50 protein-coding genes, 3 tRNA genes and 1 riboswitch (1 of these 54 cut by a window edge) are annotated in these 55,846 nt (G+C 66.7%); of the genes, 32 read left to right on the forward strand and 21 right to left on the reverse strand.

The annotated features are described in order from the left end of the window. Window positions 1-73: 73 nt before the first annotated feature. Window positions 74-1,609 (forward strand): methyl-accepting chemotaxis protein, encoded by a 1,536-nt coding sequence (locus FYM52_RS04170; RefSeq protein WP_370513798.1) that lies wholly within the window; start codon window positions 74-76, stop codon window positions 1,607-1,609. 293 nt (window positions 1,610-1,902) lie between these two features. Then, window positions 1,903-2,157 (forward strand): hypothetical protein, encoded by a 255-nt coding sequence (locus tag FYM52_RS04175; protein WP_042411488.1) that lies wholly within the window; start codon window positions 1,903-1,905, stop codon window positions 2,155-2,157. Window positions 2,158-2,174: 17 nt separating this feature from the next. Here FYM52_RS04175 and FYM52_RS04180 read toward each other — a convergent pair whose 3' ends face one another. After that, window positions 2,175-3,131: a tripartite tricarboxylate transporter substrate binding protein gene (locus FYM52_RS04180; protein ID WP_154163204.1), complete on the reverse strand. Its 957-nt coding sequence runs from the start codon at window positions 3,129-3,131 to the stop codon at window positions 2,175-2,177. Between the two features lie 354 nt (window positions 3,132-3,485). Between FYM52_RS04180 and sbcD the strand changes: the two genes are divergently transcribed. From sbcD to FYM52_RS04220, 8 genes are all read left to right on the forward strand, one after another. Continuing rightward, window positions 3,486-4,721 (forward strand): exonuclease subunit SbcD, encoded by a 1,236-nt coding sequence (gene sbcD, locus FYM52_RS04185; protein WP_154163205.1) that lies wholly within the window; start codon window positions 3,486-3,488, stop codon window positions 4,719-4,721. Further along, window positions 4,718-8,173 (forward strand): AAA family ATPase, encoded by a 3,456-nt coding sequence (locus FYM52_RS04190; RefSeq protein WP_154163206.1) that lies wholly within the window; start codon window positions 4,718-4,720, stop codon window positions 8,171-8,173. Before sbcD ends, FYM52_RS04190 begins: the two co-directional genes overlap by 4 nt. A 153-nt stretch (window positions 8,174-8,326) precedes the next feature. Continuing rightward, the gene (locus FYM52_RS04195; RefSeq protein ID WP_154163207.1) at window positions 8,327-10,108 is read left to right on the forward strand and encodes an NAD(P)/FAD-dependent oxidoreductase; all 1,782 of its coding nucleotides are present in this window, start codon (window positions 8,327-8,329) and stop codon (window positions 10,106-10,108) included. 24 nt (window positions 10,109-10,132) lie between these two features. Beyond that, window positions 10,133-10,681 carry a VUT family protein gene (locus FYM52_RS04200; protein ID WP_154163208.1) on the forward strand — a complete coding sequence of 183 codons (549 nt, stop codon included), beginning with the start codon at window positions 10,133-10,135 and terminating at the stop codon, window positions 10,679-10,681. A 208-nt stretch (window positions 10,682-10,889) separates the two neighbouring features. Beyond that, window positions 10,890-11,807, forward strand: a complete 918-nt coding sequence (locus tag FYM52_RS04205) for an NAD(P)-dependent oxidoreductase (RefSeq protein ID WP_154163209.1) — start codon at window positions 10,890-10,892, stop codon at window positions 11,805-11,807. Window positions 11,808-11,890: 83 nt separating this feature from the next. After that, window positions 11,891-11,966 (forward strand) — tRNA-Lys (locus FYM52_RS04210). 36 nt (window positions 11,967-12,002) lie between these two features. After that, window positions 12,003-12,078, forward strand: a tRNA-Lys gene (locus tag FYM52_RS04215). Between the two features lie 45 nt (window positions 12,079-12,123). Further along, window positions 12,124-12,199, forward strand: a tRNA-Lys gene (locus tag FYM52_RS04220). A gap of 255 nt (window positions 12,200-12,454) precedes the next feature. Here FYM52_RS04220 and FYM52_RS04225 read toward each other — a convergent pair. Next, entirely contained in the window at window positions 12,455-14,473 is a 2,019-nt protein-coding gene (locus FYM52_RS04225) for a DEAD/DEAH box helicase (protein WP_154163210.1), read from the reverse strand. 318 nt (window positions 14,474-14,791) lie between these two features. Then, a complete protein-coding gene (gene orn / locus FYM52_RS04230; protein WP_042411506.1) occupies window positions 14,792-15,406 on the reverse strand; it encodes an oligoribonuclease in 615 nt (204 codons plus the stop codon). A 29-nt stretch (window positions 15,407-15,435) separates the two neighbouring features. Between orn and FYM52_RS04235 the strand changes: the two genes are divergently transcribed. Both FYM52_RS04235 and rsgA read left to right on the forward strand, forming a co-directional pair. Further along, the gene (locus FYM52_RS04235; protein WP_154163211.1) at window positions 15,436-16,758 is read left to right on the forward strand and encodes a M48 family metallopeptidase; all 1,323 of its coding nucleotides are present in this window, start codon (window positions 15,436-15,438) and stop codon (window positions 16,756-16,758) included. Next, a complete protein-coding gene (gene rsgA / locus FYM52_RS04240) occupies window positions 16,755-17,735 on the forward strand; it encodes a ribosome small subunit-dependent GTPase A (protein ID WP_154163212.1) in 981 nt (326 codons plus the stop codon). Before FYM52_RS04235 ends, rsgA begins: the two co-directional genes overlap by 4 nt. 106 nt (window positions 17,736-17,841) lie before the next feature. Here rsgA and FYM52_RS04245 read toward each other — a convergent pair whose 3' ends face one another. The 6 genes from FYM52_RS04245 to rpsP all read right to left on the reverse strand — a co-directional run bounded on the left by FYM52_RS04245 (window position 17,842) and on the right by rpsP (window position 21,864). Then, window positions 17,842-18,828, reverse strand: a complete 987-nt coding sequence (locus FYM52_RS04245; RefSeq protein WP_043380335.1) for a CobD/CbiB family protein — start codon at window positions 18,826-18,828, stop codon at window positions 17,842-17,844. 57 nt (window positions 18,829-18,885) lie between these two features. After that, a complete protein-coding gene (locus FYM52_RS04250) occupies window positions 18,886-19,599 on the reverse strand; it encodes a CoA pyrophosphatase (protein WP_370513801.1) in 714 nt (237 codons plus the stop codon). A gap of 74 nt (window positions 19,600-19,673) precedes the next feature. Continuing rightward, window positions 19,674-20,063 (reverse strand): 50S ribosomal protein L19, encoded by a 390-nt coding sequence (gene rplS / locus FYM52_RS04255; RefSeq protein ID WP_042411516.1) that lies wholly within the window; start codon window positions 20,061-20,063, stop codon window positions 19,674-19,676. Between the two features lie 111 nt (window positions 20,064-20,174). Further along, window positions 20,175-20,945: a tRNA (guanosine(37)-N1)-methyltransferase TrmD gene (gene trmD, locus FYM52_RS04260; RefSeq protein WP_154163320.1), complete on the reverse strand. Its 771-nt coding sequence runs from the start codon at window positions 20,943-20,945 to the stop codon at window positions 20,175-20,177. A 13-nt stretch (window positions 20,946-20,958) separates the two neighbouring features. Then, window positions 20,959-21,528 (reverse strand): ribosome maturation factor RimM, encoded by a 570-nt coding sequence (rimM, locus tag FYM52_RS04265; RefSeq protein WP_043380588.1) that lies wholly within the window; start codon window positions 21,526-21,528, stop codon window positions 20,959-20,961. 81 nt (window positions 21,529-21,609) lie between these two features. After that, entirely contained in the window at window positions 21,610-21,864 is a 255-nt protein-coding gene (gene rpsP, locus FYM52_RS04270) for a 30S ribosomal protein S16 (RefSeq protein ID WP_042411519.1), read from the reverse strand. A gap of 126 nt (window positions 21,865-21,990) precedes the next feature. On the opposite strand from rpsP, the gene FYM52_RS04275 reads away from it, so the two are divergent. Both FYM52_RS04275 and FYM52_RS04280 read left to right on the forward strand, forming a co-directional pair. Further along, entirely contained in the window at window positions 21,991-22,515 is a 525-nt protein-coding gene (locus tag FYM52_RS04275) for a GNAT family N-acetyltransferase (protein ID WP_154163214.1), read from the forward strand. A 7-nt stretch (window positions 22,516-22,522) separates the two neighbouring features. Then, a complete protein-coding gene (locus FYM52_RS04280; protein ID WP_042411524.1) occupies window positions 22,523-22,969 on the forward strand; it encodes a TM2 domain-containing protein in 447 nt (148 codons plus the stop codon). A 104-nt stretch (window positions 22,970-23,073) separates the two neighbouring features. Here the strand turns inward: FYM52_RS04280 and FYM52_RS04285 are convergent, their stop codons facing one another. The 3 genes from FYM52_RS04285 to FYM52_RS04295 all read right to left on the reverse strand — a co-directional run bounded on the left by FYM52_RS04285 (window position 23,074) and on the right by FYM52_RS04295 (window position 26,448). Further along, a complete protein-coding gene (locus tag FYM52_RS04285; RefSeq protein ID WP_042411527.1) occupies window positions 23,074-24,084 on the reverse strand; it encodes an inorganic phosphate transporter in 1,011 nt (336 codons plus the stop codon). Between the two features lie 25 nt (window positions 24,085-24,109). Next, window positions 24,110-24,757 carry a DUF47 domain-containing protein gene (locus tag FYM52_RS04290; RefSeq protein WP_045267378.1) on the reverse strand — a complete coding sequence of 216 codons (648 nt, stop codon included), beginning with the start codon at window positions 24,755-24,757 and terminating at the stop codon, window positions 24,110-24,112. A gap of 362 nt (window positions 24,758-25,119) precedes the next feature. After that, on the reverse strand, window positions 25,120-26,448 hold the full coding sequence (locus FYM52_RS04295) for a replication-associated recombination protein A (RefSeq protein WP_238826116.1): 1,329 nt from the start codon (window positions 26,446-26,448) through the stop codon (window positions 25,120-25,122). 339 nt (window positions 26,449-26,787) lie between these two features. Between FYM52_RS04295 and brnQ the strand changes: the two genes are divergently transcribed. Further along, entirely contained in the window at window positions 26,788-28,110 is a 1,323-nt protein-coding gene (gene brnQ / locus FYM52_RS04300) for a branched-chain amino acid transport system II carrier protein (protein WP_045267380.1), read from the forward strand. 170 nt (window positions 28,111-28,280) lie between these two features. On the opposite strand, the gene lolA is transcribed toward brnQ, so the two are convergent. Beyond that, window positions 28,281-28,916, reverse strand: coding sequence for an outer membrane lipoprotein chaperone LolA (gene lolA, locus FYM52_RS04305; protein ID WP_042411539.1), 636 nt, complete (start codon window positions 28,914-28,916; stop codon window positions 28,281-28,283). A 42-nt stretch (window positions 28,917-28,958) separates the two neighbouring features. Beyond that, on the reverse strand, window positions 28,959-31,283 hold the full coding sequence (locus FYM52_RS04310) for a DNA translocase FtsK (RefSeq protein ID WP_154163216.1): 2,325 nt from the start codon (window positions 31,281-31,283) through the stop codon (window positions 28,959-28,961). A gap of 308 nt (window positions 31,284-31,591) precedes the next feature. On the opposite strand from FYM52_RS04310, the gene trxB reads away from it, so the two are divergent. From trxB to rpmG, 3 genes are all read left to right on the forward strand, one after another. Further along, a complete protein-coding gene (gene trxB / locus FYM52_RS04315; protein WP_042411544.1) occupies window positions 31,592-32,539 on the forward strand; it encodes a thioredoxin-disulfide reductase in 948 nt (315 codons plus the stop codon). Between the two features lie 233 nt (window positions 32,540-32,772). After that, complete coding sequence (gene rpmB, locus FYM52_RS04320) at window positions 32,773-33,006, forward strand: 50S ribosomal protein L28 (protein ID WP_003058229.1); 234 nt, start codon at window positions 32,773-32,775, stop codon at window positions 33,004-33,006. 20 nt (window positions 33,007-33,026) lie between these two features. Beyond that, complete coding sequence (gene rpmG, locus FYM52_RS04325) at window positions 33,027-33,197, forward strand: 50S ribosomal protein L33 (protein ID WP_042411550.1); 171 nt, start codon at window positions 33,027-33,029, stop codon at window positions 33,195-33,197. Window positions 33,198-33,385: 188 nt separating this feature from the next. On the opposite strand, the gene FYM52_RS04330 is transcribed toward rpmG, so the two are convergent. Continuing rightward, window positions 33,386-34,882: a PLP-dependent aminotransferase family protein gene (locus tag FYM52_RS04330; protein ID WP_154163217.1), complete on the reverse strand. Its 1,497-nt coding sequence runs from the start codon at window positions 34,880-34,882 to the stop codon at window positions 33,386-33,388. A gap of 206 nt (window positions 34,883-35,088) precedes the next feature. Here FYM52_RS04330 and FYM52_RS04335 point away from each other — a divergent pair, with 206 nt between their 5' ends. After that, the gene (locus FYM52_RS04335; protein ID WP_154163218.1) at window positions 35,089-35,526 is read left to right on the forward strand and encodes a hypothetical protein; all 438 of its coding nucleotides are present in this window, start codon (window positions 35,089-35,091) and stop codon (window positions 35,524-35,526) included. A 60-nt stretch (window positions 35,527-35,586) separates the two neighbouring features. After that, window positions 35,587-35,741, forward strand: a riboswitch (FMN riboswitch). Between the two features lie 118 nt (window positions 35,742-35,859). Further along, window positions 35,860-36,384, forward strand: coding sequence for a 6,7-dimethyl-8-ribityllumazine synthase (locus tag FYM52_RS04340; protein ID WP_154163219.1), 525 nt, complete (start codon window positions 35,860-35,862; stop codon window positions 36,382-36,384). A 584-nt stretch (window positions 36,385-36,968) separates the two neighbouring features. On the opposite strand, the gene FYM52_RS04345 is transcribed toward FYM52_RS04340, so the two are convergent. Together FYM52_RS04345 and FYM52_RS04350 are read right to left on the reverse strand one after the other, a co-directional pair. Then, window positions 36,969-37,334, reverse strand: coding sequence for a hypothetical protein (locus FYM52_RS04345; protein WP_154163220.1), 366 nt, complete (start codon window positions 37,332-37,334; stop codon window positions 36,969-36,971). A 178-nt stretch (window positions 37,335-37,512) separates the two neighbouring features. Next, a complete protein-coding gene (locus FYM52_RS04350) occupies window positions 37,513-38,283 on the reverse strand; it encodes an SOS response-associated peptidase (protein WP_154163221.1) in 771 nt (256 codons plus the stop codon). A 257-nt stretch (window positions 38,284-38,540) separates the two neighbouring features. On the opposite strand from FYM52_RS04350, the gene FYM52_RS04355 reads away from it, so the two are divergent. Both FYM52_RS04355 and FYM52_RS04360 read left to right on the forward strand, forming a co-directional pair. Next, window positions 38,541-39,038, forward strand: coding sequence for a helix-turn-helix domain-containing protein (locus FYM52_RS04355; RefSeq protein WP_154163222.1), 498 nt, complete (start codon window positions 38,541-38,543; stop codon window positions 39,036-39,038). 118 nt (window positions 39,039-39,156) lie between these two features. Continuing rightward, entirely contained in the window at window positions 39,157-39,486 is a 330-nt protein-coding gene (locus tag FYM52_RS04360) for a DHCW motif cupin fold protein (RefSeq protein ID WP_154163223.1), read from the forward strand. Between the two features lie 72 nt (window positions 39,487-39,558). Here FYM52_RS04360 and FYM52_RS04365 read toward each other — a convergent pair whose 3' ends face one another. Further along, the gene (locus FYM52_RS04365; RefSeq protein ID WP_154163224.1) at window positions 39,559-40,830 is read right to left on the reverse strand and encodes an RsmB/NOP family class I SAM-dependent RNA methyltransferase; all 1,272 of its coding nucleotides are present in this window, start codon (window positions 40,828-40,830) and stop codon (window positions 39,559-39,561) included. A gap of 161 nt (window positions 40,831-40,991) precedes the next feature. Between FYM52_RS04365 and FYM52_RS04370 the strand changes: the two genes are divergently transcribed. Then, window positions 40,992-41,291: a DUF1653 domain-containing protein gene (locus tag FYM52_RS04370; RefSeq protein WP_154163225.1), complete on the forward strand. Its 300-nt coding sequence runs from the start codon at window positions 40,992-40,994 to the stop codon at window positions 41,289-41,291. A gap of 25 nt (window positions 41,292-41,316) precedes the next feature. Then, a complete protein-coding gene (locus tag FYM52_RS04375; RefSeq protein WP_154163226.1) occupies window positions 41,317-41,955 on the forward strand; it encodes an FMN-binding negative transcriptional regulator in 639 nt (212 codons plus the stop codon). On the opposite strand, the gene purN is transcribed toward FYM52_RS04375, so the two are convergent. Further along, window positions 41,956-42,537: a phosphoribosylglycinamide formyltransferase gene (gene purN, locus FYM52_RS04380; RefSeq protein WP_043380273.1), complete on the reverse strand. Its 582-nt coding sequence runs from the start codon at window positions 42,535-42,537 to the stop codon at window positions 41,956-41,958. It abuts the gene before it with no gap. Window positions 42,538-42,558: 21 nt separating this feature from the next. Between purN and FYM52_RS04385 the strand changes: the two genes are divergently transcribed. The 3 genes from FYM52_RS04385 (at window position 42,559) to FYM52_RS04395 (ending at window position 45,768) form a co-directional block, all read left to right on the forward strand. Further along, on the forward strand, window positions 42,559-43,236 hold the full coding sequence (locus FYM52_RS04385) for a YceH family protein (RefSeq protein ID WP_154163227.1): 678 nt from the start codon (window positions 42,559-42,561) through the stop codon (window positions 43,234-43,236). 126 nt (window positions 43,237-43,362) lie between these two features. Next, the gene (locus tag FYM52_RS04390; RefSeq protein ID WP_043380264.1) at window positions 43,363-44,544 is read left to right on the forward strand and encodes an acyl-CoA dehydrogenase family protein; all 1,182 of its coding nucleotides are present in this window, start codon (window positions 43,363-43,365) and stop codon (window positions 44,542-44,544) included. Between the two features lie 105 nt (window positions 44,545-44,649). After that, window positions 44,650-45,768, forward strand: coding sequence for an acyl-CoA dehydrogenase family protein (locus FYM52_RS04395; protein ID WP_154163228.1), 1,119 nt, complete (start codon window positions 44,650-44,652; stop codon window positions 45,766-45,768). Between the two features lie 86 nt (window positions 45,769-45,854). On the opposite strand, the gene FYM52_RS04400 is transcribed toward FYM52_RS04395, so the two are convergent. Continuing rightward, complete coding sequence (locus tag FYM52_RS04400) at window positions 45,855-46,802, reverse strand: bestrophin family protein (RefSeq protein ID WP_045267395.1); 948 nt, start codon at window positions 46,800-46,802, stop codon at window positions 45,855-45,857. A 54-nt stretch (window positions 46,803-46,856) separates the two neighbouring features. Continuing rightward, window positions 46,857-47,456, reverse strand: coding sequence for an HNH endonuclease (locus FYM52_RS04405; protein WP_045267396.1), 600 nt, complete (start codon window positions 47,454-47,456; stop codon window positions 46,857-46,859). 159 nt (window positions 47,457-47,615) lie between these two features. On the opposite strand from FYM52_RS04405, the gene FYM52_RS04410 reads away from it, so the two are divergent. From FYM52_RS04410 to FYM52_RS04430, 5 genes are all read left to right on the forward strand, one after another. Further along, on the forward strand, window positions 47,616-48,650 hold the full coding sequence (locus FYM52_RS04410; RefSeq protein ID WP_154163229.1) for a bifunctional riboflavin kinase/FAD synthetase: 1,035 nt from the start codon (window positions 47,616-47,618) through the stop codon (window positions 48,648-48,650). 102 nt (window positions 48,651-48,752) lie between these two features. Further along, entirely contained in the window at window positions 48,753-51,608 is a 2,856-nt protein-coding gene (gene ileS / locus FYM52_RS04415; protein ID WP_154163230.1) for an isoleucine--tRNA ligase, read from the forward strand. A 138-nt stretch (window positions 51,609-51,746) separates the two neighbouring features. Continuing rightward, window positions 51,747-52,268 (forward strand): signal peptidase II, encoded by a 522-nt coding sequence (gene lspA / locus FYM52_RS04420; RefSeq protein WP_045267399.1) that lies wholly within the window; start codon window positions 51,747-51,749, stop codon window positions 52,266-52,268. A gap of 243 nt (window positions 52,269-52,511) precedes the next feature. Next, complete coding sequence (locus FYM52_RS04425; protein ID WP_154163231.1) at window positions 52,512-54,230, forward strand: flagellinolysin; 1,719 nt, start codon at window positions 52,512-52,514, stop codon at window positions 54,228-54,230. Between the two features lie 163 nt (window positions 54,231-54,393). Continuing rightward, window positions 54,394-55,846 carry the 5' portion of a Na/Pi cotransporter family protein gene (locus FYM52_RS04430; RefSeq protein WP_042411598.1) on the forward strand. 203 nt of this gene lie beyond the right edge of the window, so the window shows 1,453 of its 1,656 coding nt (coding positions 1-1,453); its start codon is at window positions 54,394-54,396; its stop codon lies off the right edge, out of view.

Below are 55,846 nucleotides of genomic sequence, written 5' to 3' on the forward strand. Positions count from 1 at the left end.
CGTTCGATGGTGGCGTGCATGTGGTGTCCCTTGGGGTGAGTGCGGGCCGGTGCCCCCAGTCTGATGTTGGTGGGTGGCGCGCAATGAAGAGTTCCTGGTTCCCGAGTCCGAGCTGCTGATGTCCACCACCGACCGCACGGGCCGCATCACGCACTGCAACGCCGCGTTCACGCATGTCAGCGGCTATGCCATGGACGAGCTGATGGGCCAGCCGCACAACATCGTGCGCCACCCCGACATGCCGCGCGAGGCCTTCAAGGACCTGTGGACCACCATCGGCCATGGCCGCGCCTGGTCGGGCGTGGTCAAGAACCTGCGCAAGGATGGCCGCTACTACTGGGTGCGCGCCTACGTCACACCCATCATGGAACACGGTAAGCCCGTGGGCTACATGTCGGTGCGCGTCAAGCCCACGGACAACGAGGTGCGCGCCGCCAGCGCGCTGTACGAGCGCCTGAACAACGGCACCCAGGGCAACGCCTACCTGCACGCCGGCAGCGTGCGCCACCATGGCCTGCTAAACCAGCTCGGCAAGCTGCAGCGCGCCAGCTTCACCCATCGCCTGGCGACGCTGCTGCTGCCAATGGTGGCCGTGGCCCTGCTGTTTCCGCTGATGGGCTGGACCCAGGGCTGGCAAACCGGCCTGCAGGCTGGCGTGCTGGCCCTGCTGACGGCCTTGACGCTGTACCGCCAGCATGTGCGGGTGACGCGTCCCTTCGAGGACGTGGCCTTGCTGGCGGGGGACATCGCGGGCTGCAAGCTCGACGGCGCCCTGCCGGCCTACCAGGGCCGCCACCCCATGGCCTTCTTGCTGGAGCGGCTCAAGCAGGTGCACATCAACCTGCGCGCCGTGGTGGGCGATGCGCGGCATGAGATCGACGGCTTCACCGTGATGTCGCGCCAGCTGACCCAGGGCTCGATCAACCTGGCCCAGCGCACCGACCGCCAGGCCCAGGACCTGCAGGAGACCGCCGCCGCCATGGAGCAGCTGTCCGCCACGGTCGCCAATGCCCAGCAGTCCACCGAAGAAGTCAAGGTCCACAGCGAGCAAAGCGCCCAACTGGCCGTGCAGGGCGGCAAGGCCATGGAGGAAGTGGGCGCGCTGGTGCAAGGCATGGCCCAGTCGTCGCAGCAGATGGGGCACATCATCTCCACCATCGAAAGCATTGCCTTTCAGACCAACATCCTGGCGCTGAACGCCGCCGTAGAAGCCGCGCGCGCCGGCGAGCAGGGCCGTGGCTTTGCCGTGGTGGCCGGCGAGGTGCGGGCCCTGGCCCAGCACAGCGCGCAGGCGGCCGGCGAGATCCGCCAGCTGATCGCGCAGTCCAGCGAGCAGATGGACCAGAGCGCCCGTCACATGCAGCAGGCCGGCCACACCATCCACCAGGCGGTCAACTCCGTCACCCAGGTCAGCGCCTTGATCCACAGCGTGGTCACCGCCACGCGCGAGCAGACCCAGGGCATTGCCCAGGTCAACGACGCCCTGAACGACCTGGATGCCGTCACCCAGGACAACGCCCGGCTGGCCGAGGAGTCGGCCCACTCCGCCCAGCACATGGACACCAACGCCGGCATCCTGCGCCGCACGCTGGACGTGTTCCGCATGTAGGCCGGCCCACCCAGACCGCGCTCCAACCTGCCCCTTCGGGGGCTTTTGGTTTTGGTAGCGGCCTGCGCGCGCCAGCGTTCGGTATTCCACCGAAATCTGCAGCAAATGCACTATCGGTGTGCGCTGGGCGCTCTGGTTTTTTATCCACCCGTGCGCCAGCGGCCTAGCCTCTGCGCTGCATCAAGCCCGGCGCAGACCGGTGCCTGGGCTGCACGGCGTTTGACCGCGTCGCTGGACAGGCACGGCCTGCGCTTTCTATGGTGGCGATCCCCCTCACCACCCAACGCGTACCCATGAACGCCACCGCCACCCTGCCCGAATACCTGCACATCTTTGGCGAAGACGGCCCCGTGGCTGTGGAAGTCCACGGCCCGGCGGGCCCCTTGCCCCTGCCCGCGCGCCGCATCTGCGCCGAAGACATCGCCTGGCTGGTCAGCGGCGACGGCCAGCGCCTGCGCACGGCGCTGCAGTTCGACGGCCAGGAGCGCGCCGTGCTGGCCTGCGAGCTGGACCCCGTGCAGCAGTGCATCCGCCTGCGGGTGGCCTGAGGCCGCCCGCGCCGCGCTCAGTCCAGGCCGATGCCCTGGACGATGGCCTTTTCCTCGGCAAACGCCTGCTGCGCGAATGCCGCGTAGGCCTGATGGTCGCGGTAGTCGGTGCGGATGCCGTAGTTGGCCACCACCTGCTGGAAGCCGGGGTCGTTCATCGCCGCCTTGACGGCGGCATCCAGCTTGCGCACCACCTCCTGCGGCAGCCCCTTGGGCCCGGCAATGCCCAGCGGCGAAGGCACGTCAAAGCCATAGCCCGCCTCGCGGAAGGTGGGCACATCGGCAAAGGCCTCGGGCCGGCGGTCGGCCGCGGTGGCCAGGGCGCGCACCTTGCCGGCCTGCAGCTGCGGCAGGATGCTGTTGGCAAAAATGGCCGACTGGATGTGCCCGCCGGCCAGGGCGCTGATGGCGTCCGCATCGCCCTTGAAGGGGGCATGGTTCAGCTGGATGCCGGTCTTCTTCTCAAGCAGGGCCATGGCCACGTGGTTGGCCGTGAACTTGCCCGGCGTGCCATAGCTCATCTGCCCTGGGTGCTGGCGCGCCCAGGCCACATAGTCCTGCAGCGTGCGGATGGGCGAGCTGGCCGGCACGGTAAGGATGAAGTCGTAGGTCATGAAGCTGGCGATGTAGGTCAAATCGCGCACCGGGTCATAGGCCACCTTCTGGATGTAGGGCTGCCGGAAGATGCCCACGGGCGCCAGCGTCAGGCGGTAGCCATCGGGGCGGGCGGTCAGCATGTCCACCACGCCCATGGCGCCCGCCGCCCCGGCCTTGTTCTCCACCACCACGGTCTGCCCCAGGGTCTTGCCCATGCTGGCCCCCAGCGCCCGGGCAATCACATCGGTCACACCCCCCGGCCCGTAGGGCACGATCAGGGTGATGGGTTTGTTCGGAAAAGCGTCGCCCTGCGCCTGCGCCACCCCCATGCTGAGGGTGGTGGCCACCACCGCTGTCATCCAAGTCCGTCGCTGCATGCCTGCCTCCTGGTCATCGTCCGTGGAACATGGGTGCAATCTACGGCGCGGTGTGCCGCCCGCCTTGCGGGTCTGCCCCAGGAAATGCCGCCCCTAGGGCAAACCACATCGTGCAGCGCAACACCTGGGCCGCACCGCCCGGCAGGCCCGGCCGGTGCTGGCGCGGGCCTTGGGCCCACGTGCTGCAGGACCTGCAGGAACGCGGCCGCCGCGTCCTGCAGGTGACAGGCTGGGGATGCGAATGCGTCCGTCCAATCCGCAGGCCCCCGCGGCGAAATGCGCCCCCGCACGGTGCTGCGGGGACAGGAGGTTGATAGCATCGACCGTGATTGCCCCTTTTGGATTCCCCTTCCCATGCGCCTGCTGCACACCTCGGACTGGCACCTCGGCCAGAGCTTCATGAACCACAGCCGCGAGCGCGAGCACACGGCCCTGATCGACTGGCTGCTGGAGCAGGTGCAGGTGCAGCAGGTCGATGCCGTGCTGATCGCCGGGGACATTTTTGACACCGGCACCCCGCCCAGCTACGCCCGGGCGCTGTACTACCGTCTGATTGCCGAGCTGCACCGCCTGAACGTGGCCCTGCTGCTGCTGGGCGGCAACCACGATTCGGTCAGTGTGCTGGGCGAAAGCCTGCCCTTGCTGCAGCACCTACAGACCACCGTCATCGCCAGCACCGGCAGCGCCGCACAGCACCTGGTCACCCTGCCGCAGCGCGCCAGCGGCCAGGCCGGCTGCATCGTCTGCGCCCTGCCCTTCATCCGGCCGCGCGACGTGCTGCACAGCCAGGCCGGCCAGAGCGCGCAGGACAAGCAGCGCAGCCTGCAGGCCGCCATCCAGGACACCTATGCCCAGGTCTATGCCGCGGCGCAGGCCCGACAGGCCGCCCACCTGCAGGCGCATGGCGTGCGCCTGCCCATCGTCGCCACCGGCCACCTGACCACCGTGGGGGCCAGCAGCAACGAATCGGTGCGCGAGATCTACGTGGGCGCGCTCGAGGCCTTCCCCACGACCGCCTTTCCGCCGGCCGACTACATCGCGCTGGGCCACATCCACAAGCCGCAGAAGGTGGGTGGCCTGGAACACATCCGCTACAGCGGCTCCCCGATCGCGCTGGGCTTCGACGAGGCCCGGCAGACCAAGGAGGTGCTGCTGGTCGAGCTGGGCGCGGACGGCCTGTCCTCGGTCACGCCGCTGCCCACCCCGGTGTGCCAGACCCTGGTCTCGGCCAGCGGCAACCTGGCCAGCCTGCCCGCCACCCTGCGCGCGCTGGCCGCCCAGAGCACGGCGGAGCACCCGGCCTGGCTGGAGGTCACCGTGCAGGACGACGACTACCTGCCCGATCTGGCCCCGCGCATCGAGGCCATGGTCCAGGACCTGCCGCTGGAGGTGCTGCGCGTCAAGCGGCAGCGCGGCACGGCCACGCCGGGCCTGTGGGCCGAGGATGCCGCCTCGCTGCATGAGTTGTCGCCGCGCGAAGTCTTTGCGCGCCGCCTGGCCCAGGAGACGCTGCCGGCGGAGCTGGAAGCGGCCTTGCGCGCCCGCTATGACAGCCTGCTGGCCACGCTGCACGCCGGAGGTGCGGCATGAAGATCCTGAGCCTGCGGCTGAAGAATCTCAACGCCCTCAAGGGCGAATGGCAGATCGACTTTCGCCAGCCCGCGTTTGCCGACAACGGCCTGTTTGCCATCACCGGCCCCACGGGCGCCGGCAAATCCACCCTGCTGGATGCCATCTGCCTGGCGCTGTACCACGAGACCCCACGCCTGAACGCCGTGGGTGGCCAGAGCAACGAACTGATGACCCGCCACACGGCAGACTGCCTGGCCGAGGTGGAGTTCGAGGTGCAATCCACGGTCTACCGTGCCTTCTGGAGCCAGCGCCGCGCCCGCGACAAGGCCGACGGCGCGCTGCAGCCACCCAAGGTCGAGCTGGCCCAGATCGATGCCGCCACGGGCGCGGGCCACATCCTGACCACCCACAGCAAGGACAAGACCCGGCGCATCGCAGAGATCACCGGCCTGGACTTCGGGCGCTTCACCAAATCCATGCTGCTGGCCCAAGGCAGCTTTGCCGCCTTCCTGAATGCCAACGCCAACGACCGCGCCGAACTGCTGGAAGAGCTGACCGGCACCGAAATCTACGGCCAGCTGTCCCAGGCCGTGTTCGAGCGTGCCCGCGAGGCGCGCGAGGCCCTGGCGCGCACCCAGGCCCAGGCCGATGGCGTGCAGCTGCTGGCCCCCGAAGCGCGCGCGGAACTGCAAGCCCGCCACCAGCAGCTGCACACCGCGCTGACCGAGACGCAGACGGCCTGGGCCACCGCCCAGGGCCACCACGCCTGGCTGCAGCAATGCGCCAGCGCCCAGCAGGCGGTGGAGCAGGCCACCGCGGCCGAGCAGCAGGCCCTGCAGGCCCAGCACCAGGCCCACGACGCACTGCAACGCCTGGAACAGGACGCCCCCGCGCAGCGCTTGCTGCCCCTGCAGCAGCACTGGCAGCGCAGCCTGGACGCGCACCGCCAGACGCAGGAGACACTTCAAAAACTGCAGCAATCACTGCTGAACCAACAAGCGCTGCAGGCCCATTTGCACCAGCATGCGGCACAACAGGCGCAAGCCGAAGCCAGCACCGCCCGGCAGCAGCTGCAGGCCCTGCAGGCGGCCATGGAGGAGCAGCAGCGCTACCAGCAACAGCATGCCGCCGACGCCCAGCTGGGCGAACACCTGGGCGGCTGGCGCGCCCAGCTGCAGCAGCGCCAGCACGCGTTGCAACAGCTGGCCGCGCAGCAGCGCAGCGCCGCGCAGCACGGCGCCGACGTGGACCAACTACAGCGCACGTTGGCGGCGCAAACGGCCCAGCTGCACGCCGCCGCACAGGCGGAAACTACGGCCAGCGACGCCCTGCAGGCCGCCACGGCGGCGCTGCACCAGTTGCTGGCCCAGCACGGCAGCGCCAGCCTGGCCGAGCTGCGTGCACGCTGGCAAGCTGCGCAGCAGGCGGTCGCCCAAGCCGAACAGCGCCAGGCGTTGGCCGCCACCCGGCGCGAACACGCCCAGCACCAGACGCAGTTGGAGGCCGCCCTCGCGGCCGGCACGGCCGAGCTCGACCGGCAGACGGCAGCCCTGGCCGACCTGCGCCAGCGCTACGCCGCCCAGCGCGACGTGGTAGCCGACAAGCGCCAGTTGCTGGAGCAGGAGCGCCGCATCCAAAGCCTGGAGGCACACCGCCGGGCCCTGCAGCCCGGCCACGCCTGCCCCCTGTGCGGCGCGCTGGAGCACCCGGCCGTGGCGGCCTACCAGGCGCTGGATGTGTCGGCCACGCAGACCGCGCTGAACGCCGCCGAGGCGACGCTGGAACAGTGGAAGGAACAGGGCGAAGCCGCCAAAGCCGCCCTGGCCGCCGCACAGCAACGCCAGTCGGGGCTGCACGACCAGCTCCAGCAGTTGCACACCGCCAGCGCGCGCAGCGCCGCAGCCTGGCAGTCCCTGCCACCGCCCGAGGGCCCGACCGGCGACTGGCAGCACCCCGGCCCGTGGGCCGAGGCACTGGCCCAGGCGCACCGCCAGGCCCACGCGGTGCAGCACGCGCTGCAACAGGCCGAGGACGGCGAGCGGGCGCTGCACGCCGCCACGGCCGCCCACTACCAGGCGACCCAGGCACGGCACGACGCGGCCCACCAGCACGACGGCTTGCAACAGCGCCTGCACGCAGCGCAGCAGCGTGTGCAGCAGGCACAGCAGGCCGTGCAGCAGCAGGCCGACGCCCTGGCCACACTGGAGGCGCAGCTGCAGGCCAGCTTGGCAGACCACGGCCAGCACCTGCCCGATCCGGCCGCCACCGCCGCCTGGCTGGACGCCCTGCAGCACGCCTGGCAGCGCTGGCAGGACAGCGGGCAACAGCTGCAGCAACTGAGCCCACGCTGGGCGCTGCAGCAGCAGGCCTGTGCCCAGGCCGAGGCCACCGCGGCCCAGTGGCAGGCACGCAGCGCCACGTGCCCCATGCCCACGGCCCTGGCATCGCCAGCGCCAGACCCGGCCACGCTGCCCGCCACCCTGGCCGATTGCGCGACAGCCATCGCCGCGCAGGCCCAGCACCTGGCCCAGCTGCAAGGCCGGATCACCCAGACCCAGAGCGCCGTGGAGGCCGAGCAGGCCGCCGTGGCCCAGGCCCACAGCGCCTGGCTGCAGGCCCTGCAGGCCAGCCCGTTTGCCGATGTGCAGGCCTTCCAGCAGGCCTGCCTGCCCGAGGCCGAACGCCTGCGCCTGCAGCAGTGGCAGCGCACGCTGGCGGACGCCGTGCAAGCGGCGGCCACCTGGCGGGCCCAAGCGCTGGCGCAGCAGGCGCAGCTGCAGGCCCAGGCCCTGACGGACCAGCCACCCGAGGCCGTGCTGAACCAGTTGGAGGCCCTGGAGCTGCAACGCCGCACCCAGACCGAGCAGCTCGGCGCCACGCGCGCGCGCCTGGAAGACGATGACCGTTACCGCGAGAACCAGCAGGCCCTGCTGGCGCAGATCGCCGCCCAGGCGCAGGACAGTGAGCTGTGGCAGCGCCTGAACGCGCTGATCGGCTCGGCCCAGGGCGACAAGTTCCGCAAGTTTGCGCAGGGGCTGACGCTGGACCACCTGCTGCAACTGGCCAACCAGCACCTGGCGCGCCTGCACGAGCGCTATGTGCTGCGGCGCAAGCCCACGGGCGAGCTGGAGCTGGACATCGTCGACCGCTGGCAGGGCGATGTGGCGCGCGACACGCGCACGCTGTCCGGCGGTGAATCGTTCCTGGTCAGTCTGTCGCTGGCCCTGGCACTGTCGGACCTGGTCAGCCACAAGGTCTCGATCGACTCACTGTTCCTGGACGAAGGCTTTGGCACGCTGGATGGCGACACGCTGGAGACCGCGCTGGCGGCCCTGGATGTGCTGAATGCCCGCGGCAAGATGATCGGCATCATCAGCCACGTCGAGGCGCTCAAAGAGCGCATTCCCACGCAAATCCATGTCGAGAAGGGCGGCGGCGTGGGCCATTCCCGCCTGAGCATTCACAGCTAAAAAGCCCGCCAGCGCTTGCCCTGCCTGCGCTGGCAGCTATGCATTTTTGCGATGCAGATTCCCAGCGCACCGCCCGGCCAAGCCGGGCGGGCGGGATGCGGGGCCGCGCTTTGCACTACGATGCCTGCCCTTGCTTGATAGGTACAAGCCACCATGATCCGCATCGCAGAACTGAAAATCCCGCTCTCGGCCCTGGAATACCACCCCGAGAACCATTCCGAATTCCTGCCCACCGCCCGCCTGACCGTCCTGGCGGCCGAGCGCCTGGGGATTGCCGCCGATGCGATCGCCCAGGTCCATGTGCACAAACGCAGCTTCGATGCGCGCAAGGCCGAACTGCTGGCCGTCTACATCGTCGACATCGCCCTGGCCGACGCCAGCCAAGAAGCTGCGCTGCTGGAACAATTTGCTGACCACCCCCACGTCCATCCCACGCCCGACATGGCCTGGACGCCCGTGGGCCAGGCCCCTGCGGACCTGCCACACCGCCCCGTGGTCGTGGGCTTTGGCCCCTGCGGCATGTTTGCCGCGCTGGTGTTGGCGCAGATGGGCTTTAAGCCCATCGTGCTGGAGCGCGGCAAGACGGTGCGCGAACGCACCAAGGACACCTGGCGCCTGTGGCGCAAGCGCGAGCTGACACCCGAATCCAATGTGCAGTTTGGCGAAGGCGGTGCCGGCACCTTCTCGGACGGCAAGCTCTACAGCCAGATCAAGGACCCGCGCCACCTGGGCCGCAAGGTGCTGCAGGAGTTCGTGACCTATGGCGCGCCCCCGGAAATCCTGTATGCCGCCCACCCGCACATCGGCACCTTCAAGCTGGTGAAGCTGGTGGAAGGCATCCGCGAAGAGATCGTGCGCCTGGGCGGCGAGATCCGCTTCGAGCAGCGCGTGACCGACCTGCAGATTGCCGGTGAGGGCGAGGAGCGCCACGTCACGGCCATCGACGTACTCAACCAGGCCACGGGTGAGGTGTACACCCTGGAGACCGACCAGGTGGTGATGGCCCTGGGCCACAGCGCGCGCGACACCTTCACCATGTTCTACGAACGCGGCGTGTACATGGAGGCCAAGCCCTTCTCGGTGGGCTTTCGCATCGAGCACCCGCAGAGCGTGATCGACCAGGCCCGCTGGGGCAAGCACGCCGGCCACCCCCTGCTGGGCGCCGCCGACTACAAGCTGGTGCACCACGCCCAGAACGGCCGCGCCGTCTACAGTTTCTGCATGTGCCCCGGTGGCACCGTGGTGGCGGCCACCAGCGAACCCGGCCGCGTGGTCACCAATGGCATGAGCCAGTACTCGCGCGCCGAACGCAATGCCAACGCCGGCATGGTCTGCGCCATCGAGCCCAGCGACTACCCGCAGGACGCGGCTTCGTTCGCCTGGGCCTTCGACGGCAAGACCTATGGCGTGGAACACCAGCCGCCCGGCAGCCACCACCCGCTGTCCGGCGTGGTGTTCCAGCGCCAGCTGGAATCCAAGGCCTACGAGCTGGGCGGGTGCAACTACAACGCCCCCGGCCAGTTGGTGGGCGACTTCATCGCCGGCCGGCCATCGCGCGAGGTGGGCCACGTGCCGCCCTCGTACAAGCCCGGCATCACCTGGGGCGACCTGCACCAGGCCCTGCCGGCCTTTGCCATCGAGGCCATGCGCGAAGCCCTGCCCGCCTTCGGCAAGAAGCTGCGCGGCTACGACATGCACCAGGCCGTGCTGACCGGCGTGGAGACGCGCACCTCCTCGCCCGTGAAGATTGCCCGGGGCGCCAACTTCCAGAGCGTGAACACCCGCGGCCTGTACCCGGCGGGCGAAGGTGCCAGCTACGCGGGCGGCATCCTGTCGGCCGGTGTGGACGGCATCAAGGTGGGCGAGGCCGTGGCCTGCGCCATCCTCGGCCTGGACGTGCCCTCGTCCGGCGTGCGCAACTCCGGCGCCTACTGAGCCCGCCGCAAAGGAAGCACCACCATGCGCTACCCCCATCCCCACCGCTCGCAACTGACCCTGGCCGTGCTGGCCATGGGCGTGGTCGTGCTGTCGTCCAACATCCTGGTGCAGTACGCCATCAACGACTGGCTGACCTGGGGCGCCATCACCTACCCCTTCGCCTTCCTGGTGACGGAGCTGGTCAACCGCGCCTTCGGCCCTGCCCAGGCGCGGCGGGTGGCCTGGGTCGGCTTTGCCGTGGCCGTGGCCGCATCGGCTATCCTGGCGCCGGCGCGCATCGCGGCTGCGTCCGGTCTGGCCTTCCTGCTGTCGCAGATGCTGGACATCGCGGTGTTCGACCGCCTGCGCCAAAGCCGCTGGTGGCGCGCACCGCTGATCGCCACCGTGCTGGCCGCCGTGCTGGACACCGGCGTCTTCTGGAGCGTGGGCTTTGCCGGCGAAGACCTGCCCTGGGTCACCTTGGCGCTGGGCGATCTGGGCGTCAAGCTGGTCATGGCCGTGTGCCTGCTGCTGCCGTTCCGCCTGCTGATTGGCACGCGCGCAACCACCAACGCCGCCCCGTCGGCCTAGGCAGGCGACCGCCCATCCAGGATGGCCGGCACGCAGCGGCCGGCCATCGCCTGCGCCGCGCGTGACCCAGTCTGCGCAAGTTCATACAGTCGTTACTTTTATGCACTGCGCTTGCAAGCGATTTGCAAGCCTGTGTGAAAAAAAATCCTCATGATTGCGTCCTGGCATCTTTTGGCGCTGGTTTTTCAGCGCCATGCCGACGACGACAATGACGGAGACACCCTTGACCCCCTCCCCTACCTCCGGCCTGCGCATCGCCGTGCTGGGCTGCGGCCTGATGGGCGTGCCCATGGCCCGGCGCCTGCTGGCTGCCGGCCATGTCGTGCATGCCTGGAACCGCACCCGCGCCAAGGCCGAGCCCCTGGCCGCGCTCGGTGCCTTTGTGCATGACACGCCGCGCCAGGCCTGCATCAAGGCCGACTACGTGATCAGCATGCTGGAGAACGGCCAGGTCGTGGGCGACGTGCTGTTCGGCATGGGCCAGGATGGCGCCATCCACGGCATGCGCGCCGGCACCCTGGTGGTGGACATGGCCTCCATCCAGCCGCGCGAAGCCCGCGACCATGCCGCCCGCCTGAGCGAGCGTGGCCTGCGCCACCTGGACGCCCCGGTCTCCGGCGGCACCGTGGGGGCGGAAAACGGCAGCCTGGCCATCATGGTCGGGGGCAAAGCCGAAGACTTCGAGGCCGCCCAGGCCCTGTTCGCCCCCCTGGGCCGGGCCACGCACGTGGGCCCGCACGGGGCCGGGCAACTGGCCAAGCTGGCCAACCAGATGATCGTGGGCATCAGCATCGGCGCCGTGGCCGAAGCCCTGCTGCTGTGCGCCAAGGGCGGCGCCGACCCGGCCAAGGTGCGCGAAGCCATCACCGGCGGCTTTGCCGACAGCCGCATCCTGCAGCTGCACGGCCAGCGCATGGTGGAGCGTGACTTTTCTGCGCGCGGCAAAATGACGGTGCAGCTCAAGGACATGCGCAACGCCCTGGCCACAGCCCAGGAGATCGGTTTTGACGCCCCCATCACCAGCCTGTTCGAGCAGCTGTATGCCGACGGCGTGGAGCATGGCCTGGGCGATCTGGACCACAGCGGCCTGTTCGTGGAGCTGGCCAGCCGCAATGCGATGCAGTAAATCGGCGGGAAAAAGACCGTACTTTCCCGAAGCTGCCATTTTTTTGGTGCATAATAGCGATCTTGCTTGATTGGCAACGAAGTGGGCTCTTAGCTCAGCTGGTAGAGCAGCGGACTCTTAATCCGTTGGTCGAGTGTTCGAATCACTCAGGGCCCACCACTTCCCCTCCCAAGCAGCGATCTGGTTGATCCAGTCGGGCTCTTAGCTCAGTTGGTAGAGCAGCGGACTCTTAATCCGTTGGTCGAGTGTTCGAATCACTCAGGGCCCACCAAGTTTTCTCTTCACTGCGCCGCGCAGTGATCCTTCCGGTTGCGAAGGGCTCTTAGCTCAGCTGGTAGAGCAGCGGACTCTTAATCCGTTGGTCGAGTGTTCGAATCACTCAGGGCCCACCAAACACACAAAGCCGTCTTGGTCACAAGACGGCTTTTTTGTTATGCACCCATGAAATCCATAGCTACCCGCGCTGACACCACAAGGATTTGGCGCTTGCATCAGGCTTCAACAACGAGCAGATCAGCGCCAGCCGCTATGCTTTTCCCAACAGCGCACACATGACCACCGTGCAACAGGCATAAAAAAACCGGCCCAAAGCCGGTTTTTTTATGCATGCACACCAGGGCTGCGCACCAGGCGCAACCCGAGCTGCATCAGCGGTCGCGCGAGAAGCTCTTGCGGCGGTCGCCACCAAACCCACCGCCATTGCGGTCATCACGGCCGCCGAAGGACTTGCCTTCGCGACGCTCACCACCACCAAACCCACCGCGGTCGCCACGGCCTTCAAAACGGGGACGATCGCCACCGAAAGGCTTGCGCTCGGCAAAGCCGCCTTCACGGCGCTGGCCGCCGCCGAAGCCGCCGCGATCGCCGCCACGGTCTTCAAAACGGGGACGGTCACCACCGAAACCACCGCGCTCGGGACGGTCACCAAAAGCGGGCTTGCGATCGGCAAAACCACCTTCACGGCGCTGGCCGCCACCGAAGCCGCCGCGATCGCCGCCACGGTCTTCAAAGCGGGGACGGTCGCCACCAAAACCACGCTGGTCACGGTCGCCGCCAAAGCGGGGACGGTCACCACCGAAGCTGCCACGCTCACGGTCGCCACCAAAGCCACCTTCGCGGCGCTGGCCTCCACCGAAACCACCACGGTCACCAAAGCCTGGCTTGCGGCCATAGCCGTCGCCGTCACGGCGACCACCAAAACCACCACGGCCACCGGCGCCGCCACCACGACGGCCGTCGCGCTCACCGGCGGACGGGAAGCGTTGCTGGGGTTCCAGGCCCGGGATGACCTCGGCCTTGAACTGCTGGCGGGTGTAGCCTTCGATGTCGAACACGCGGCGACGGTCGCGGAATTCCGCAAACGTCACGGCCACGCCTTCGCGACCTGCACGGCCGGTACGGCCGATGCGGTGGGTGTAGTCCTCGGCCTTCATGGGCAGGCCGTAGTTGAACACGTGGGTGATGGTGGGCACGTCGATGCCGCGGGCTGCCACATCGGTGGCCACCAGCACCTGGATCTGGCCATTGCGCAGCGCCATCAGGCGGCGGTTGCGCAGACCCTGGCTCAGCGCGCCGTGCAGGGCAGCGGCGGAGAAGCCAGCTTCCTGCAGGTCGGTCGCCAGACCGTCGCATTCCACCTGGGTGGAGGCGAACACGATGGCCTGGTTGATCGTGGTGTCACGCAGCCAGTGGTCCAGCAGCTTGCGCTTGTGCTGGGCGTTGTCGGCCCAGAACAGCACCTGCTTGATGTTGGTGTGCTTTTCCTGCGCCGTGGAGATGGTCACCTTCTTCACGTTGGCACCGCCGTCGTGCATCACACGCATGGCCAGCTGCTGGATGCGGGGCGCGAAGGTCGCGCTGAACATCATGGTCTGCTTGCGCTGCTCGGTCAGCTGGTTGACTTCGGCCAGGTCGTCCGCAAAGCCCAGGTCCAACATGCGGTCGGCTTCGTCGACCACCAGGAACTGCACCTTGTCCAACTTGATCTGCAGCGAACGCTGCAGGTCCAGCAGGCGGCCAGGCGTGGCCACCACCAGGTTGGCGTTCTGCAGCTTGGCGATCTGCACCTGGTAGGGCATGCCACCCACCACATTGGCAATGCGCATGCCGCGGCAGTGCTTGACCAGCTCAATCGCATCGTGCGCCACCTGCTGCGCCAGCTCGCGCGTGGGGCACAGGATCAGGGCGCCGGGCACGGCAGCCTTGAAGTTGCGGGGGTTGGTGGGGTCCTTGCGTTTGTTGCGCTTGGGGGCAGGTTCACCACGGGCCGCCGCTTCGGCCGCCAGACGGTCGTATTCCGCCTTGGCTTCGGCCTCTTCCTCGTTCTTCTGCTGAATCAGGGTGTTCAACACGGGCAACAGGAAGGCGGCCGTCTTGCCGGAGCCGGTCTGGCTGGAGACCATCAGGTCGATGAAACCACCGGCATCTTCGCCAGCCCCCATCGCCAGGGGAATGGCCTGTGCCTGCACGGGTGTGGGCTGGGTGTAGCCCAGGTCACCCACGGCACGCACCAGCTCGGGCGCCAGACCCAGTTCTTCGAAAGGATTGGGACCTGTGGGCTCAGCGGCCTCCACAGGGTCCACGTCGGCCAGCATCTGGTCCAGGGTAGCGTCCAAAGAGGTATCTGCAGCGGCCACCAGGCCCTGCTCATTGAGGATGTCGTTCATGTGTTCTCACGCGGAAAGCAAACACCAATGCCCAGCGGCAGTGCTGCTTTCTTGACGGTTAGGGAAACATCAACCGTCAAACAAAGCACTTCCACGCTGGTGGATGTGGTGGGCAGTCGTATCGGCATCGCTGGCGGCCCGTGTGGGGCGGCCATGGCGAGCGGGTGTCGGTGAGCCCGGTGAGTGATGGGAGATGCGCAAATGGCTGAAAAAAGCGCAGACCTTGTTCCAAGGTTGCGTTCAGACAAGATCGCTATTATTGCACGCCCTGCTTTTTTCTTCAATCCACAAGGGCTTATCCCCCTGGGATTACACGCCTTATGGTGCGGGATCGGCCACCGCTTCCTCGGCCGGCACCGGGCTGAGGAAGTGCGCGCGGTAGTGCTGCAGCTCGTCGATGGACTCCAGCACGTCGGCAAGGGCGGTGTGGCGCTGGGCTTTCTTGAAGCTGCTGACCACCTCGGGTTTCCAGCGCCGCGCCAGTTCCTTGAGCGTGCTGACATCGACGTTGCGGTAATGCAGATAGGCCTCCAGCTTGGGCATGTAGCGCGCCAGGAAGCGCCGGTCCTGGCCGATGCTGTTGCCGCACAGCGGCACTTTGCCCTTGGGCACGTACTTGCTCAGAAAGGCGATCAGCTGCGCCTGCGCCTGCTCTTCCGTCACCTGCGAGGCCTTCACGCGCTCAATCAGGCCGCTGCGCCCGTGTGTGCCCTTGTTCCAGGCGTCCATGCCGTCCAGCAGGGCATCGCTCTGGTGGATGGCGAACACCGGACCTTCCACCCGCACATCGAGGTTGGCATTGGTGATCACCACCGCGATTTCGATGATGCGGTCGTGCTCGGGGTTCAGCCCCGTCATTTCGCAGTCCAGCCACACCAGGTTGAGGTCGGACTTGGGCAGCACAGGGGTTTCGGGGGAGGCGGCAAGAGACATCCGCAAATTGTCGCCTACACTCGCCGCCAATGCCGACACACAACGCCCTTTCCCCTTCGCTGCTGCTGACGCTGGCCTTCGCGCTGATGCTGGCCCTGCACCTGCTGGTGCAGATGTGGCTCAACACGCGCCAGGTGCGCCATGTGGCCCAGCACCGCCACCAGGTGCCGGCGGCATTCGCGCACCGGATCGCCCTGGGGGCCCACCAGAAGGCCGCCGACTACACCCTGGCCAAGGCCCGTTTCGGCCTGGTGCACATGGCCTGGGGGGCCGTGGTCCTGCTGGGCTGGACCCTGCTGGGCGGCCTGGACGCGCTGCACGCCGGCCTGCTGCAGTTCATGGCACCCGGCCTGGGCCAGCAACTGGCGCTGCTGGCAGCCTTCGCCCTGATCTCCGGGGCCCTCGACCTGCCATTCGCGCTGTACCAGACCTTTGTGCTGGAAGCGCGCTTCGGCTTCAACAAAAGCACGCCGGCGCTGTGGCTGACCGACCTGTGCAAGTCCACCCTGCTGGCCGCCGCCATCGGCCTGCCGATCGCCTGGGCCATCCTGTGGTGCATGCAGGCCACGGGCAGCCTGTGGTGGCTGTGGGCCTGGGGCTTCTGGACCGCCTTCCAGCTGCTGCTGATGTGGGTCTTCCCCAGTTTCATCGCCCCGCTGTTCAACAAGTTTGAGCCCTTGACCGACGCCACCCTGCAGGCGCGCGTCACCCAGCTGATGCAGCGTTGCGGCTTTGCCGCCAAGGGCCTGTTCGTGATGGACGGCAGCCGCCGCTCGGCCCATGCCAACGCCTACTTCACCGGTTTTGGCACGTCCAAGCGCGTGGTGTTCTACGACACCCTGCTCCAGCAGTTGAATGCCGACGAGGTCGAAGCCGTGCTGGCGCACGAGCTGGGCCATTTCAAGCACCAGCACATCACCAAGCGCATGCTGGGCATGTTTGCCGTCAGCCTGCTCGGCTTTGCCCTGCTGGGCTGGGTGTCGCAGCAGGCCTGGTTCTACGCCGGCCTGGGCGTGACGCCCAGCGTGGCCTTGGCCTTCGGCCAGCCCACCGACCAGCCGGGCCTGGCCCTGCTGCTGTTCGTGCTGGCCCTGCCGGTGTTCACCTTCTGGCTGTCGCCCCTGGTGGCCCATTTTTCACGGCGCGACGAATTCGAGGCCGATGCCTATGCCATGGCCCAGGCCGACGGCGGCGCGCTGGCCAGCGCACTGCTCAAGCTGTACCAGGACAACGCCTCGACCCTGACGCCCGACCCGGTGTATGCGCGCTATTACTACTCCCACCCACCGGCGGTGGAGCGCCTGGCACGCATGCCGGCACCTGCCACCCCCCACCCCGTGAGCGCCGCATGAGCCGCAAGCACAGCAAAGCCGCCGTCGCCTCGGCGGCCGCCTCCACCGAAGGCCTGGTTGTCGGCAGCCATGGCCGCCACTGCATCGTGGAAACCGAGGACGGCAGCCGCCGCATCTGCCACCCGCGCGGCAAGAAGAGCCAGGCCGTCGTCGGCGACCGCGTGCTGTGGCAGGCCCCGCCCCCCGGCCAGGGCGAGGAAGGCACGATCGAGAAAGTGCTGGAGCGCAGCAACCTGCTGTACCGCCAGGACGAGATCCGCACCAAGATGTTCGCCGCCAACCTGGACCAGGTGCTGATCCTGATCGCGGCCGAGCCGGTGTTCTCTGAAAGCCAGCTGGCGCGCGCCCTGATCGCGGCCGAGGATGCCGGCATTCAGCCCATCATCGCGCTGAACAAGTTCGACCTGCCCGAAGCCTTTGCCCTGGCCTGGCAGCGCCTGGAGGCCTACCGCGCCCTGCAGCGCCCCGACGGCAGCCCGCACTACCCGGTCATCCCGCTGAACCTGACCAGCGACGACCCCGAGCAGAAAGAGGCCTTGATGGACCTGCTGGCCGGCAAGCGCACCTTCGTGCTCGGCCCTTCGGGCGTGGGCAAGAGCACGCTGATCAACCTGCTGGTGCCCGGCGCACAGGCGGCCACCAACGAGATCTCGCGCGTGCTCAACACCGGCAAGCACACCACCACCACCACCACCTGGTACTGGATGGACGCCGCGCGCACCACGGCCCTGATCGACTCCCCCGGCTTCCAGGAATTTGGCCTGTACCACATCGCCCCCACCGACCTGCCGCGCTGCATGCCGGACATCGGCGCCCTGGCCGACCAGTGCAAGTTCTACAACTGCACCCACCTGCACGAGCCGGGCTGCGCCGTGATGGCCGAGGTGGACAAGGAAGGCAGCCCGCACTGCATCCATCCCAACCGCTACCGCATCTACGCCGAGCTGTTCGACGAGCTGAGCCAGATGCGCTACTGAAGCGACGGCACACGCCCCACAAAAAAACCGCCAGGCAATCCCTGGCGGTTTTTTTATGGAAAATTGGCCTCTAGCCCTGATGCAGTCTGCGCAGAGTGCTATCCAATCAGCCGATGAGGCGCGCCAGACTGAGCAGCGCCAGCAGCAGCATCCACACCACCACGCTGCGCCAGACCAGGCCCACCACAGCGCGCAGGTGGCCCACGTCGGCCTCGCGCCCCGGGGTCACACCCGGGTCCTGCCAGCCGTCCTCGTCGTCGTACACGGGCGCGGTCTGCAGTTCCTCGCGCATCTTCAGCGCGTTGCCACCCAGGCGCACGTTGATGGCACCGGCGGTGGCCGCCAGAATCACGCCATCGTTGTCGTTGGGAAAGTGCTTGGTGTGAAAGCGCCAGCCATCGATCGCCTCCTCGAAGCTGCCCACCACGGCAAACCCCAGCGCCGTCATGCGCGCAGGCAGCCAGTCGATCACCGTCCACGCCTGCTTGGCCGATTGCTGCAACCGCTCGCTCACCGGCGCGGCGCCACCAATCGACTTGCGCGACCAGTAGCGCGACAGGTATTCCGCCATGCGGTAAAGCACGGCGCCCGCCGGCCCCAGGCCCAGAGCCGCCAGCAGCGCAAACCAGAACAGCACGCCGAACACGTGGCGGTGGGCGCAGATGACCGAGTACTCGATCACATGGCGCACCACTTCGCTGCGCGGGACCTCGGCCGCATCCACCTGGCGCCAGTCCGCCAGACCTTCGCGCGCCGCCTGCTCGTCACCGCTTTCCAGCGCGTCGCGGATGCGGGTGAAATGGTGGCTGAACTGGCGAAAGCCCAGGGTGACGTACAGCACGGCCACATTCCACAGCATGGCCGCCGGCCAGCCGACCCAGCGCATCAGCAGCCAGTACACCCCGACGACCAGCAGCACAGGGGGCACCATGGCCAGTCCCCAGGCCACCCAGCCATGGTGTTCACGACCCGCATCGAAGTTACGACGCACCGACACCGACCAGGCCCGAACGCCAGCGTGCACCGGGTTGCCCCGTGACAGCGGACGGGCCTGCTCCAGCAAGAGAGCAAGCAAGATGGCAAAGAAACTCATGGGACGATGATAGCGGCAAGCCTTCGCCTTGCCACCCCCGTGCCAGCACGGGCCGCCTCAAGCCACCATGAAACGGTAGAAGTTACGCAGCATGCCCGCCGTGGCGCCCCAGATGTAGCGCTCGCGCCCGGCATCCAGGTATGGCATGGAAAACCATTCGCGCTCCAGGCCCTGCCAGTGCAGCCGGTGGCGCTGGTGGTGGGCCGGATCGAGCAAGAAGCGCAGCGGCACCTCGAACACATCCGCCACTTCGTAGGGGTTGGGATGCAGCGGCGCATCGGGCTGCACCAGGGCCACGACCGGGGTGACCATGAAGGCCGTGCCGGTCTCATAGACCGGCAGGCTGCCCAGCACCTCGACCTGCCCGGGATCCAGACCAACTTCCTCCTGGGCCTCCCGCAGGGCCGTGGCCGTGGCATCGGCATCTTCCGGGTCCTGGCGCCCGCCGGGAAAGGCCACCTGCCCGGAATGCGTGGACAGCTGCTCCGTGCGCTGGGTCAGCAGCACCGTCAGTTCTTCGCGCAGCACCAGGGGCACCAGCACCGCCGCATGCGCCGGCGTGCGCGGGGCAAAGCGTGCCTCCTTGCGGACTTCGGGCTGCCACCGCGGCGGATGGGCAAAGCGCGCGCGCAAGGCCAGGGGGGTTTGACCGGCGGCGGGCACGGCCGGCAGATGGCTGTCGGTGCCGATGACCGGCACCTGGCGCGGATCGAAGTTGGGGATGCTGGCGGTCAGCGACGCTGGCTGCCGGGACGCGGGCGAGGGGGTCAACAAAGCTTCTCCACGGGCATAAAAAAAGCCGCCACAGCGAACTGTAGCGGCTTTTGCCTGACAAGGCTGCGCGATTACTCGGCAGCTGCAACAGCAGTCTTGTTGACGCGTTGTGGCAGCTTTTCCTTGATACGTGCCGACTTGCCGCTGCGCTGACGCAGGTAGTACAGCTTGGCACGACGCACATCACCGCGGCGCTTGACTTCGATGCCAGCGATCAGGGGAGAGTAAGTCTGGAACGTACGCTCCACACCTTCGCCGCTGGAAATCTTGCGCACGATGAACGCGCTGTTCAGGCCACGGTTACGCTTGGCGATCACCACGCCTTCGTAAGCCTGCACGCGCTTGCGGTTACCTTCCACCACGTTCACGGACACGATGACGGTGTCACCAGGCGCGAAAGCAGGGATGGTCTTGTTCAGGCGAGCAATTTCTTCTTGCTCCAGAGTTTGGATCAGATTCATGATTCATCCATCTTGATCTTGTCCGCGCCAGAATTGGCAAGCGCCGGGATTGGTGCTATGGCTGCATTCAAACCGATGCAGCGGCCGGATAGAGGATCAAAGAACCAGGGATTATAGCTGGGACGCGTTTTTTGCCAAAAACCCTTCGTCCTTGGCATTCAACAAGCCCTGGGCGCGGGCCTGTGCGATCAGTTCCGGACGGTACTGCGCTGTGATGCGCAGGCGCTGGTCACGGCGCCAGCGTTCGATGTTGCCGTGGTGGCCCGACAGCAGCTCGGGCGGCACCGGCTGGCCTTGCCAGACTTCGGGACGGGTGTAATGCGGGCAGTCCAGCAGCCCGTCCAGCGCGGGGTTGAAGCTGTCCTGCTGGAAGCTGCCCGCGTCGTTGAGCACCCCGGGCTGCAGCCGCGTGACCGCATCCAGCAGCACCAAGGCCGCCAGCTCGCCACCGGAGAGCACGAAATCCCCCAGGCTCAGCTGGTGGGTGACATGCTGGTCGATGAAGCGCTGGTCGATGCCCTCATAGCGGCCGCACAGCAGGATCGCACCCTGGCTCTCGGCCCAGTCGGCCACCACCTCGTGCTTGAGGGTCTGGCCGATCGGCGAGAACAGCACCACCGGGGCCGGCGCGGATGCTCCGCCCTCGGCGCGCGCCGCACGGATGGCCTCCAGGCACAGCTGCAGCGGCTCGGCCATCATCACCATGCCTGGGCCACCGCCGAACGGGCGATCGTCCACGCGGCGGTAGTTGCCCTGGGCATAGTCGCGCGGGTTCCACAGATGCACCGCCACCTGCCCGGAGGCATAGGCACGGCGCGTCACTCCGCTTTCCAGGAAAGGGGTAAACAGCTCGGGGAACAGGGTGATGATGTCGAAACGCATGCGTGCCAAGGGCTCAGTAGTCGGGCTGCCAGTCCGCGATGATGGTTTTGGCGGCCACATCCACCTTGTCGATGTAGGCATCGACAAAGGGAATCATGCGCTCGCGCTCCTTGCCACCTTCTTCGTAGGCCAGCACCAGCGTGGTCTGGGGGCCGGTGGCCAGCAAATCCTTGACCACGCCCAGCGCCACGCCCTCGCGGTTGCTGACGTGCAGGCCCATCAGGTCGACCCAGTAGTACTCGCCGTCCTCGGCCTGGGGAAAATGCTCGCGCGCCACGAAAATGCGGGCACCGCGCAGGGCCTCGGCCGCATTGCGGTCCAGCACGGCGGGCGAGGTGGCCACGATGGTGTCCGAGTGCGGGCGCACCTGCTTGACCGGCAGCAGCACCGTGCCCGTGAAATGCTTGGCGCCTTTTTCGGCCGGCAGCAAGAACCACTGCTTGGCGGCGAACAGGGCTTCAGGATCCGCACTGTAGGCAATGACCTTGAACCAACCCTTCACCCCCCACGCATCGGCAATGCGGCCAATTTCCACCGCATCGTCCGGCAGTGCGGTGGGTTCCAGTTCAGGCATGTGGCTCATGACAATCTTCAAAAGACGAAAAAAGAAAAAACGGGTTCCGTCAGACTAGCCAACGGAACCCGTTTTCAATGGGGGTGCTGATTAGGCAGCAGCCTTGGCGGCAGCTTGCTTGAGCAGGCGTTCGACGGTGTCGGAAGCCTGGGCGCCAACGCCCTTCCAGTAGGTCACGCGGTCCAGCGCAATGCGCAGACCTTCTTCAGCGCCACGGGCGGTGGGGTTGTAGAAACCCACGCGCTCGATGAAAGCGCCATCGCGACGAACGCGCTTGTCGGTCACGACGATGTTGAAGAAAGGACGTGCCTTGGAGCCGCCGCGGGAGAGTCGAATAACGACCATGATTTATCCTTCGGGTGGTCACAGCAAATTTGCTGCAAGAGTTTTTCACGGCGTTTGAGACACGCGACATGGCCACCCGGCCAGCGACACGCCGAAAACGCAAGATTATATAGGGTTCTGATTTTTATGCCTAACATCCGCCCCAGCCAACCCCTGGATTTGCCCGCCATCACGGCCATTTACCGCCACCACGTGCTGCACGGCACCGGCACCTTCGAGATCGAGCCGCCCTCCTTGGCCGACATGACGACCCGCCGCCAGGACGTGCTGAACAAGCAGCTGCCCTGGCTGGTGGCTGAAGGCGAGGATGGCAGCATCCTGGGCTACGCCTATGCCAACTGGTTCAAGCCGCGCCCGGCCTACCGGTTCTCGGCCGAGGATTCCATCTACGTGTCCGACGCGGCGCGCGGCCAGGGCATTGGCCGCTTGCTGCTGGATGCGCTGTGCCGGGAGTGCGAAGCCGTCGGCGTGCGCAAGCTGATCGCCGTGATCGGCGACAGCACGAATGCCGGATCGGTGGGGGTGCACCGCGCCGCAGGCTTTGCGCATGTGGGCACGCTCAGCGCCGTGGGCTGGAAGTTCGACCGCTGGCTGGATGTGGTGATGATGGAGAAGTCCCTAGGTGCCGGCGCCAGCACCTCGCCCGAATAATGGGAGCATGAAGAACAAGACCGTTGCAGCGTGGTTGGCATTCGTCGGAGGCCCCCTGGGGCTGCACCGGTTTTATCTGCATGGGATGGGCGACACCCTGGGCTGGGCCCTGCCCATTCCCACGGCGCTGGGGCTGTATGGCATCCAGCGCGTGCAGCAGTTCGGCCAGGATGACCAGCTCAGCTGGGTGCTGATTCCGCTGCTGGGCTTCACCATCGCCGCCTGCGCCCTGGTGGCCATCCTCTACGGTCTGCGCCAGCCGCAGCAATGGAACGCCCGCTTCAACCCGCAGGCCAGCGCCGATGCACCGGCCGGCCACACCAACTGGTTCACGATTGCCGCCATCGCGGCCGCCCTGATGGTGGGGGCGGCAGTGCTGATGGCCAGCCTGGCCTACAGCTTCCAGCACTACTTCGAATACCAGATTGAGGAAGCGCGCAAGATTTCCCAATGAGGACTTGGCTGCTTCCAACAACGTAGCAGCTTGCGCAGAAAGAAAAAGGACTTCAGAGTCATTCCACTCTGAAGTCCTTTTTGTATCAGCGCCAGGCGCTCTTTTTAATAGAGCTGCAGGCTGACCCAGTAGGCCACGGCCGCCACGAAGGCGCTGGCGGGGATGGTCAGAATCCAGGCCCAGACAATATTGCCGGCCACGCCCCAACGCACCGCGCTCATGCGCTGGGTGGAGCCCACGCCGACGATGGCGCCGGTGATGGTGTGGGTGGTGGAGACGGGCACGCCCAGGAAGGTGGCGAAGAACAGCGTCATCGCGCCCCCAGATTCGGCGCAGAAGCCGCCCACGGGCTTGAGCTTGGTGATCTTCTGGCCCATGGTCTTCACGATGCGCCAGCCGCCGAACATGGTGCCCAGGCCGATCGCCGCGTAGCAGCTGACGATCACCCAGATGGGCGGGCTGGATTCGGTGCTCGACATGTAGCCCGTGCCCAGCAGCAGCAGCCAGATGATGCCGATGGTCTTTTGCGCATCGTTGCCACCGTGGCCCAGCGAATAGGCGCCGGCCGACACCAGCTGCAGGCGGCGGAACCACTTGTCCACCTTGCTGGGGCGCGTGCGGCGGCAGATCCAGGCGACGATCACCATCATCAGCGAGCCGAACAGGAAGCCCAGCAGCGGCGAGATGAAGATGAAGGCCAGGGTCTTGAGGATGCCGCTGGCAATCAGCGGACCGGTGCCGGCCTTGGCCACCACAGCGCCGACGATGCCGCCGATCAGCGCGTGCGAGGAGCTGGAGGGGATGCCGTAGTACCAGGTGATCAGGTTCCAGACGATGGCGCCGGCCAGGGCGCCGAAGACCACGTGGGTGTCCACGATCTCGGGATTCACGATGCCCTTGCCCACCGTGGCGGCCACGCTGAGGTGGAACACGAAGATCGCCACAAAGTTGAAGAAGGCGGCAAACACCACGGCCTGCGTGGGTTTGAGCACGCCGGTAGAGACGACGGTTGCGATCGAGTTCGCCGCATCATGAAAGCCATTCATGAAGTCGAAGATCAGCGCCATCGCCACCAGCAGAATGACCACCCACAGGGCGGCTTGTACGGTTTCCATGGTCAGGATTCCCCGTGCTGGTCGATCAGGAGTTTTCGAGGACGATGCCCTCGATGGTGTTGGCGACGTCCTCGCACTTGTCGGTGATGGTTTCCATCAGCTCGTACACACCCTTGAGCTTGATCAGCTCGCGCACATCCTGCTCTTCGCGGAACAGCTTGCTCATCGCGGCGCGCAGCACGCGGTCGGCATCGGATTCCAGGCGGTCGATTTCCTGGCAGGTCTTCAGGGCGGCCTCGGCCACCGACTGGTCGGCGATCTGGTTGAGCAGCTTGACGGCATCGCGCACGCGCTCGCAGCACTTGAGGCTCAGGTCGGCCAGGCGCGTCATCTCTTCGGTCATCTGGCGGATGTCATACAGCGCCATGGCTTCGGCCGAGTCCTGGATCAGGTCCACCACGTCGTCCATGGTGTTGATCAGGCCGTGGATGTGCTCACGGTCCAGGGGGGTGATGAATGTCTGGTGCAGGGTCTTGGTGACTTCGTGGGTCACACGGTCGGCGGCGCGCTCGGCGTTGTCGACATCGCTGTTGTACTTCTCACGCAGGTGCGGATCGTTGTAGTTGGCCACCATCTGCGAGAACGCACGTGCGGCTTCCACGATGCGCTCGGCATGTTGGTTGAACATTTCGAAAAAATTGCCTTCGCGGGGCAAGAGCTTGCCAAACAGCATGAACGCTCCTTCAAGAGTTATGTATAGCGTTGGAAACTAGAAAGCCTACGCGTGGCACACACGTAGGCTGCTGGATCTGTGGAAATGCGCGCAGCGCGCCATTCCTGTCGTTCCGGCGGGGCGACGCAGATGTCGCCGTTCCGGGTTGTGGCACCGGCCAAGGCGGCTGGTTGCCGCGCATTGTCCATGACAAAACAGTGAATATTTAATTAAATTTTTATGACAAATGTGTGACGAAACATGAAACAACAAAAAAGAACGCAAGCGCACACTCATTGATCAAATTCGAAAAAAATTGAACATTTTGTCGCCGCAGCGAGGGCATGCCTGCCGCACCGCGGTGGCGCGATGCAGGCCGCCCCTCACGGCTTGCGCTGCTGCTCTGCGGCCTCGTTGAGCTGGCGCAATTGCGCCAGTTTTTCACCGATCTTGATCTCCAGGCCGCGCGGCACGGGTTGGTAGAAGTGGGGATTGTCCAGCCCCTCGGGAAAGTAATCCTCCCCGGCCGCAAAACCACCTTCCTCGTCGTGGGCGTAGCGGTAGCCCTTGCCCCAATCCATGTCCTTCATCATCTTGGTCGGGGCATTGCGCAGGTGCATGGGCACGGGCCGCGTGCTGTCGGCTTTGACCAGGGCCTTCATCTGGTTGTAGGCCTGGTAGCCAGCATTGCTCTTGGGCGCCACGGCCAGGTAGAGCACGGCCTGGGCCAGCGCCAGTTCACCCTCGGGGCTGCCCAGGCGTTCATAGGTTTGCGCCGCCTCGTTGGTGATCTGCATGGCACGCGGGTCGGCCAGGCCGATGTCCTCCCAGGCCATGCGGATCAGGCGCCGCGCCATGTAGCGCGGATCGGCGCCGCCATCGAGCATGCGCACCAGCCAGTACAGCGCGGCATCGGGGTCCGAGCCGCGCACCGATTTGTGCAACGCGCTGATGGTGTCGTAGAACTGCTCACCGCCCTTGTCGTAGCGGCGCATGCGCTCGCCCAGCACCTGCAGCAGCCAGGCGTCGGTGATGCTGCCCACCTGGGCCTGCTCGGCCGTGATGGCCAGGGTCTCCAGCGTGTTCAGCAGGCGCCGTGCATCGCCGTCGGCATAGGCAATCAACCGCTCCAGCGCTTCATCTTCCATAGCTGGCACCGCTTGCAGCGCCTGGGCTTTAGCCACAATTTGCTTCAAGTCGTCGGCCGTCAGGCTTTGCAGCACATAGACCGCCGCGCGCGACAGCAGGGCCGAGTTGACCTCGAAGGACGGGTTTTCCGTCGTGGCCCCGATGAAGGTGAACAGCCCGCTTTCCACGTGCGGCAGGAAGGCGTCCTGCTGGCTTTTGTTGAAGCGGTGCACCTCGTCCACGAACACGATGGTGCGCTGCGGCATCAGGCCGCTGCGCGCCAGCTCGGCCCGCTCCACGGCTTCGCGGATGTCCTTGACCCCGCCCAGCACGGCGCTGATGGCGATGAACTGCGCATCGAAGGCATCGGCCATCAGGCGGGCGATGGTGGTCTTGCCCACGCCGGGCGGGCCCCACAGGATGCAGCTGTGCGGGCGGCCCGACTCAAAGGCCAGCCGCAGCGGCATACCCGCGCCCAGCACCTGCTGCTGGCCCACGACCTCCGCCAGGCTGCGGGGGCGCAAACGCTCGGGCAGGGGGACATGCAGGGCCGAATCCCCCGCGCCGGATGTGACCTTGGACAAATCAGCTGCGCCTTTCAGGGTTGTTTTGGAATTCGCCATATAACAGAACTTTATATGCGGCAAAATAGGTAAATCAGCGGATCACTACCCGTCATGCGCGATGCTTACCTGCGTTACCCATGATGGCTGTAGCCCGTGGACCGAAGCCACAAGCTTAATCGGCACGGAAACCCCTCGCCATTTGCTGCCCCTGCGACCCTCGGCCGGCAAGGCACCCTGCTCCTGTCGGCGCCGACATCCGGCCCGCAGCGTACGCGCACGGAATCCGCATTCGTCGCTCTGCAACGCGGCTCGCACGCACGGCTGTGCTGCGGCCCTCTGGTTTTAGGTTTTTTCCCCATGACAACACTCAAGACGCGGGACATTCTTGCCCTCGGCTTCATGACTTTTGCGCTCTTCCTGGGCGCAGGCAACATCATTTTCCCGCCCAGCGTGGGCCTGGCCGCGGGTGAATTCCAATGGTCGGCCGCTCTGGGCTTTTTGCTGACCGGCGTGGGCCTGCCCCTGCTGGGCGTGGTCGCGCTGGCGCGCGTCGGCGGGGGGCTGGACACGCTGACCAGCCCCATCGGCAAGCTGGCCGGCACCCTGATGGGCCTGTCCATCTACCTGACGATCGGCCCCTTCTTTGCCACGCCGCGCACGGCCACCGTGTCGTTCGAGGTGGGCATGGCCCCGTTCACCGGCAACACGCCCGAGGCGCTGCTGATGTTCACCATCGGCTACTTTGCGCTGGTGATGGTGCTGTCGCTGTTCCCCGGCAAGCTGATGGACAACATCGGCAAGATCATCACCCCGGCGCTGATCGTGGTGCTGTCCATCCTGGGCATCGCCGCGTTCGTGGCCCCGGCCGGTGACATCGTGACCACGCCTGCGCCCGACTACGCCTCGGCCGGCCAGGCCCTGGCCCAGGGCTTCCTGCAGGGCTACCAGACCATGGACGCGCTGGCCTCCCTGGTCTTCGGCATCATCATCGTGGCCGCCATCAAGGCCGCCGGCGTGACCGACACCAGGCTGCACACGCGCTACACCATCCTGGCGGGCCTGATCGCCGCCACCGGCCTGGGCCTGGTCTATGTGTCCCTGGTCTACCTGGGCGGCATGAGCGGCTCGGTGGTGGAAGCCGGCGCCAGCGGCGTGAAGATCCTGAACACCTACGTGGACAACACCTTCGGCACTGCTGGCAGCTTCCTGCTGGCCGCCGTGATCCTGCTGGCCTGCCTGACCACGGGCGTGGGCCTGGTCAGCTCCTGCTCGGCCTACTTCAGCGAACTGCTGGGCGTGAAGTACCGCACCGTGGTGATCGTCATGTCGGTCTTCAGCGCCGCCGTGGCCAACCAGGGGCTGGAGCAGCTGATCACCGTGGCCGTGCCCGTGCTGGTCGCCATCTACCCGGTGGCCATGGCCCTGATCGCACTGGGCCTGATGTCCAAGCTGTTCCAGCACCAGGCGCGTGTGTTCATCCCCGTGATGACCATGGCCTTGCTGTTCGGCATCGTGGACGCCCTCAAGGCCATGGGCTTTGGCAGCATCGTGCCCGCCGCGCTGGACAGCCTGCCCGGCAGCGCACTGGGTCTGGGCTGGCTGCTGCCCGTGGCGGCCACCCTGGCCCTCAGCGCCGTGCTGGACCGCATGCGCCCCGCACCCGCAGCCACCACGGCCTGATCCGGCTGACGCCACAAAAAAAGCCCCGCAGCCACAAGCTGCGGGGCTTTTTGCATGGCGCGCTCACACAAACAGAGCGGTTGGCGCGCGCTGCGCCTGCGTTTCAAGCCACAAACATGCTGAAACTCAGAACCCATGCGCGCGAGGCGCTATCGCATTAACGCCAGCCATCACTGCTGCATGACATCGGCGCCCGCGGGCACTTCGAACTTGAAGTGCCCGGCCGGCAGCGCGGGCAGCAGCTTGAGCTGGCTGAAACGGATCACCGAGCGCTGGCCGAAGCCGTCCAGGATGTCCATGGCCGCCAGGGTCTCGCCCTGGAAGCCCACGCGCACGCTCTTGAGCTGGCCGTCCGACGCCTTGGGCACGGCTTCAACCCACTGCAGGCCGTCTGCATCGGGCACGGGCTTGAGCGTGAAGTCTTTCTGCAGGCCCGACAGGTCGCTGGCCGACGCCAGGATCGCCGCCGGCGTGCTGCCCAGGGCATCGGCCTGCTTGCGCTGCGTGACCTGGTTCAGGTCCACGTCGTACAGCCACACCGTCTTGCCATCGGCGACGATGGTCTGGGCAAACGGCTTGGTGTAGGTGAACTTGAACTGACCGGGCCGCTGGAACGTGAAGTCGCCGCTGCTGGTCTTGGTGCGCGGCGCCTGCCCTTCCTTGGCCGGTGCGGTCACGGTCTGCGTGAACTGCGCCTGCCCGGCCTTGGCCGTGCGCATGAAGTGTTCCAGGCTCTGCAGGCCATCGGCCCAGACCACGGCCGGCAGCAGCACACTCGCGGCCAGCACCCCCAACGACTTTGTCATATCCATCCTGTCCTTTCGCCCGGCAGCCAAGGCTGTCCGGTCTTATTCCGGCCGTGCAGGCACCAGCACTTCGCGCTGGCCGCTGCTGGTGAGGGCACTCACCAGCCCTGCCTGCTCCATCTGCTCCAGCAGATTGGCCGAACGGTTGTAACCAATGCGCAGCTTGCGCTGCACGTACGAGATGCTGGCCTTGCGGTCCTTGAGGACGATTTCCACGGCCTGGTCGTACATCGGGTCCTTCTCGCCCCCTTCACCACCGCCGTCACCGTCCGGGCCGCCGTCTTCCGACAGGGTCGACTCCAACACCCCTTCGATGTAATCCGGCTCGCCTTGTTCCTTCAGATAGCTCACCACGCGGTGTACTTCATCGTCCGACACAAAGGCGCCGTGCACGCGGATCGGCAGCCCCGTGCCGCTGGCCATGTACAGCATGTCGCCCATGCCCAGCAGGGACTCGGCCCCCATCTGGTCCAGCACGGTGCGGCTGTCGATCTTGCTGCTGACCTGGAAGGCAATGCGTGTCGGAATGTTCGCCTTGATCAGGCCGGTGATCACGTCCACGCTGGGGCGCTGGGTGGCCAGGATCAGGTGGATGCCGGCCGCGCGCGCCTTCTGCGCCAGGCGGGCGATCAGCTCTTCGATCTTCTTGCCCACCACCATCATCAGGTCGGCCAGCTCATCGATGACGATGACGATGTGCGGCAGGCGGTCCAGGGGCTCGGGCGACTCCGGCGTCAGGCTGAAGGGGTTACCAATGATTTCACCCTTTGCCGTGGCTTCACCGATCTTGGTGTTGTAGCCGGCCAGATTGCGCACGCCCAGCTTGCTCATCAGCTTGTAGCGGCGTTCCATCTCGGCCACGCACCAGTTCAGGCCGTTGGCGGCCTGTTTCATGTCGGTCACCACGGGCGCCAGCAGGTGCGGAATGCCTTCATAGACCGACATTTCCAGCATCTTGGGGTCGATCATCAGCAGGCGCACGTCCTTGGCCTCAGCCTTGTACAGCAGCGACAGGATCATGGCGTTGATCCCCACCGACTTGCCCGAACCGGTGGTGCCGGCCACCAGCACGTGCGGCATCTTGGCCAGGTCGGCCACCACGGGCTTGCCCTCGATGTCCTTGCCCAGGCCCATGGTCAGCAGGCTCTTGGCCTCGTGGTAGACCTGCGAGCCCAGCACCTCCGACAGGCGGATCGACTGGCGCTTGGTGTTGGGCAGCTCCAGCGCCATGTAGTTTTTGCCGGGGATGGTCTCGATCACGCGGATGGACACCAGCGACAGCGAGCGCGCCAGGTCCTTGGCCAGATTGACCACCTGCGATCCCTTGACGCCCGTGGCCGGTTCGATCTCGTAGCGCGTGACCACCGGGCCGGGCGTGGCCTGCACCACGCGCACGTCCACACCGAAGTCCTTGAGCTTTTTCTCGATCAGGCGGCTGGTCATCTCCAGCGTCTCGGGCGATACGGTTTCCTGCTTGGCCGGCGCGGCATCCAGCAGGTCCACCTGCGGCAGGCTGCCTTCCTGCATCTGCGAATCCTGGAACAGCGGCTTCTGGCGCTCCTTGAGCACACGCTCGCTGGGCTGCGGCGGCGCGGCCGTGGGCGTCACGATCAGCACCGGCTCATGGTGGTGCTCCTCGATCTCGCTGCGCTCCTCGGCCACCACCTTGGCGCGCTCCTTCGCGGCCTTGCGGCCTTCGGCCTCGTCCTTGACCTTTTCCCGCTGCTGCTGGTTCAGGCGCACCAGGGTCTCGATGCGGCGGCCCAGGCCCTCGGCGGCGCGCCCCCAGGAAAAGTGGAACACCAGCGACAACGCCACCACCAGCAACGCAATCCCGATCAGGCCCGATCCGGTGAAGCCCAGCCAGCGCACGCCGATCAGGCCCAGGGTGTAGCCCACCACGCCACCGGCATGACCAGGCAGCACGCTCTCGAAACGGTACAGGCGCGACCACTCCAGCGCGCAGCTCACGCCCAGCAGCAGGGCCACACCGGCCCACCACTGCAGGCGCTCGCCAACCGGCGTTTCCAGCATGCTGTGGCCGCGCATCCAGCGCAGGCTGGACGCGCACAGCACATACAGGGCGATCAGCAGCAGCCACCAGGCCGACAGGCCAAAGCCGAAATACCAGGCATCGGCCAGCAAGGCGCCCAAACGGCCCATCCAGTTGTTCACCATGACCACGTCACTGCTGCCCGATGTGGACCACGCGGGGTCGAGGGGCGAGTAGCTGACCATCGCCATCAGCCAGAACAGCAGGCCCAGCGCACCGGCGGTCAGGCAGATTTCATGGCCAAAGCGCGCCAATCCCTGGCGGGGCGCGGTCTTGGCCAGATTGGCATTCAGTGCATTCGAGGAATAAGTCATACGCAGTCGGGAGCTTACCTTAGGCGTGCGAGGCGCTACACAAATGGTTGCAACGCCTGTGCAAGCACTTGCAACAACCACGCGGGCGTGCGCGCACCGCCCGCAGCCCGGCCATGGCCGTCGCACAGGCCAGTGCCGTTAGCTTCTGGCTATGCGCGTGTTTAGGGATACCTTGCCCAGGAATTTCCCCAGCTTTCTACAATGCATGGCTACCCCGTGCAAGCGGTGACACCTGCCCGACAGGTGCCGTGCGATTGTTCAACCGGTGTGGCGCATGCGCGCAACACCTCCCCCTTCGAAAAGCAACGATGTCCACCAACCAACACGCCAAAGTCCTGATTCTGGGTTCCGGCCCTGCCGGCTACACCGCGGCCATCTACGCAGCCCGCGCCAATCTGAACCCCATGCTGGTGACCGGCATGGCCCAGGGCGGTCAGTTGATGACCACCACCGAAGTGGACAACTGGCCCGCCGACGTCAACGGCGTGCAAGGCCCCGAACTGATGCAGCGCTTCATGGAGCACGCCGAGCGCTTCAAGGCCCAGATGGTGTTCGACCACATCCACAGCGTGGACCTGTCCCAGCGCCCCTTCACCCTGACCGGCGACAGCGGCACCTACACCTGCGACAGTCTGATCATCGCCACCGGCGCCTCGGCCAAGTACCTGGGCCTGCCTTCGGAAGAGGCCTTCATGGGCCGCGGTGTGTCTGGCTGCGCCACCTGCGACGGTTTCTTCTACCGTGAACAGCCCGTGTGCGTGGTCGGTGGTGGCAACACCGCCGTGGAAGAAGCCCTGTACCTGTCCAACATCGCCAGCAAGGTCACCCTGGTGCACCGCCGTGACAAGTTCACGGCCGAGCCCATCCTGGTGGACAAGCTGATGGAGAAGGTCAAGGAAGGCAAGATCGAGCTCAAGACCCACTTCACCCTGGATGAAGTGCTGGGTGACCAGTCCGGCGTGACCGGCATCCGCATCAAGAGCACGCAGGATGGCCACACCGAGGACGTGGCCCTGCAAGGCTGCTTCATCGCCATCGGCCACTCGCCCAACACCGACATCTTCAAGGGCCAGCTGGAACTGGAAAACGGCTACATCGTCACCCAGGGTGGCCGCAAGGGCTATGCCACGCAGACCAGCGTGCCCGGCGTGTTCGCCGCCGGCGACGTGCAGGACGACGTGTACCGCCAGGCCATCACCAGCGCCGGCACCGGCTGCATGGCCGCGCTGGATGCCCAGCGCTTCCTGGACCAGTAAACCGCACATGCCCAGGCGTGCGACAGGCTAAAACCCTGTCGGCCCACGCCTTTTTCCAGAAAGCCCGTATAATCGTGGGCTTTGCTGCATTTAGCGCCTGTTCTTACAGGTTGTGGGGTGTGACAAATTCGGGCTACCGCCACCCTTTATCTGGCGAGGTGAGGCCTGCTGGCACATTGCACTGACCGTGCAATCTCCGTGCTGGCGGCCGTTTCAAATATCGGAGTGTCCAAATGGCACGCGTATGTGAAGTTACGGGCAAGAAGCCCATGGTGGGCAACAACGTTTCCCACGCCAACAACAAGACCAAGCGTCGTTTCCTGCCCAACCTGCAGTACCGTCGTTTCTGGGTTGAGAGCGAAAACCGCTGGGTGCGCCTGCGTGTTTCCAGCGCTGCCCTGCGTCTGATCGACAAGAACGGCATCGACTCCGTGCTCGCAGACATGCGTGCCCGTGGCCAGGCTTAATTTCCTCAAGGAGCATAAAAATGGCTGCTAAAGGCGGACGCGAAAAGATCAAGCTGGCTTCCACAGCTGGCACCGGTCACTTCTACACCACGACCAAGAACAAGAAGACGATGCCTGAAAAGATGTCGATCATGAAGTTCGACCCCAAGGCTCGCAAGCACGTCGAGTACAAGGAAACCAAGCTGAAGTAATTCAGCCGTTTCTTCGGACAAGAACCGCCGACAGCGCAAGCTGCAGGCGGTTTTTTGTTGTCTGCGCCCTGGGTGGATGGCGTGCGACACCCGCTGTCGACCCGTGCGTGGGTGGGCCCGTGCGCGCCCGTATCGCGGGCGACCCCATACCAACATGTGGCATGCCTTCAGAGCCACGCACCACGCCCTCAACCGCGCGGCGCCTGTCCCAGTTGCTGGCAGGCCATGGCCCCCAGCAACTGCAGCGCCTGCTCCACGGCGGCATCCACCGGGTGCGTGCAGGCCAGCCGCAGGCAGTGTTCGTAGCGCCCGGAGTTGGAGAACATGCTGCCCGGTGCAATCCGGATGCCCTGGTCCAGCGCATCGCCGAACAGCCGGGCGCTGGAAAAGCCCTCGGGCAGCTCCAGCCACAGGCACAGGCCACCACCCGGCAGGCTCATGCGCGTGCCGATGGGGAAGTGGCGCGCCACCAGCCGGGCCATGGCCTCGCGCTGCTGCTTGAGCTGCGCCTTCAGCCGCTCCAGGCTGCGCTGGTGCGTGGGCGAACCCAGCACCTCGGCCACCACCAGCTGCCCCAGGGTCTGGGTGTTGCGGCTCTGGGCGAACTTGAGCATCTGCACCCGGCCATGCCAGCGCCCGGCATTCATCCAGCCCTGGCGCAAGCCCGGCGCTAGGCTCTTGTTGAAAGCCTGGCAATAGATCACCTGGCCCGCCACGCTGTCCCAGGCCTTGAGGGGCTTCACCGGCTGCGTGCCCTCGACGAACAGGCCATACGAATCGTCCTCGATCAGCGCCGCCCCGTAGCGCGCACACAGCGCCACCAGCCGGGCCTTGTGCGCATCCGGCATGCGCGTGCCCAGCGGCATCTGCAGCTCGGGCACGACCACCACGGCCTTGAGGCGCGGCTGGGTCTGGAAGGCCAGCTCCAGCGCCTCCAGCGACAGCCCCGTGCGCGGGCTGCACGGAATCTCCAGCGTCTGCAGCTGCAGCGACTCCACCACCTGCAGCAGGCCGTAATAGGTGGGCGACTCCACCGCCACCATGTCCCCGGGCGCGGCCACGGCCGCCAGCGCCAGGCTCACGGCCTCCGAATTGCCGGTGGTCGCCAGCACATCGCTGGGGGCCACGCGGATGCCCGCCGCCAGCGCGTGCCGGGCCATGGCCTGCTGGAACAGCGGGTGGTTGCCCTGGTTGGCCAGCAGCGAGCGGCCCTGCGTCAGCAGTTGCGGGTGTTCGCGCAGCAGCCGCGCCACGGTCTTGTTCAGAAAGCGGTGATCGAACAGCTCCGGCGGTGGCGTGCAGCCGCCCACATCCAAGTGCACCTGGGCCTGGCGTCCGCGCTCCAGCAACAGGGAAATGTGTTCGTTGATGCCCACAAAGTGCGCCTGGGCGCCGGGCTGCACCGGCTGGCTCAGGTCCGGCTCGCGGGTCAGCGCCACCCCGTCCAGCGCCCGCGCATCGCGCACAAAGTAGCCCACGCGCGGGCGCGCCTCCAGGTGCCCCTGCTCCTCCAGGTGGCGCAGCATCTGCAGGGCGGTGGACAGGCTGACCTGGTGGCGGCGCATCAGCTCGCGCACGGAGGGCATGCGCTCGCCCGCCTGCAGGGTCCCCAGGCCCATGGCCTGGGCATAGTCACCCGCCAGGCGGCGGTACAGGGGCAGTGAAGCGGCAGCAGCCAGGGTCATGGGCCGGATTTCCAACAGACAGCAGAGCCGCCATCATGCCCCAGGCCTCTGCTGCGCAACAGATACAGATGCAGCGCAAAACCACCAGAACAGCAGTCCCCCAACCTGCACTGCTGCGGTGCGCCTGGCCCGCGGCTGTGCCTGTTGCGATGGCCCGCCGCAACCTACGCTGGAGCCCTTGTTTCACACCGTTTGCGCAGGCCCCTATGTCTTCGTTGCCCACCCCGTCACGCCCTTGCCAGAGCTCCAAGACCGAACGCACCACCCTGTATCGCCTCCCCCATGGCCTTCCCCATGGCCTTCCCCACAGCCTGGCGCTGCCCGCCGGGGCCGAAGTGTTCTGCGCCAGCGGCCAGTTGCTGCTGCAGACCGCCCAGCTGGGCGGGTTGGACGGTGGCCCCAGCCTGTCACTGCGCCTGCACACCGGCCAGAGCTGGCGGGCCCCGTGCGCGCTGTGGCTACAGGCCACGGCCCTGCGGGGCCCGGCCCGGCTGCAATCCACCCTGCCGGCCTCCCCGGTCGGCCCCGCGCCATCCGGCACAGCGCCGGTGCCAGACACCGTCTGGGCGCACCTGGGCGCCACCGTGGCGCGCTGGTGGGGGCAACGGCCCTTGCGCCAGCGCAAGGCACAGTTACCTGGGTGACCACCAGTGCCATGCCGGCGGCCTACAATGGCTTTGTCGCCTGGCGAACCACCAGGCGACATACGTTCTCAGGGCGGGGTGAAACTCCCCACCGGCGGTATGCAGCCCCGTGCTGCGAGCCCGCGAGCGCTTGGCGAAGCCTGCTTCGCCAAGGTCAGCAGATCTGGTGCGATGCCAGAGCCGACGGTCACAGTCCGGATGAAAGAGCAACGTGAAGACCTGTCCCCCAGCCTGCCGCTGGGTGCGGGCGTGCTTGAGCGCGCCAGCACCGGCCTAGGCTGCGTCTGCCTTCGCGCGCCCTGATTCATTTGTTCCACGTCTTGAAAGACACACATGAATCAGACTTTGACACCTTCCCAATCCTCCCACGCCACCCAGGCCGCCTTGGCCACGGCCCGCATCGCCATCGTCAGTGCCAACTGGCACAGCGACATCGTGCACCAGGCCCGCAATGCCGCCGCCGCACGGTTGCAGACGCTGGGCGCCGCGCCCGCCCGTATCCACCAGGTGGAAGTGCCGGGTGCGTTCGAAATCCCGCTGATGGCGCAAAAGCTGGCCCAGTCCGGCCAGTTCGACGCCGTCATCGGCTGCGCCATCATCGTCAACGGCGGCATCTACCACCACGACTTCGTCTCTGCCGCCGTGGTCGAGGCGCTGATGCGCGTGCAGCTGGACACGGGCGTGCCCGTGTTCTCGGTGGCGCTGACGCCCCACAACTTCCAGCCCTCGGACGAGCTGCACGGCTTCTTCCACGCGCACTTTGTGAAAAAGGGCGAGGAAGCGGCGAATGCCTGCGCCGAGACCCTGGCCGCCCACGCGGCCGTGGATGCGCTGCTGGGCGAAGCGGTCACGGCTTAAAGTCTTTTCAGCATTTTCTGGCTCTGGCGCGCATGGGGATTGCGCTGACAGCTATCAAAACTATGGATGGCACCCGCCCTGCGTGGCACGGCGTGCCGTGCAGGGCCAGGGCCAGAAACTCGCCCCGACGGGCTGGGCACGGGTGGGTCTGCGAGCAAGCCCGTGCGCCGCACGCTGGCGTGGGGCGGTGTTCACCGTGCCGGTGGGGTGCACACAGGCCCACGCAGCGCATCGGCCCAAGGCGGCCGGCACCACCAGTGGCCCTGCAGCATCGCCAGGTTCCCACCGCAACGGCAAGTGGCAGGCTGGCCCCGCGGCGCGCACAGCGCTGGCGCGTGCAGGCAATCGGGGGAACGGCTGTGCACCGCATGGCGCGCTGAAAAGTGTTTTGCAGATGTGCTCCGCACACCGCCCTCGCGCCAGGTTTGGAATTGCAGCCAAAAAGATGGCTAACGCGCACCCAGTCAGCGTGCGTTGCTATGAAAAATCAAAGCCTGTTGCCAGCCCACCTGCAACAGGCTTTTCTGTGCGTCTGCCGCGCGCGGGCGGCGGATCACCACGGGCCGCGCCCACCCAAGGCGGCTTCAGCGGTCCTGCCTGCCACAGCACATTTTTCGCAGTTGAAGGCCGATGCGGTAGAGCACGTAGAGGCCCCCCACGCTGACCACCACCCAGGGCAGGTACTGGGACACGGAGACAAACTTCCAGAGGGGCCCCTCACCCACATAGTCAGGGCTGCTGCGCAGGGACAGGTGCAGCACCAGCGAGGCGGCGGTACCGCCGCCGATGGCTGCCAGCATCGCCTTTTCGGCCCACGGCCGGAGCGCGTAGTGCAGTGCGACCACGGCAAACAGCAGGTAGCAACCCAGAGACAGCCAGGCCAGGGCGTCAAAGGCGACGGAGTGCACAGGGATCAGGGCATGCGCCCAGGCTTGGAAGGAAGTGAGCATGGCATCCACCGGGGTTCACGGTATGGCGGCATCGCGGCATGGGTGTGGGTGTGGGGTGCCAGCCATCCCTGCTCGCCGCAGGAGCAAGCCGGGAATCGTCGGTGCCCCGCAGCCGCTTGAACATCCAAGAGAAATAAGGCACTCACGCAGGCCCAGCCTGCGCCAGCTGCTATCCCCATCAATCAAACAGGCCCTTGGGCTTTTTGTCTTTCTTGTGCTCCACCGGGTTGGCCAGCAGCCAGTTCGCCGGGTACGCCCGCATGAACTCGCGCGCCTTGTCCTGGCGGGCCGCCAGCCAGGCGTCGTAGGTGCCCTCGCCCAAAATGGCCGGCATGCGGCGTTCCGCCCCCTGCGGGCCATAACGGCGCATCAGCGCATGGCTGTTGGCGTTGAGGGTCAGCACGGCATAGCTCAGCAGCTCGGCCCCGGTGTCCGGGTCCGTCCATTGGCTCCACACGCCCGCCACGCCCATGGGCTGGCCGTCCACGCGGGCGATGCGCGTGGGAATGGCCTTGCCGGTGCGCACATCGTCCACATAGAAGGCCTGCATGGGGATGATGCAGCGTTGGCCGGCCAGCCAGGCATCGCGGAAGGCCTGGGTGGTGCTCACGGTTTCATTCAGCGCCACCAGCAGCTTGGGCGCGCGCAGCTTGGCGTCCTTCTCGGACTTCACCCAGCTGGGCACCAGGCCCCACTGCGCGGGCACCCATTCGCGCGCGACCTGGGGGGCGGCTTTTTTGGCCGGCTCCGCGACGGCCGTGCCCTCGGGGGCTACAGCGGCAGGATCGGTCGGCCCCACGGGCTCTGCCACCGGCAGCAGCTGGCCACGGATGAAGCCGGACATGCGCCGGGCGCGCATCTGGCGCTCGGCGGGCAATTCGGCGGGGGAAACTTTGAAAAAGTCGGTCCACAGCGCAAGCGTGGCGAGGTTTTCGTATTGGGTCGTCATAGCCGGCTATCGTACGCTGCGCCCGTGCCGCGCGGACCCGGCCGGGCGAGTCCCCTTGCGCCACCCCTGGACGGCCACCCACCACGCCGGCAGGCCCTGGGCTCACCGACAATCGCGCTGTGCGCCCGTGGCGCCAGCGACCTGACAGGCCCGACAGCGCGGCTGTCACCCCGGTGTCGTGCCCGTGTCGCCCTGCTGGCGTGGCGCTGTGCCTGGCGGGCCGGCATGCTCACAGGACGTGATGAAAAGGAATCCCTATGCAGGTACAGAAACTTAGGCTGCAACGCGGCTGGTCCCAACAACAGCTGGCCGAACTCAGCGGCCTGAGCGTGCGCACCATCCAGCGCATCGAGAACGGCAGCGCGGCCAGCACGGAATCCTTGAAGTCACTGGCGTCGGTCTTCGAGATCGACTTTTCCACCCTGTCCAGTGAGCCCGCCATGCCCGACACCCCGACCCCAACCTCCTCCCCCATCCACACGCCCAGCGCCAGCCAGCAGGAACAGCTGGCCCTGCTGGAGGTGCGCAAGCTCAAGGGCTTTTACCTCCATCTGGCGCAGTACGTGGTGGTGATCGCGGCGCTGTGCGCCATCAACCTGCTGACGACGCCGCACCGGCTGTGGTTCTACTGGCCCGCCCTGGGCTGGGGCATCGGCATCCTGGCGCATGCCGCTGCCATTTTTGGCTGGCTGCCGTTTCTGGGGGTGGACTGGGAAAAGCGGCAGGTGGAAAAGCGCCTGGGCCGCCCGCTCTGAGTGCGCTCCCAGGCGATGGCCCGCATGCCCAAGGGCTAGGCCCAGCGCGGTGCCGGGCCGATAAGCTGGCAGCCTGCCCCCCCCGTCGCCGCACGCGGCAACTTCCGGAGTTTCTGGCATGCACATCAGCGCCATCCCCTTTGGCACGACCGACTGGTCGCGCATCACGCCGACCGAGCACCCAGGCGAACAAGGCTGCGCCTACTGGCGCACCCAGCAGTTTGGCGATCTGCGCGTGCGCATGGTCGAGTACACGCCCGGCTATGTGGCCGACCACTGGTGCGTCAAGGGCCACATCCTGCTGTGCCTGGAGGGCGAACTGCACACCGAGCTGGAGGATGGCCGCCGCTTCACGCTGACGCCCGGCACCAGCTACCAGGTGGCCGACCATGCGGAACCGCACCGCTCATCCACCACCACCGGGGCCAAGCTGTTCATCGTGGATTGAGGCAGCCGGCGCGGGGGCCCCGATGGGGCCCAGCGCCTGCGGGACCGTGCCGGGGCCCGGCCCTGCGCAGATTTACTTGCGTTCCCAGACGGCGGCGAAGAAACCGTCGGTCTGGTGGCTGTGCGGCCACAGGCGCACATAGCGGGTGCCGCTCTCGCCGCCGGCGCACAGGCTGGCGGCGTGTTCCACCTTCAGCTGCTCCAGGGTCTGGCCCGCGTCCAGCGACACAAAGTCGGGGTGCGCCTGCTGGAAGGCCTCGGCAATCCGTTCGTTCTCTTCGGGCAGCACCGAGCAGGTGGCATAGACCAGACGGCCGCCCGACTTCACCATGCGCGCGGCGCTGGTCAGGATGGACAGCTGCTTTTCGGTCAGCTCGTGCACGGCCTGCTCATCCTGGCGCCACTTCAGATCGGGGTTGCGGCGCAGCGTGCCCAGGCCCGAGCAGGGCGCATCCACCAGCACACGGTCGATCTTGCCGGCCAGGCGTTTGACGCGCTCGTCGCGCTCGTGCGCCAGGGCGGCGGGGTGCACGTTGGACAGGCCGCTGCGCGCCAGGCGCGGCTTGAGCGCCTCGAGGCGGTGGGCGGACACGTCGAAGGCGTACAGGCGCCCGGTGTTGCGCATCTGCGCGCCGATCGCCAGGGTCTTGCCACCGGCTCCGGCGCAGAAGTCCACCACCATCTCGCCGCGCTTGGCGTCCAGCAGCAGGGCCAGCAGTTGCGAGCCTTCGTCCTGCACTTCCAGGCGGCCTTCCTTGAAGGCGTCCAGCTTGGTCAGCGCGGGCTTGTCTTCGACACGCAGGCCCCAGGGCGAGTATGGCGTGGCGACGGCCTGGATGCCGGCGGCCGCCAGCTCCTTTTGCACGGCTTCGCGCTTGGCATGCAGGGCGTTGACGCGCAGATCCAGCGGCGCGGGCTCCAGCATGCTGGCGGCCAGGGCCTCGAACTGGTCGCCCACCTGGGCCTGCAGGGCATCGGCCATCCACTGGGGCAGGTTGTGGCGGTGCTGGGGCAGCAGTTCGTCGGGTCGGACGGCATCGCACTGGTCCAGCCACTTGGCTTCCTGCTCGCTCAGCGCGGCCTTGAGGAAATTGCGCGGGGCGTGGAAGCCCAGGATGGCGAGGCGGCGCTCCTTGGGGCCGCTGCCCGAGCGGGCCAGCGATTCAAACAAGGTCTTCTTGCGCAGCACGGTGTACGCGGTTTCGGCCAGGGTGGCGCGCTCGCGCGGCCCCAGGTTGCGGTGGTCGCGGAAATAGCGGGACACCACGGCGTCGGCGGGGTGTTGGAATTGGAGGGTCAGCTTGACCAGTTCGGCGCAAGCGTCGAGGAGGGCTTTGGGATGCATAGCCCGTATTGTCCCATTGCCACCAAATCCCGGTGCTGCGCTGGCTGCTGCGGCGTGGCACCATCCGGGCTGGCGTGGCTGGGCGCCCAGGGATTCAAGGCTTTTTAGGCCTGTAGCCCAATACCCACCTGTGCTGACAGCTCCACTTTTGATATTGCTCCATGGCTTCCGAACACCTGCCCCCGCTGATCACAACCCCGCCCGGCCTGTACCGCCACTACAAGGGCATGCTGTACGAGGTGATCGACACCGTGCGCCACAGCGAGACGCTGGAGCCGCTGACGCTGTACCGCGCCCTGTACGGCGAGCGCGGCCTGTGGGTGCGCCCGGCGGCCATGTTCCTGGAGACCGTGGTGATCGACGGCGTGGTCCAGCCGCGCTTCACCCGGCTGCCGCCCGCCGGGCCTGGCACTGACACGGACCTGACGCACAGCCCCACCACCCCCATGCCGGCGGCATGATGGGCGTTTTGCTTGCGCGCCTGCCATGTACCTGCCTGCCCATTTCGCGGCCAGCACCGCCGATGCTTACGACCTGATTCGCCAACACCCCCTGGGTGCGCTGGTACACCAGCATGCCGGGGGTCTGGACGCCAACCATCTGCCGTGGGAACTGGAAACCCCGGAGGCTGCGCCTGCACGCCTGATCGGCCATGTGGCGCGCGCCAACCCGCTGCTGGAGCAACTGCACGATGGTGTTGACGTGCTTGTCATTTTTCAGGCGGAGCAGGCGTACATCTCGCCGAACTGGTATCCCAGCAAGCACGCGACGCACCAGCAGGTGCCCACCTGGAATTACCGCGTGGTGCATGTGCATGGCCGCCTGCAGTTGCACGACGACCGGAAATGGGTGCTGGGCGCCGTGGGTAAGCTGACCCGCACGCACGAGGCGCGCACACAAGGCGTTGTGCCCCACGCGGCAGGCGCCTGGAAAATCAAGGATGCCCCGCCCGACTACCTGGAAAGGCAGCTCGCGCACATCGTCGGCATTGAAATCGCCATCACACGCGTGCAAGCCAAGTTCAAGCTCAGCCAGAACCGCAGTGCCGAAGACCGGCATGCGGCAGCCACATCGGTCGCCGCCGCAGGCCACCCCGCGCTGGGAGCGGCCATGCAGGGCGATTGATCAGCGTTGTTGCAGCAAGGCGGCCACGGCGCGGGGGTAGATGATGTGCTCCTGCGTGAGCACGCGCGCGGCCAGGGTCTCGGCCGTGTCGTCGGGCAGCACGGGCACCACGGCCTGGTCCAGGATGGGGCCCACGTCCAGCTCGGCCGTAACGCCATGCACGGTGCAGCCGGCAAACTTGCAGCCGGCATCGATGGCCCGCTGGTGGGTGTGCAGGCCGGTGAAGGCCGGCAGCAGCGAGGGATGGATGTTGACCATGCGGCCGGCGAAATGCTGCACGAAGCCGGGCGTCAGGATGCGCATGAAGCCGGCCAGCACCACCACGGCGGGCTGGTAGGGGTCGATGCGCTGCGCCAGCGCGGCGTCGAAGTCCTCGCGGCTGGCAAACTGCCGGTGATCCAGCACCTCGGTGGCAATCCCCTGTTCACGGGCAAAGACCAGGCCCTTCGCGTCGGCCTTGTTGCTGACCACGGCGGCCACGCGGGCGCCATAACGGCGTTCCCAATCCTGCTGCTTGGCCGCCTTCACAATGGCAGCCATATTGGACCCGCCGCCCGAGATCAAAATCACGATGTTTTTCATTGCGCCGCAATTATCCCAGCCATGACCTTCGACCATCAGAACCTGCCCCTGTCCCCGACTGAAGCGCGTGTGCTTGCCACCTTGATGGAAAAGGCCCGCACCGTTCCGGACAGCTATCCGCTGACCCTCAACAGCCTGGCCAGCGGCTGCAACCAGAAAACCAGCCGCGAGCCGGTGATGCAGCTCAGCGACGCCGAGATCCTGGCCACGCTGGACGCGCTGCGCGACCGCCACCTGGTGATCGAGGTCAGCGGCCAGCGCGCCATGCGCTGGGAACACAACTTCGAGCGCGTGCTGGGCGTGCCCAGCCAGGCCAGCGCCCTGCTGGGCCTGCTGATGCTGCGCGGCCCGCAGACGGCGGCCGAGCTGCGCACCAATGCCGAGCGCTGGCACCGCTTTGCCGACACCGGCTCGGTCGAGGCCTTCCTGGAAGAGCTGCAGGACCGCAGCGCGGACAAGGGCGGGGCCCTGGTGCAGCTGCTGCCCAAGGCCCCGGGCGCGCGCGAGGCGCGCTGGGCCCACCTGCTGTGCGGCGCGCCCGTGCTGGCCCTGCCCTCCGCCAGTGCCAGCGGCAGTGGCAGCAGCGCCACAGCGCTTGCCGGCGCCGAGGCGCAGCGCCTGGAAGCGCTGGAAGCGCGCGTCGCCGCCCTGGAAGCCCAGGTGCAACGCCTGTGCGCGGCATTGGGCGATTCCGTTTAGCGGAACACAGACACCGACGCGACAACTTTGCGCGTTCCCCCTGTTGCCGGGGCGCGGTGGTCGCAGGCAAGCTCTTTGGTGAACGGCGGGCCCTGGTCCCGCCTGGCTTACCAAGGAGACCGCCACATGGATTTGGCATACACGCCCGAAGAACAGGCCTTCCGCGAAGAAGTCCGTGCCTGGATCAATCAGCACCTCGACCCCGCCCTGGCCGCCAAGGTGCGCAACGGCCTGCGCCTGGAGCGTGACGACATCCAGGGCTGGGCCAAGATCCTGGGCAAGAAGGGCTGGCTGGCCTATGGCTGGCCCCAGGAATTTGGCGGCCCCGGCTGGGGCGCGGTGCAAAAGCACCTGTTCGCCGAGGAGCTGGCCCGCGCCGGCGCACCGGCCATCCTGCCCTTCGGCCCGGTGATGGTGGCGCCCGTGATCATGGCCTATGGCACGCCCGAGCAGCAAAAGCGCTTTCTGCCCGGCATCGCCAGCGGCGAGGTCTGGTGGAGCCAGGGCTATTCCGAGCCGGGCTCCGGCTCCGACCTGGCCAGCCTGAAGACGCGCGCCGAGCGCCACGGCGACCACTACCTGGTCAACGGCCAGAAAACCTGGACCACGCTGGGCCAGCACGGCGACTGGATCTTCAACCTGGTGCGCACCAGCAACGAGGGCAAGCCCCAGACCGGCATCAGCTTCCTGCTGATCGACATGAAGAGCCCCGGCGTGACCGTGCGCCCGATCAAGCTGCTGGACGGGGAGTGCGAGGTCAACGAGGTCTTCTTCGACAACGTGAAGGTGCCCGCCGACCAGCTGATCGGCGAAGAGAACAAGGGCTGGACCTATGCCAAGCACCTGCTGGCGCACGAGCGCACCAACATCGCCGACGTGAACCGCTCCAAGCGCGAGCTGGAGCGCCTCAAACGCATCGCCAAGCAGGAAGGCGTGTGGGAGGACCACCGCTTTCGCGACCAGATCGCCCTGCTGGAGGTGGACATCGTGGCGCTGGAAATGCTGGTGCTGCGCGTGCTGTCGGCCGAAAAGAGCGGCAAGAACCCGCTGGACATTGCCGGCCTGCTGAAGATCAAGGGCAGCGAAATCCAGCAGCGCTACGCCGAGCTGATGATGCTGGCCGCCGGCCCCTACAGCCTGCCCTTCATCGAAGAGGCCATGCACGCCGGCTGGCAGGGCGACTTCCCCGGCGGCACCGTGGGCAACGCGCCCCTGGCTGGCACCTATTTCAACATGCGCAAGACCACCATCTACGGCGGCTCCAACGAAGTGCAGCGCAACATCGTCGCGCAGACCTTGCTGGGCTGATGCCGCACGGCGCCACCGCTTCACGCCCCCTTCGGCAGGGGGCTCCCGATTGAGCTTCGCTGGGCGCTGCGACGCCAACCCGCCGCCCAGCCACAGGAGACAGGTATGGATTTCGATTTTTCTGACGACCAGCAGCAACTGCGCGATGCCGCCCGCCGCTGGGTGGACAAGGCCTACACCTTCGAGCACCGGCGCGCCGCCGTGGCCGCCGGCGGCTTTCGCCGCGAGGCCTGGGACGCCCTGGCCGAGCTGGGCCTGACCGCCCTCAACGTGCCCGAGGCCCACGGTGGCCTGGGCCTGGGCGCCGTGGACGCCATGGTGGTGATGGAGGAAATGGGCCGCGGCATGGTGCTGGAGCCCCTGGCCCAGAGCTTCATCACCGCCAAGGTCCTGGCCCAGTACGCCCCCGCTGCGATGCAGGCCGAATGGCTGCCGCGCGTGGCCGCGGGCGAAGCCCTGGTGGTCCTGGCCCACCAGGAACGCCGCGCCCGCTACCACCTGGACAAATGTGAATCCAAAGCGGCGCTAACGCCCGATGGATATGCGCTGACAGCTCACAAAAGCATAGTCCCCGCAGGCGACCAGGCCGACGCCTTCCTGGTGCCTGCGGTGCTGGACGGCCAGATCGCCCTGTTCCTGCTGGAGCGCGCGGCCCCCGGTGCCCGCACCCGGGGCTACCTCACCCAGGACGGCAGCCGGGCCGCCGAGCTGGAGGCCGAGCGCAGCCCCGCCACCCTGGTCACCACCGAAGGCCTGGCCGCGCTGGAGCTGGCCGTGGACACGGGCAGCGCCGCGGTCTGCGCCGAGGCCGTGGGCGTGATGGACCAGGTGCTGGCCATCACCGCCGACTACCTGAACCAGCGCAAGCAGTTCGGCGTGGCGATTGCCAGCTTCCAGGCGCTGCGCCACCGCCTGGCCGACATGAAGATGCAGTTGGAGCTGGCCCGCTCCATGAGCTACTACGCCAGCCTTCAGCTGGACCAGCCCGCCGAGCAGCGCCGCCGCGCCATCGCCCGTGCCCGGGTGCAGCTGGGCCAGTCCATGCGCGGCGTCGGCCAGCAGGCGGTGCAGCTGCACGGCGGCATCGGCGTGACCGACGAGTACATCGTCAGCCACCAGTTCAAGAAGCTGACCCAGCTGGAGATGACCTACGGCGACAGCCTGCACCACCTGGGCGAGGTGGCGGCGCGCATGCAGGCCACCGCCGGTGTGGTCGACCACTGAGTGCGCGGCACCCCCGAATCAAACAGCCCCGCAGTGCGGGGCTTTTTTTGTGGGCTGGGCGTGTGGCGTGTGGCGCCGGCGCTGACTCAGGTCAGCCGGTAGTCCACCGGCAGGATGGGCGCTGGGATGTCGGTGTCGCCCAGCAACTGCAGCAGGTTCATCTCCATCCCGCGGCACAGGGCGTCCAGCGGCAGGTCGTTGTTGTCGGTACCAAAGGGCTCTTCCAGCTCGTCCCCCAGGGCGTCCAGGCCGAAGAAGGTGTAGGCCACGATGGTGACCACAAACGGCGTCATGAAACCTGTCACATCCACCAGGCCGAAGGGCAGCAGGAAACAGTACAGGTGCGCCGTGCGGTGCACCAGCAAGGAGTAGGAAAACGGCATGGGCGTGTGCCGCAGGCGCTCGCACGAGGCGGCGGCGAAGGTCATCTGGGTCAGGGTCTCGTCCAGCTTGGTGGCCATGCAGGGGTCAATCTGCCCGGCACGGATGCACTGCGCCAGATCGTGGGCATTGGCCTGGACGATGGCATCGCCGCGGTGGGCCAGCGGCAGCCCGCGCACCTTCTCCCAGTCGGCGGTGGTCAGCCAGCGCTCCACCGAGCGGTCGTCCACATGGTCGCGCAGTTGCTCGCGCAGGGCGTGGGCATGGGCAATCGCCCGGTGCACCATGCGCACACGCACATCGCCATCGCGGTTGCGTGGGTCCAGCACCTGTGGGCTGTCGATCAGGCTCAGGCATTGGCGCGCCAGGGTGCGGGCGCGGATGTTCAGATCGCCCCAGAGCTTGCGGCCTTCCCAGTAGCGGTCGTAAGCGGTGTTGTTGCGAAAGCCCAGAAAGATGGCCAGCGGCAGACCAATCAGGGTGAAGGGGATGGGCGTGACCGTGATCTTGATGTCGAACAGGTAGCCATGGGCCAGGGTGACCAACACCGCCAGCAGGATGTTCAGACACAGTTTCCAGCGGATGCGCTGCAGCACCGACCCCCGCAAGGTGAGGAACAGGGACAGCCCGGTGGGGCGCTCGCGAACGATCATGGCAAACCAGATTCAGGGAAAACCCTGGATTTCACCATAAGCCAAGGCCGATTTTCAGGCTGGGCTGCAGTTTTCAAACTCGGACACATGGTCATCGCCCTGCGCCAGCCGCGAGGACTTGGGCACGTGCATGCGCAGGAATTCCATCTGGTCGGCCAGGATGCGCCGGTTGCGCAGGATGAAGTCCTCCCAGATGCTGGGCACGTAGGGGGCATACAGCAGCGGCATGCGCGCCTGCTCGGGCGTGCGCGGGCCCTTGCGGTGGTTGCAGGATTTACACGCCGTGACCAGATTCATCCAGTGGTCCCGGCCCTGCTGGCACACCGGCACGATGTGTTCGCGCGTCAGGTGCGCGGCGTCGTACAGCTTGCCGCAGTAGGCGCAGACATTGCGGTCGCGGGCGAACAGCTTGGTATTGGTGAGTCCCGGGGTGAGTGCGTGCGGATTGATGCGCGGCACCCCGCGGGTGCCGATGATGCTGTGCACTTCGATCACCGACTGCAGGCCCGTGACGGCGTTGTGGCCGCCACGGAACAGCGCCACCGGCTGTCCCAGGGTCCAGCGCACATCGTCGGCGGCGTAGTACAGCACCGCCTCTTCCAGCGTGAGCCATGACTGTGGCAAGCCATGGGCGGACAGCATCAAGACTCTCACGTTCAGCCTCCTTGCAGACCACTGCGAACGCCCGCCGTCGCCCACAGTCGGGCCAACTTCGCCGTCCTTCTGAAGCGCAATATACTTGCTTTCGGTGACAAACAGCCACCAACCACGCGGGGCTGCAGGCCGTGTCAGCTATAAAAAACAAAGCGACAGATGAAAATTTTCCGAGGATTCAAGCACCCTGGACTGGCGCCAGAATGTGCCGTCACGATTGGCAATTTTGACGGGGTGCACCGCGGCCACCAGGCCATGCTGGCCCTGCTGTCGGCCGAGGCCGCGCAACGCGGCATCCCCACCTGCGTGCTGACGTTCGAACCTCACCCGCGCGACTTCTTCGCCGAGAAATTCAAGAAACCCGAGCTGGCCCCGGCGCGCGTGGGCACGCTGCGCGACAAGCTCTCGCAGCTCAAGCTGTGCGGCGTCGACCAGGTGGTCGTACTGCCCTTCAACGCGACCCTGGCCAGCCAGTCGCCCGAGGCCTTCATCCAGGACGTGCTGGTGCAAGGCCTGGGGGCGCAGTACATCCTGGTGGGCGACGACTTCCGCTTCGGCGCCCAGCGCGCCGGCGACTACGCCATGCTGGATGCGGCCGGACAGCGACAGGGCTTTGACGTGGCGCGCATGAACAGCTATGAGGTGCATGGCGAACGCGTGTCCAGCACCACGGTGCGCGCCGCCCTGGCGGCCGGCGACATGGCCGCCGCTGCGCAGATGCTGGGCCACCCCTACACCATCTCCGGCCATGTGGTGCACGGCCGCAAGCTGGGGCGGCAACTGGCCGAGTCGGCGCCCGGTGCCAGCGATGGCTTTCGCACGCTGAACCTGCGCTTCAACCACTGGAAACCGGCCGCCAGCGGCATCTTTGCCGTGCTGGTGCATGGCCTGGATGCGCAGCCGCTGCGCGGCGTAGCCAACCTGGGCATCCGCCCCTCGCTGGACCCCAACGACGTCAACGGCGGCCGCGTGCTGCTGGAGACGCACTGCCTGGATTGGCCTGCCGCCCTGGGTGGCGAAGGGGCCTACGGTAAAATCATCCGCGTGGAACTTTTGCACAAACTGCACGACGAGCTCAAATACGACAGTCTGGCCGCCCTGACCGCAGGCATCGCCCAGGACTGCGATGACGCGCGCGCGTTCTTCGCCACGTATACCGAAACCCGTCGCCAGACCACGCGCGACCGAATTTGACGCTCGCTCTCGTCAGCTCGGGCGCCGGCATCGCGCCCGGCGCTCTTCCCCTGCTTTTTTCGCCCGGCTGCAGCCAGCCTGGCACGCCCTCAAGGTTCCCCCATGTCTGATTCCAAAGCCCACAAGCCCGAAGCGTCCGCCTACCGCGCCACGCTGAACATGCCCGACACCCCCTTCCCGATGCGCGGCGACCTGCCCAAGCGCGAGCCCGCCTGGGCCAAGGAATGGGACGAGCAAGGCGTGTACAAGAAGCTGCGCGTGGCCCGCGCGGGCGCGCCCAAGTTCATCCTGCACGATGGCCCGCCCTACGCCAACGGCAAGATCCACATCGGCCACGCCGTGAACAAGGTGCTCAAGGACATGATCGTCAAGAGCCGCCAGCTGGAAGGCTATGACGCGCTGTACGCGCCCGGCTGGGACTGCCACGGCCTGCCCATCGAGAACGCCATCGAAAAGCTGCACGGCCGCAACCTGCCACGCGACGAGATGCAGGCCAAGAGCCGCGCCTTCGCCACCGAGCAGATCGCGCAGCAGATGGAGGACTTCAAGCGCCTGGGCGTGCTGGGCGACTGGGACCACCCCTACAAGACCATGAACTACGCCAACGAGGCCGCCGAGCTGCGCGCCTTGAAGCAGGTGATGGAGCGGGGTTTTGTCTACCGCGGCCTCAAGCCCGTGTACTGGTGCTTTGACTGCGCCTCCTCGCTGGCCGAGTTCGAGATCGAATACGCCGACAAGCAGTCGCAGACGCTGGACGTGATGTTCCCCGCGGCCGATCCGGCCAAGCTGGCGGCGGCCTTTGGCCTGCCTGCGCTGAACAAAGAAGCGTTTGTGGTGATCTGGACCACCACCGCCTGGACCATCCCCGCCAACCAGGCGCTGAACGTCAACCCCGAGCTGGAATACAGCCTGGTGGACACCGAGCGCGGCCTGCTGATCGTCGCCTCCGCCCTGGTCGCCAAGTGCCTGGAGCGCTGGAAGATCGCCGGCAGCGTGGTCGCCACCGCCAAGGGCCAAGCGCTGGACCACATGCCCTTCAAGCACCCGCTGGCGCACGTGGACAAGGGCTTTGACCGCATCTCGCCCGTGTACCTGGCCGACTACGCCACCGCCGACGACGGCACCGGTATCGTGCACTCGGCCCCGGCCTATGGCGTGGACGACTTCAACAGCTGCGTGTCCAACGGCATGGACTACAAGGACATCCTGAACCCCGTGACTGGCAACGGCGTGTACGCGGCCGATCTGCCGCTGTTCGGCGGCCAGCACATCTGGAAGGCCGTGCCCGTCATCCTTGACGCGCTGAAGGTCGCAGGCCGCCTGATGGACACCACCAGCCTGACCCACAGCTACCCGCACTGCTGGCGCCACAAGACGCCCGTCATCTACCGTGCGGCCGCCCAGTGGTTCATCCGCATGGACGAAGGCGAAGGCGTGTTCACCGACCCCGCCCAGAAGCCCGAGAAGACGCTGCGCCAGATCGCGCTGGAAGCCATTGAGGAAACCAGCTTCTACCCCGAGAACGGCCAGGACCGCCTGCGTGCCATGATCGCCGGCCGTCCCGACTGGTGCATCTCGCGCCAGCGTTCGTGGGGCGTGCCCATCCCCTTCTTCCTGCATGTGGACACGGGCGCGCTGCACCCGCGCACCATGGAGATCATCGACCAGGCCGCGGCCATGGTGGAGCAAGGCGGCATCGAGGCCTGGAGCCGCGTGACCGCGGAAGACATCCTGGGCGCCGAAGAGGCCCAGCACTACACCAAGAGCACCGACATCCTGGAAGTGTGGTTCGACTCCGGCAGTACCTTCTGGCACGTGCTGCGCGGCACCCACCCCGAGCACCACCACGACCACGGCCCCGAGGCCGACCTGTACCTGGAAGGCCACGACCAGCACCGCGGCTGGTTCCACAGCTCGCTGCTGCTGGCCTCGGCCATCTTTGGCCGCGCGCCCTACCGCGGCCTGCTGACCCACGGTTTCACCGTGGACGGCCAGGGCAAGAAGATGTCCAAGTCGCTGGGCAACACCGTGGCACCGCAGGACGTGTCCAGCAAGATGGGCGCGGAAATCATCCGCCTGTGGGTGGCCTCGACCGACTACTCGGGCGACCTGGGCATCGACGACAAGATCCTGGCCCGCGTGGTGGACGCCTACCGCCGCATCCGCAACACGCTGCGCTTCCTGCTGGCCAACACCAGCGACTTCGATGCCGCGACCGACAGCGTCGCCTACCAGGACCTGCTGGAGATCGACCAGTACGCGCTGGCGCGTGCGGCCGAGCTGCAGCAGGACATCCTGGCGCACTACAAGGTCTACGAGTTCCACCCCGTGGTCGCCAAGATCCAGCTGTTCTGCTCCGAAGACCTGGGCGGCTTCTACCTGGACGTGCTCAAGGACCGCCTGTACACCAGCGCGCCCAAGAGCCTGGCCCGCCGCTCGGCCCAGACCGCGCTGCACCAGATCACGCACGCGCTGCTGCGCTGGATGGCGCCCTTCCTGTCCTTCACAGCCGAAGAAGCCTGGAAAATCGTGGGCCACAGCGAATCCATCTTCCTGGAGAAGTTCACCGACCTGCCGGCCGGCGACGAAGCCCTGCTGGCCAAGTGGCAACGCCTGCGCGAGATCCGCGACGTGGTGAACAAGGACATCGAGGACGTGCGCACCACCGGCGCCGTCGGCGCCTCGCTGCAGGCCGAAGTCACGCTGACGGCCGAGCCCGAAGACCTGGCCCTGCTGCAATCGCTGGGCGATGACCTGAAGTTTGTCTTCATCACCTCCGCCGCACAGGCGGTCGCCGGTGAGGCACTGGCCACCAGCGTCAAGGCCAGCGAACACGCCAAGTGCGAGCGCTGCTGGCACTACCGCGACGACGTGGGCGTGAACCCCGAGCACCCCACCCTCTGCGGCCGCTGCGACAGCAACCTGCACGGCGCAGGCGAAGCGCGCAGCAAGGCCTGAGGCGCGAGGCGCTCTCATGAATAATGAGAGCGCCTCGCGCTGGTTTTCACTTGATTTCACAAGACTTTCTTTGTGAAACCAATGAAACACGTACGCTAGCAGCTATTGATTTTCAAGCACCTCGTTCAAAGGCATGCCATGAGCTCCTCGGCCTCCCTCCCCCACGGCGCCACCCGCAAGCCGGCGTACTGGCCCTGGCTGCTGTGGGCCGCCCTGCTGATCGGCATCGACCAGTTCACCAAGCAGTGGATCCTGAGCTTCTACGCCTACGGTGACTGGACGCCCATCACCGGCTTCTTCAACATCGTGCGCGCGCACAACACCGGCGCGGCCTTCTCCTTCCTGGCCGAGCATGGCGGCTGGCAGCGCTGGCTGTTCGTGGGCATCGGCGTGATCGCCACGCTGCTCATCGTCTGGCAGCTGCGCAAGCACCCGGAGCAGAAGTTCTTCTGCTTTGCCATCGCCAGCATCCTGGGCGGCGCCATCGGCAACGTGGTCGACCGCCTGATGCACGGCTATGTGGTCGACTTCCTGGACTTCCACTGGGGCGGCTGGCACTACCCGGCCTTCAACGTGGCCGACATCGCCATCTGCACCGGCGCCGCCTGCCTGGTGCTGGACGAAGTCCTGCGCAGCCGCCGCGCCCGCCGCTCCGCTTGAGCGCCCCCCGCCCCGGACCCAGCCCGCTCATGCAGCGGGCTTTTTTGTGCCCGCCGCCCGGGCAACTGGCCGGGACACGCTGTTACAAAAAACCCGGTGTATCAGCCTTGATACAAACCGCCGCCTTTCGATACAGATCCAGGCCTATGCCGCCCACGGGGTGGACGTACTGCCGATGCGTGCAGCCGCGTGCTGCACTGGAACCTTGTGTAATGCGCCCGGACAGGTGCCGGGCTTTCGTGAATGAGCGTCAGTATCCACACCAACCTCGCCTCGCTCGGCGCCCAGCGGCACCTGGGCTTGAGCGGGGCGAGCCTTTCCACCGCCATGCAGCGGCTGTCCAGCGGACTGCGCATCAACAGTGCCAAGGACGATGCCGCCGGCCTGGCGATTGCCGAGCGCATGCACAGCCAGATTCGCGGCATGCATCAGGCGGCGCGCAATCCCAACGATGGCATTTCGCTGCTGCAGACCGCCGAAGGCGCCAGCAGCAAGATCACCGACAGCCTGCAGCGCATGCGCGAGCTGGCCGTGCAGTCGGCCAACGGCACCAACAGCGAGGCCGACCGCCGGGCCCTGCAAGCGGAAGTGCAGCAGCTGAAACGGGAAATTGACCGGGTCGGCGCCACCACCCGCTTCAATGGCCTGCAGGTGTTCGACCAGGGCCGCGACCGGGCCGTGGGCGTGCTGAACCCGGACATCGCCATCACCATGGACGGTCTGCAGGACCGTTGGCTGGCGCAGGCCGAGAAGTTGGTCAAAGACCTGTACGGGATCGACGCCGGCGGGGCCAACATCAAGATCGAGCTGACCACCTTCACCGATGGCGTGGGCAACACGGCGGCACGCGTCAGCTCCATCACCCCGGCTTCGGGGCCCGGCAGCAACATCACGCTGCAGGTCGACATCGCGGACTTCACCGCGGCGAACCAGCCCGACGGTGGCAACGCACCGTTCTACAACGACCGCATCATTGCGCACGAAATGGTCCACGCCGTCATGGCGGCCGGGCAAAGCTGGGGCGAGCTGCGCTCCAACAGCAGCAACCTGTGGTTCATCGAGGGCGTGGCCGAGTTCATCCATGGCGCGGACGAGCGCGTCGCGGCCGACACGATGGCGGCGGCCACGGCCGACATGTCCACCGCCAACCTGCAGAACTGGGGCGGCACGAGCACCGATTACTCCTCCGGCTACCTGGCCGTGCGCTACCTGCACGCGCAAATCCAGGCCCAGGGGGGCAACGGGGTCCAGGATGTGCTGCAGGCCCTGCAAAACAATGCGGGGATGACGCTGGATGCCGCGCTGCAAAACCACTCCTCCGCGGCGTTCGCGGATCTGGCGGACTTCTACAGCCAGTTGCAGACGGCCGTGGCCGCACCGACGTTTGCGGCCGACATCGGCCTGGACCTCGCGAATGCGGACACCGGAGCGATCGGCGGCCAGGATGCCGATCAGGGCGGGACCAAGACCGCCACCAGCGTGATGCCGGACCTGCCCCTGGCCTCCACCCTGATGGCGGGATTCAGCACCACCTGGGAGGCCCTGCCGACCGCCGGAGGCGGGCAAGGCACCGCCCTGGCGCTGCAGGTGGGCGCGAATGCGGGCGACTTCCTCTATGTCCATACCGGTGGCATGAACCTGGGTGTCCTGGGCCTGGACGACCTGGACGTCAGCACCAGCATTGACGCCACCGCCGCCATGCGCCGGCTGGACGATGCCATCGACTTCGTCAGTACGACACGCGGGCGCATCGGGGCACAGATGAACCGCCTGGATGCGGTGATTGCGACCTTGCAGGTCAGCAGCGAGAACCTGTCCGCCAGCCGCGGCCGCATCATGGACGCCGACTTTGCCCAGGAAACGGCGACCTTGTCGCGCGCCCAGATCCTGCAGCAGGCAGGCACCGCCATGGTGGCCCAGGCCAACCAGCGGCCTCAGGTGGTGCTGTCGCTGCTGCGCTGACGCGCTGAGGCGCTCCCCCAAAAAAGCAGGCCGTGGCCTGCTTTTTGCGTGCCTAGTGCTAAACCCTGTATACAAATCGCACCCTGCCGTGCGTTATTGAACCTGTCTGGCACGCGGCTGTATGACTGCGGCGTATAGTCCCAAGCTCCCTTGTCGAGCACCCATGAAGCATTTACTGAATCTTTTAGCCGCCATTGCCCTGCTGGTCTGGGGCACCCAACTGGTTCGCACCGGCGTTCTGCGCGTCTTCGGTGCCAATCTGCGCCAATTCATTGCCCGCGGGGTCAGCAACCGGCTGCGCGCCGTGCTGTCGGGGGTGGGGGTGACGACGATTGTGCAGTCCAGCACGGCCACGGCGCTGATCGTGTCCTCCTTCGTGGGCCAGGGCATGGTGTCGCTGACGGCCGCACTGGCGGTGATGCTGGGCGCCGACGTGGGCACCAGCGTGATGGCGGTGGTGTTCTCGCTGGACCTGTCGTGGCTGTCGCCGCTGTTCATCTTTGTCGGCGTGGTGATGTTCATCTCGCGCCAGGACACCACCGTGGGGCGTGTGGGCCGGGTGTTCATCGGCCTGGGGCTGATGCTGCTGGCGCTGCGCCTGATCACCGAATCGACCACCGTGCTCACGCAAAGCCCGGTGATGGTGACGCTGCTGGAGGCCCTGACCAGCGACATCACCATGGAGGTGCTGACCGGCGCCCTGATCGCCATCATTTCCTACTCCAGCCTGGCCACCGTGCTGCTGGTGGCCACCCTGGCCGCCTCGGGCGGCATCCCCGTGGATGTGGCCCTGGGCCTGGTCATCGGCGCCAACCTGGGCAGCGGTCTGCTGGCGGTGCTGACCACGCTGAAGACCAGCGTGCAGACCCGCCAGGTGCCGCTGGGCAACCTGATGTTCAAGATGATCGGCGTGGTGCTGATGATCCCCCTGGTCAACCCCTGGTTCCACCACATGCGCCATGTCGTGCCCGATGTGGGTTCGCTGGTGGTGCTATTCCACCTGGCCTTCAACACCGTGGTGGCGCTGGTGTGCATCTTGCTGACCGGCAAGGTGGCCTGGCTGGTGCAGAAGATCCTGCCCGTGCAGGTGCCCTCACCCTCGACCTCGCGCCCGCACCACCTGGATGCCTCGGCGCTGAGCACGCCCTCGCTGGCCATCTCCTGCGCCGCACGCGAGGCCTTGCACCAGGCCGACGTGGTGGAGTCCATGCTGATCGGCCTGCAGCAGGTCTGGCAGACCGACGACCAGAAGCTGGCCCAGGACCTGCGCAAGCTGGACGACGAGGTCGACCAGCTGTACTCGGCCATCAAGTACTACATGACCAAGATCTCCCGCGCCGAGCTGGACGAGACCGAAGGCCGCCGCTGGACCGACATCATCAGCTTCACCATCAACATGGAGCAGGTGGGCGACCTGATCGAGCGCGTGCTGCAGGACGTGGAGGACAAGAAGATCAAGAAGGGGCGCCAGTTCTCGCAGGCCGGTCTGGAAGAGATCAACCGCATGCACGGCCACCTGCTGGCCAACCTGCGCCTGGCGATGAGCGTCTTCCTGAACGGCAATGTGCGCGACGCGCAGAAGCTGCTCGAGGAGAAGGCGCGCTTCCGCGATCTGG

This window comes from Comamonas sp. CAH-2, assembly GCF_009668305.1.
Classification (GTDB): Bacteria; Pseudomonadota; Gammaproteobacteria; order Burkholderiales; family Burkholderiaceae_C; genus Comamonas; species Comamonas aquatica.

Coding starts and splice junctions, on each gene's coding strand:
- FYM52_RS04345 (WP_154163220.1), bottom strand. CDS start 37,334: ATGCTCACTTCCTTCCAAGCCTGGGCGCATGCCCTGATCCCTGTGCAC.
- FYM52_RS04340 (WP_154163219.1), top strand. CDS start 35,860: ATGAATCAGACTTTGACACCTTCCCAATCCTCCCACGCCACCCAGGCC.
- FYM52_RS04225 (WP_154163210.1), bottom strand. CDS start 14,473: ATGAACGACATCCTCAATGAGCAGGGCCTGGTGGCCGCTGCAGATACC.
- FYM52_RS04425 (WP_154163231.1), top strand. CDS start 52,512: ATGAGCGTCAGTATCCACACCAACCTCGCCTCGCTCGGCGCCCAGCGG.
- trmD (WP_154163320.1), bottom strand. CDS start 20,945: ATGCGTTTCGACATCATCACCCTGTTCCCCGAGCTGTTTACCCCTTTC.
- rpsP (WP_042411519.1), bottom strand. CDS start 21,864: ATGGTCGTTATTCGACTCTCCCGCGGCGGCTCCAAGGCACGTCCTTTC.
- FYM52_RS04245 (WP_043380335.1), bottom strand. CDS start 18,828: ATGAGTTTCTTTGCCATCTTGCTTGCTCTCTTGCTGGAGCAGGCCCGT.
- FYM52_RS04355 (WP_154163222.1), top strand. CDS start 38,541: ATGCAGGTACAGAAACTTAGGCTGCAACGCGGCTGGTCCCAACAACAG.
- FYM52_RS04360 (WP_154163223.1), top strand. CDS start 39,157: ATGCACATCAGCGCCATCCCCTTTGGCACGACCGACTGGTCGCGCATC.
- FYM52_RS04390 (WP_043380264.1), top strand. CDS start 43,363: ATGGATTTGGCATACACGCCCGAAGAACAGGCCTTCCGCGAAGAAGTC.
- FYM52_RS04335 (WP_154163218.1), top strand. CDS start 35,089: ATGTCTTCGTTGCCCACCCCGTCACGCCCTTGCCAGAGCTCCAAGACC.
- FYM52_RS04275 (WP_154163214.1), top strand. CDS start 21,991: ATGCCTAACATCCGCCCCAGCCAACCCCTGGATTTGCCCGCCATCACG.
- rplS (WP_042411516.1), bottom strand. CDS start 20,063: ATGAATCTGATCCAAACTCTGGAGCAAGAAGAAATTGCTCGCCTGAAC.
- FYM52_RS04310 (WP_154163216.1), bottom strand. CDS start 31,283: ATGACTTATTCCTCGAATGCACTGAATGCCAATCTGGCCAAGACCGCG.
- FYM52_RS04370 (WP_154163225.1), top strand. CDS start 40,992: ATGGCTTCCGAACACCTGCCCCCGCTGATCACAACCCCGCCCGGCCTG.
- FYM52_RS04285 (WP_042411527.1), bottom strand. CDS start 24,084: ATGGAAACCGTACAAGCCGCCCTGTGGGTGGTCATTCTGCTGGTGGCG.
- purN (WP_043380273.1), bottom strand. CDS start 42,537: ATGAAAAACATCGTGATTTTGATCTCGGGCGGCGGGTCCAATATGGCT.
- FYM52_RS04290 (WP_045267378.1), bottom strand. CDS start 24,757: ATGCTGTTTGGCAAGCTCTTGCCCCGCGAAGGCAATTTTTTCGAAATG.
- rsgA (WP_154163212.1), top strand. CDS start 16,755: ATGAGCCGCAAGCACAGCAAAGCCGCCGTCGCCTCGGCGGCCGCCTCC.
- rimM (WP_043380588.1), bottom strand. CDS start 21,528: ATGAGCCACATGCCTGAACTGGAACCCACCGCACTGCCGGACGATGCG.
- orn (WP_042411506.1), bottom strand. CDS start 15,406: ATGTCTCTTGCCGCCTCCCCCGAAACCCCTGTGCTGCCCAAGTCCGAC.
- rpmB (WP_003058229.1), top strand. CDS start 32,773: ATGGCACGCGTATGTGAAGTTACGGGCAAGAAGCCCATGGTGGGCAAC.
- FYM52_RS04280 (WP_042411524.1), top strand. CDS start 22,523: ATGAAGAACAAGACCGTTGCAGCGTGGTTGGCATTCGTCGGAGGCCCC.
- FYM52_RS04410 (WP_154163229.1), top strand. CDS start 47,616: ATGAAAATTTTCCGAGGATTCAAGCACCCTGGACTGGCGCCAGAATGT.
- FYM52_RS04195 (WP_154163207.1), top strand. CDS start 8,327: ATGATCCGCATCGCAGAACTGAAAATCCCGCTCTCGGCCCTGGAATAC.
- FYM52_RS04180 (WP_154163204.1), bottom strand. CDS start 3,131: ATGCAGCGACGGACTTGGATGACAGCGGTGGTGGCCACCACCCTCAGC.
- FYM52_RS04395 (WP_154163228.1), top strand. CDS start 44,650: ATGGATTTCGATTTTTCTGACGACCAGCAGCAACTGCGCGATGCCGCC.
- FYM52_RS04200 (WP_154163208.1), top strand. CDS start 10,133: ATGCGCTACCCCCATCCCCACCGCTCGCAACTGACCCTGGCCGTGCTG.
- FYM52_RS04365 (WP_154163224.1), bottom strand. CDS start 40,830: ATGCATCCCAAAGCCCTCCTCGACGCTTGCGCCGAACTGGTCAAGCTG.
- sbcD (WP_154163205.1), top strand. CDS start 3,486: ATGCGCCTGCTGCACACCTCGGACTGGCACCTCGGCCAGAGCTTCATG.
- FYM52_RS04175 (WP_042411488.1), top strand. CDS start 1,903: ATGAACGCCACCGCCACCCTGCCCGAATACCTGCACATCTTTGGCGAA.
- lolA (WP_042411539.1), bottom strand. CDS start 28,916: ATGACAAAGTCGTTGGGGGTGCTGGCCGCGAGTGTGCTGCTGCCGGCC.
- rpmG (WP_042411550.1), top strand. CDS start 33,027: ATGGCTGCTAAAGGCGGACGCGAAAAGATCAAGCTGGCTTCCACAGCT.
- FYM52_RS04375 (WP_154163226.1), top strand. CDS start 41,317: ATGTACCTGCCTGCCCATTTCGCGGCCAGCACCGCCGATGCTTACGAC.
- FYM52_RS04205 (WP_154163209.1), top strand. CDS start 10,890: ATGACGGAGACACCCTTGACCCCCTCCCCTACCTCCGGCCTGCGCATC.
- lspA (WP_045267399.1), top strand. CDS start 51,747: ATGAGCTCCTCGGCCTCCCTCCCCCACGGCGCCACCCGCAAGCCGGCG.
- FYM52_RS04190 (WP_154163206.1), top strand. CDS start 4,718: ATGAAGATCCTGAGCCTGCGGCTGAAGAATCTCAACGCCCTCAAGGGC.
- FYM52_RS04400 (WP_045267395.1), bottom strand. CDS start 46,802: ATGATCGTTCGCGAGCGCCCCACCGGGCTGTCCCTGTTCCTCACCTTG.
- FYM52_RS04330 (WP_154163217.1), bottom strand. CDS start 34,882: ATGACCCTGGCTGCTGCCGCTTCACTGCCCCTGTACCGCCGCCTGGCG.
- brnQ (WP_045267380.1), top strand. CDS start 26,788: ATGACAACACTCAAGACGCGGGACATTCTTGCCCTCGGCTTCATGACT.
- FYM52_RS04235 (WP_154163211.1), top strand. CDS start 15,436: ATGCCGACACACAACGCCCTTTCCCCTTCGCTGCTGCTGACGCTGGCC.
- trxB (WP_042411544.1), top strand. CDS start 31,592: ATGTCCACCAACCAACACGCCAAAGTCCTGATTCTGGGTTCCGGCCCT.
- ileS (WP_154163230.1), top strand. CDS start 48,753: ATGTCTGATTCCAAAGCCCACAAGCCCGAAGCGTCCGCCTACCGCGCC.
- FYM52_RS04385 (WP_154163227.1), top strand. CDS start 42,559: ATGACCTTCGACCATCAGAACCTGCCCCTGTCCCCGACTGAAGCGCGT.
- FYM52_RS04350 (WP_154163221.1), bottom strand. CDS start 38,283: ATGACGACCCAATACGAAAACCTCGCCACGCTTGCGCTGTGGACCGAC.